At 47.4% G+C, this 56,713-nt stretch carries 53 protein-coding genes, 2 tRNA genes, 1 riboswitch and 1 other annotated feature (1 of these 57 running past the window's edge); of the genes, 6 read left to right on the forward strand and 49 right to left on the reverse strand.

Annotation, left to right across the window (positions count from 1 at the left end):
• Positions 1-117, forward strand: partial view of a hypothetical protein gene (locus NQS30_RS06025; RefSeq protein ID WP_003152639.1) — the 3' portion only. Its footprint begins 75 nt before the window's first position; only the last 117 of its 192 coding nucleotides appear in the window; the start codon falls outside the window, past its left edge; it ends in the stop codon at positions 115-117.
• Between the two features lie 14 nt (positions 118-131).
• Here the strand turns inward: NQS30_RS06025 and ysxE are convergent, their stop codons facing one another.
• The 8 genes from ysxE to hemA form a co-directional block, all read right to left on the reverse strand.
• Positions 132-1,154: a spore coat protein YsxE gene (gene ysxE, locus NQS30_RS06030; RefSeq protein ID WP_012118110.1), complete on the reverse strand. Its 1,023-nt coding sequence runs from the start codon at positions 1,152-1,154 to the stop codon at positions 132-134.
• Positions 1,155-1,187: 33 nt separating this feature from the next.
• The gene (locus NQS30_RS06035) at positions 1,188-3,029 is read right to left on the reverse strand and encodes a LysM peptidoglycan-binding domain-containing protein (RefSeq protein ID WP_218791309.1); all 1,842 of its coding nucleotides are present in this window, start codon (positions 3,027-3,029) and stop codon (positions 1,188-1,190) included.
• Positions 3,030-3,161: 132 nt separating this feature from the next.
• Complete coding sequence (gene hemL, locus NQS30_RS06040) at positions 3,162-4,451, reverse strand: glutamate-1-semialdehyde 2,1-aminomutase (RefSeq protein WP_021494394.1); 1,290 nt, start codon at positions 4,449-4,451, stop codon at positions 3,162-3,164.
• A 27-nt stretch (positions 4,452-4,478) separates the two neighbouring features.
• A complete protein-coding gene (gene hemB / locus NQS30_RS06045; RefSeq protein WP_015240312.1) occupies positions 4,479-5,453 on the reverse strand; it encodes a porphobilinogen synthase in 975 nt (324 codons plus the stop codon).
• Between the two features lie 5 nt (positions 5,454-5,458).
• Complete coding sequence (locus NQS30_RS06050; RefSeq protein ID WP_032870754.1) at positions 5,459-6,238, reverse strand: uroporphyrinogen-III synthase; 780 nt, start codon at positions 6,236-6,238, stop codon at positions 5,459-5,461.
• A complete protein-coding gene (gene hemC, locus NQS30_RS06055; protein WP_015240314.1) occupies positions 6,228-7,169 on the reverse strand; it encodes a hydroxymethylbilane synthase in 942 nt (313 codons plus the stop codon). The genes NQS30_RS06050 and hemC overlap by 11 nt, the downstream gene beginning before the upstream one ends.
• Before the next feature lie 34 nt (positions 7,170-7,203).
• Positions 7,204-8,034, reverse strand: a complete 831-nt coding sequence (locus NQS30_RS06060) for a cytochrome c biogenesis protein (protein ID WP_007408154.1) — start codon at positions 8,032-8,034, stop codon at positions 7,204-7,206.
• A 7-nt stretch (positions 8,035-8,041) separates the two neighbouring features.
• On the reverse strand, positions 8,042-9,409 hold the full coding sequence (gene hemA / locus NQS30_RS06065; RefSeq protein WP_015240315.1) for a glutamyl-tRNA reductase: 1,368 nt from the start codon (positions 9,407-9,409) through the stop codon (positions 8,042-8,044).
• 194 nt (positions 9,410-9,603) lie between these two features.
• On the opposite strand from hemA, the gene NQS30_RS06070 reads away from it, so the two are divergent.
• A complete protein-coding gene (locus NQS30_RS06070; RefSeq protein WP_015240316.1) occupies positions 9,604-10,095 on the forward strand; it encodes a hypothetical protein in 492 nt (163 codons plus the stop codon).
• 32 nt (positions 10,096-10,127) lie between these two features.
• Here the strand turns inward: NQS30_RS06070 and yihA are convergent, their stop codons facing one another.
• From yihA to ilvB, 13 genes are all read right to left on the reverse strand, one after another.
• Entirely contained in the window at positions 10,128-10,715 is a 588-nt protein-coding gene (yihA, locus tag NQS30_RS06075) for a ribosome biogenesis GTP-binding protein YihA/YsxC (protein WP_003152626.1), read from the reverse strand.
• A complete protein-coding gene (lon, locus tag NQS30_RS06080) occupies positions 10,712-13,036 on the reverse strand; it encodes an endopeptidase La (RefSeq protein ID WP_052827698.1) in 2,325 nt (774 codons plus the stop codon). Before lon ends, yihA begins: the two co-directional genes overlap by 4 nt.
• A gap of 199 nt (positions 13,037-13,235) precedes the next feature.
• Complete coding sequence (gene lonB, locus NQS30_RS06085; protein ID WP_072589424.1) at positions 13,236-14,894, reverse strand: ATP-dependent protease LonB; 1,659 nt, start codon at positions 14,892-14,894, stop codon at positions 13,236-13,238.
• Between the two features lie 151 nt (positions 14,895-15,045).
• Positions 15,046-16,308 carry an ATP-dependent protease ATP-binding subunit ClpX gene (clpX, locus tag NQS30_RS06090; RefSeq protein WP_007408149.1) on the reverse strand — a complete coding sequence of 421 codons (1,263 nt, stop codon included), beginning with the start codon at positions 16,306-16,308 and terminating at the stop codon, positions 15,046-15,048.
• A 271-nt stretch (positions 16,309-16,579) separates the two neighbouring features.
• Positions 16,580-17,854 carry a trigger factor gene (gene tig, locus NQS30_RS06095; RefSeq protein WP_131368792.1) on the reverse strand — a complete coding sequence of 425 codons (1,275 nt, stop codon included), beginning with the start codon at positions 17,852-17,854 and terminating at the stop codon, positions 16,580-16,582.
• 216 nt (positions 17,855-18,070) lie between these two features.
• Positions 18,071-19,075 carry a DNA damage checkpoint antagonist DdcA gene (gene ddcA / locus NQS30_RS06100; protein ID WP_015240319.1) on the reverse strand — a complete coding sequence of 335 codons (1,005 nt, stop codon included), beginning with the start codon at positions 19,073-19,075 and terminating at the stop codon, positions 18,071-18,073.
• A gap of 119 nt (positions 19,076-19,194) precedes the next feature.
• A complete protein-coding gene (gene leuD, locus NQS30_RS06105) occupies positions 19,195-19,794 on the reverse strand; it encodes a 3-isopropylmalate dehydratase small subunit (RefSeq protein WP_007408146.1) in 600 nt (199 codons plus the stop codon).
• 15 nt (positions 19,795-19,809) lie between these two features.
• Positions 19,810-21,228, reverse strand: coding sequence for a 3-isopropylmalate dehydratase large subunit (gene leuC / locus NQS30_RS06110; protein WP_124692793.1), 1,419 nt, complete (start codon positions 21,226-21,228; stop codon positions 19,810-19,812).
• Positions 21,229-21,277: 49 nt separating this feature from the next.
• Positions 21,278-22,375 (reverse strand): 3-isopropylmalate dehydrogenase, encoded by a 1,098-nt coding sequence (gene leuB / locus NQS30_RS06115; protein WP_124692792.1) that lies wholly within the window; start codon positions 22,373-22,375, stop codon positions 21,278-21,280.
• A 20-nt stretch (positions 22,376-22,395) separates the two neighbouring features.
• On the reverse strand, positions 22,396-23,952 hold the full coding sequence (locus tag NQS30_RS06120) for a 2-isopropylmalate synthase (protein ID WP_124692791.1): 1,557 nt from the start codon (positions 23,950-23,952) through the stop codon (positions 22,396-22,398).
• On the reverse strand, positions 23,939-24,967 hold the full coding sequence (ilvC, locus tag NQS30_RS06125; RefSeq protein ID WP_003152600.1) for a ketol-acid reductoisomerase: 1,029 nt from the start codon (positions 24,965-24,967) through the stop codon (positions 23,939-23,941). The genes NQS30_RS06120 and ilvC overlap by 14 nt, the downstream gene beginning before the upstream one ends.
• Positions 24,968-24,989: 22 nt before the next feature.
• On the reverse strand, positions 24,990-25,508 hold the full coding sequence (gene ilvN / locus NQS30_RS06130) for an acetolactate synthase small subunit (protein WP_003152598.1): 519 nt from the start codon (positions 25,506-25,508) through the stop codon (positions 24,990-24,992).
• Positions 25,505-27,229 carry an acetolactate synthase large subunit gene (ilvB, locus tag NQS30_RS06135; protein ID WP_032866714.1) on the reverse strand — a complete coding sequence of 575 codons (1,725 nt, stop codon included), beginning with the start codon at positions 27,227-27,229 and terminating at the stop codon, positions 25,505-25,507. Before ilvB ends, ilvN begins: the two co-directional genes overlap by 4 nt.
• A 119-nt stretch (positions 27,230-27,348) precedes the next feature.
• Positions 27,349-27,600, reverse strand: a binding site (T-box leader).
• A 421-nt stretch (positions 27,601-28,021) separates the two neighbouring features.
• On the opposite strand from ilvB, the gene NQS30_RS06140 reads away from it, so the two are divergent.
• Positions 28,022-28,372, forward strand: coding sequence for a hypothetical protein (locus tag NQS30_RS06140; protein WP_015417942.1), 351 nt, complete (start codon positions 28,022-28,024; stop codon positions 28,370-28,372).
• Positions 28,373-28,411: 39 nt separating this feature from the next.
• On the opposite strand, the gene NQS30_RS06145 is transcribed toward NQS30_RS06140, so the two are convergent.
• From NQS30_RS06145 to sdhC, 14 genes are all read right to left on the reverse strand, one after another.
• The gene (locus tag NQS30_RS06145) at positions 28,412-28,597 is read right to left on the reverse strand and encodes a hypothetical protein (RefSeq protein ID WP_007408136.1); all 186 of its coding nucleotides are present in this window, start codon (positions 28,595-28,597) and stop codon (positions 28,412-28,414) included.
• A gap of 251 nt (positions 28,598-28,848) precedes the next feature.
• Positions 28,849-28,922 (reverse strand) — tRNA-Arg (locus NQS30_RS06150).
• Between the two features lie 124 nt (positions 28,923-29,046).
• A tRNA-Arg gene (locus NQS30_RS06155) sits at positions 29,047-29,120 on the reverse strand.
• A 113-nt stretch (positions 29,121-29,233) separates the two neighbouring features.
• Entirely contained in the window at positions 29,234-29,743 is a 510-nt protein-coding gene (locus tag NQS30_RS06160; RefSeq protein ID WP_015240324.1) for a YfcE family phosphodiesterase, read from the reverse strand.
• 15 nt (positions 29,744-29,758) lie between these two features.
• A complete protein-coding gene (locus NQS30_RS06165) occupies positions 29,759-30,355 on the reverse strand; it encodes an XTP/dITP diphosphatase (protein ID WP_087920775.1) in 597 nt (198 codons plus the stop codon).
• 11 nt (positions 30,356-30,366) lie between these two features.
• Positions 30,367-31,104: a ribonuclease PH gene (gene rph / locus NQS30_RS06170; protein WP_007612934.1), complete on the reverse strand. Its 738-nt coding sequence runs from the start codon at positions 31,102-31,104 to the stop codon at positions 30,367-30,369.
• Between the two features lie 109 nt (positions 31,105-31,213).
• Positions 31,214-32,299: a GerMN domain-containing protein gene (locus tag NQS30_RS06175; RefSeq protein ID WP_015240325.1), complete on the reverse strand. Its 1,086-nt coding sequence runs from the start codon at positions 32,297-32,299 to the stop codon at positions 31,214-31,216.
• Between the two features lie 106 nt (positions 32,300-32,405).
• On the reverse strand, positions 32,406-33,224 hold the full coding sequence (racE, locus tag NQS30_RS06180) for a glutamate racemase (RefSeq protein ID WP_012118125.1): 819 nt from the start codon (positions 33,222-33,224) through the stop codon (positions 32,406-32,408).
• Positions 33,225-33,231: 7 nt separating this feature from the next.
• Positions 33,232-33,672, reverse strand: a complete 441-nt coding sequence (locus NQS30_RS06185) for a MarR family winged helix-turn-helix transcriptional regulator (RefSeq protein WP_003152580.1) — start codon at positions 33,670-33,672, stop codon at positions 33,232-33,234.
• A gap of 186 nt (positions 33,673-33,858) precedes the next feature.
• On the reverse strand, positions 33,859-34,083 hold the full coding sequence (gene gerE, locus NQS30_RS06190) for a spore germination transcription factor GerE (RefSeq protein WP_003152579.1): 225 nt from the start codon (positions 34,081-34,083) through the stop codon (positions 33,859-33,861).
• 120 nt (positions 34,084-34,203) lie between these two features.
• Complete coding sequence (locus NQS30_RS06195; RefSeq protein WP_218791310.1) at positions 34,204-34,641, reverse strand: acyl-CoA thioesterase; 438 nt, start codon at positions 34,639-34,641, stop codon at positions 34,204-34,206.
• Between the two features lie 59 nt (positions 34,642-34,700).
• Positions 34,701-35,459: a succinate dehydrogenase iron-sulfur subunit gene (gene sdhB / locus NQS30_RS06200; RefSeq protein WP_003152575.1), complete on the reverse strand. Its 759-nt coding sequence runs from the start codon at positions 35,457-35,459 to the stop codon at positions 34,701-34,703.
• 2 nt (positions 35,460-35,461) lie between these two features.
• Entirely contained in the window at positions 35,462-37,222 is a 1,761-nt protein-coding gene (gene sdhA / locus NQS30_RS06205) for a succinate dehydrogenase flavoprotein subunit (RefSeq protein WP_003152573.1), read from the reverse strand.
• 33 nt (positions 37,223-37,255) lie between these two features.
• Positions 37,256-37,864, reverse strand: a complete 609-nt coding sequence (sdhC, locus tag NQS30_RS06210) for a succinate dehydrogenase cytochrome B558 (protein WP_003152571.1) — start codon at positions 37,862-37,864, stop codon at positions 37,256-37,258.
• A gap of 296 nt (positions 37,865-38,160) precedes the next feature.
• Here sdhC and NQS30_RS06215 point away from each other — a divergent pair, with 296 nt between their 5' ends.
• Positions 38,161-38,607 carry a YslB family protein gene (locus NQS30_RS06215; RefSeq protein ID WP_007612940.1) on the forward strand — a complete coding sequence of 149 codons (447 nt, stop codon included), beginning with the start codon at positions 38,161-38,163 and terminating at the stop codon, positions 38,605-38,607.
• 46 nt (positions 38,608-38,653) lie between these two features.
• Here the strand turns inward: NQS30_RS06215 and NQS30_RS06220 are convergent, their stop codons facing one another.
• From NQS30_RS06220 to NQS30_RS06260, 9 genes are all read right to left on the reverse strand, one after another.
• Positions 38,654-39,883, reverse strand: a complete 1,230-nt coding sequence (locus tag NQS30_RS06220) for an aspartate kinase (RefSeq protein WP_025285071.1) — start codon at positions 39,881-39,883, stop codon at positions 38,654-38,656.
• A 125-nt stretch (positions 39,884-40,008) separates the two neighbouring features.
• A riboswitch (Lysine riboswitch) is annotated at positions 40,009-40,188 on the reverse strand.
• A 61-nt stretch (positions 40,189-40,249) separates the two neighbouring features.
• Entirely contained in the window at positions 40,250-42,022 is a 1,773-nt protein-coding gene (uvrC, locus tag NQS30_RS06225; RefSeq protein ID WP_160242188.1) for an excinuclease ABC subunit UvrC, read from the reverse strand.
• A 142-nt stretch (positions 42,023-42,164) separates the two neighbouring features.
• Positions 42,165-42,479 carry a thioredoxin gene (trxA, locus tag NQS30_RS06230; RefSeq protein WP_003152560.1) on the reverse strand — a complete coding sequence of 105 codons (315 nt, stop codon included), beginning with the start codon at positions 42,477-42,479 and terminating at the stop codon, positions 42,165-42,167.
• A 152-nt stretch (positions 42,480-42,631) separates the two neighbouring features.
• Positions 42,632-44,122 (reverse strand): alpha-N-arabinofuranosidase, encoded by a 1,491-nt coding sequence (locus tag NQS30_RS06235; RefSeq protein WP_167340809.1) that lies wholly within the window; start codon positions 44,120-44,122, stop codon positions 42,632-42,634.
• 213 nt (positions 44,123-44,335) lie between these two features.
• Positions 44,336-45,313, reverse strand: a complete 978-nt coding sequence (locus tag NQS30_RS06240) for an electron transfer flavoprotein subunit alpha/FixB family protein (protein ID WP_015240331.1) — start codon at positions 45,311-45,313, stop codon at positions 44,336-44,338.
• 31 nt (positions 45,314-45,344) lie between these two features.
• Positions 45,345-46,118: an electron transfer flavoprotein subunit beta/FixA family protein gene (locus NQS30_RS06245; protein ID WP_007408121.1), complete on the reverse strand. Its 774-nt coding sequence runs from the start codon at positions 46,116-46,118 to the stop codon at positions 45,345-45,347.
• 13 nt (positions 46,119-46,131) lie between these two features.
• A complete protein-coding gene (locus NQS30_RS06250) occupies positions 46,132-46,911 on the reverse strand; it encodes an enoyl-CoA hydratase (protein WP_015240332.1) in 780 nt (259 codons plus the stop codon).
• Positions 46,912-46,924: 13 nt separating this feature from the next.
• The gene (locus NQS30_RS06255) at positions 46,925-47,509 is read right to left on the reverse strand and encodes a fatty acid metabolism transcriptional regulator FadR (RefSeq protein ID WP_007408119.1); all 585 of its coding nucleotides are present in this window, start codon (positions 47,507-47,509) and stop codon (positions 46,925-46,927) included.
• Positions 47,510-47,597: 88 nt separating this feature from the next.
• Positions 47,598-49,286 carry an AMP-binding protein gene (locus NQS30_RS06260; RefSeq protein WP_218791311.1) on the reverse strand — a complete coding sequence of 563 codons (1,689 nt, stop codon included), beginning with the start codon at positions 49,284-49,286 and terminating at the stop codon, positions 47,598-47,600.
• Positions 49,287-49,391: 105 nt separating this feature from the next.
• Between NQS30_RS06260 and NQS30_RS06265 the strand changes: the two genes are divergently transcribed.
• Entirely contained in the window at positions 49,392-50,066 is a 675-nt protein-coding gene (locus NQS30_RS06265) for a DUF2711 family protein (RefSeq protein WP_218791312.1), read from the forward strand.
• A 138-nt stretch (positions 50,067-50,204) separates the two neighbouring features.
• Here the strand turns inward: NQS30_RS06265 and NQS30_RS06270 are convergent, their stop codons facing one another.
• From NQS30_RS06270 to zapA, 5 genes are all read right to left on the reverse strand, one after another.
• Positions 50,205-50,609: a DUF350 domain-containing protein gene (locus NQS30_RS06270; RefSeq protein WP_003152541.1), complete on the reverse strand. Its 405-nt coding sequence runs from the start codon at positions 50,607-50,609 to the stop codon at positions 50,205-50,207.
• Between the two features lie 16 nt (positions 50,610-50,625).
• Positions 50,626-52,983: an endonuclease MutS2 gene (locus tag NQS30_RS06275; RefSeq protein ID WP_015240335.1), complete on the reverse strand. Its 2,358-nt coding sequence runs from the start codon at positions 52,981-52,983 to the stop codon at positions 50,626-50,628.
• Positions 52,984-53,003: 20 nt separating this feature from the next.
• Positions 53,004-54,716 carry a DNA polymerase/3'-5' exonuclease PolX gene (gene polX / locus NQS30_RS06280; protein WP_218791313.1) on the reverse strand — a complete coding sequence of 571 codons (1,713 nt, stop codon included), beginning with the start codon at positions 54,714-54,716 and terminating at the stop codon, positions 53,004-53,006.
• Between the two features lie 105 nt (positions 54,717-54,821).
• Positions 54,822-55,355, reverse strand: coding sequence for a CvpA family protein (locus tag NQS30_RS06285; RefSeq protein WP_025285079.1), 534 nt, complete (start codon positions 55,353-55,355; stop codon positions 54,822-54,824).
• A gap of 7 nt (positions 55,356-55,362) precedes the next feature.
• Complete coding sequence (zapA, locus tag NQS30_RS06290) at positions 55,363-55,620, reverse strand: cell division protein ZapA (protein WP_007408114.1); 258 nt, start codon at positions 55,618-55,620, stop codon at positions 55,363-55,365.
• Positions 55,621-55,753: 133 nt separating this feature from the next.
• Between zapA and rnhC the strand changes: the two genes are divergently transcribed.
• Positions 55,754-56,695 (forward strand): ribonuclease HIII, encoded by a 942-nt coding sequence (gene rnhC / locus NQS30_RS06295; RefSeq protein WP_007408113.1) that lies wholly within the window; start codon positions 55,754-55,756, stop codon positions 56,693-56,695.
• Positions 56,696-56,713: the final 18 nt, after the last annotated feature.

The following is a 56,713-nucleotide window of genomic DNA, read 5'->3' on the forward strand; positions in this document are numbered from 1 at the left end:
ATCCCGATTACGATCTTTCAGGGGATCAGGACGATTTTCTTTCCGACGACTTTTGATGTCCTGCTGCTTGCCATCCTGCTGTTTTTAGCGTGCGCCCTGCATTTGGAATGGATATAAAAAAACGAGTCCCGTTATGAAGAGGACTCGTTTTCCGCTTTTATTTTTTTCTCCCGCTCAATCTGATGAACCTTCATGAGAAAAGGCTCAACATTTTTCATCTGCCAAAACGCTCTTAATAATTGCGTGCACTCTTCTTTTTCAGAGCCCCTTTGGCCGGTCTGATACCGTTTCAGCACTTTGTACATGGCGGACGGATAAGCCATATAGCTGAGAAACAGGCTGATTTCCGCTTCACGGAGCGGGAATGATTTGTGATACGTATAAAACCAGTCCAGACACTCCGGGCATGCTTTCGGATAGCTTCTGAACATTCTGGAGTAAAAGCCGAGCAGGTCGTTTTGCGGAGGGCCCAGCGCAGCTTTCTCGAAATTCGTGAAAAAGCCCGATCCCGCATCATTATACAGAAAGTGGCGGCTCGATAAGCTGCCGTGGTTGATCACCGCTCTCGTCTTGTCATGATCCTTTGCCGCGTCAAACCATTCTTCCAGACGTTCCAGAGCAAAATTGACGGCGGAAACCGTTTCTGTAAGATACGTAACAGCCTGCAGTTCAAAAGGTGAAAGATACCACTCTTTTTCCGCCCGGTCGGCGAATTGTTCATAGACAAGCTTATCATTTTCCCAATCTCTTTTCGTTGCTTCATAAAAGCCGCTGATATCTTCAGTCCGGATTTGGATGTCCCGCACAGTCGCAGAATGGAGCTTCGCGACCTCTTTAAAAAGGTAAACATGTTTTTGATCCCGTTCCTCTTCCTGATCGTACTGAAGCCAAGGCATTAAATAATAAGAATTCTCCGTCTGTCTTCCCGCAAAAAAATCGCCGGCATACGTGCGGCAGATCGGCACAAATGATCGGTAGCCTTTCTCCTCAATCTCAATCATAAGATCCGTAAATTCACTGCTGCGGGCCGGCTTGAGCTGTTTCAAAGCAAAAATGCCGTAGTTTGAGTAGACCTTCCAAACATGCGGGCTGACAGGCTCAATATACTCAGCCGCCAGCCCGTATTCCTGAAGCACTGATTGGACTGCTTCCATTCCATTCACCACATTTTTACGGCCTCTTTGTGCTTACGCATGGCTGTTATTATATTCAGGTATATACAGAAGCTGACCTTCTTCAAGCTCGTCATCAAACGATAAAGCATTCGTTCTGATGAGCTGCTGGGTTGTTATGTCATATCGTTCACACACCCGGTCGATAGTATCTTGCTGCTGTACGATACAAATTTTCATTCTTGAAAACTTTTCTTCTTCCCTTGTAAATAATTTTGTCAAGTAATGAGAGTTGTCATTTTCCTTCTGCTCGGTTCCCGGTGCCGCTTCTTCATTCTTTCTTTCAGACTTAAGCGGCTCAGGCGGTTCAGCTTGCGCCGGCTCCTCCGGCGGCAGTTTGGAAAACTGAAAAGACAAATCGAGAGGCTTCCCGGTTTCCTCCTCCGGCAGCGCCATCTTCCTTACCTCAATTTCAAACCCTTCTTCATCATGAGCCTCTTCTTCAAGCAGCTTAGGAGCGCTGTAAAACTCCTCTTCCTGCCGTTCCGGAACGAACTCGCGATAAACAGGCGCCTGCTCTTCTTGAAAAACCGCAGGCTCATCTTCGTCTTCTGCCGCCTCATGATCGCTCTGACGGAGAAGCGGCTCGGCCTCTGGCTGCTCTTCTTTTTGAAGGAAGGGCTGTTCCGCAATTTTTGTTTTTTCTGAATGCGGAGTCAGAGTGAACGCAGGGAAAACCGGCTCGTTATCATCTTTTGGCTCTTCCTGGACTTCTGCTGAATCATCCTCAAATACAGGTTCATTCCTCACAGCCGACATGATTGCAGGCTCCTCAGCTTCTTCCGGCTCTTCTTCGTGTTGGAAAGAAACGGGAGGAGGAGGCTCAGTAAAGGAAACAGGCTTCGGCACCTTTTCCTGCTCCATCAGAATCGGGGCAGTCTCCTGCTCTTCTTCTTCCCGCTCCCTCAAAATCGGGGCTGCTTCCTGCTCTTCCTCTTCCCGCTCCCTCAAAATCGGGGCTGCTTCCTGCTCCTCTTCTTCTTCCCGCTCCCTCAGAATCGGGGCTGCTTCCTGCTCTTCTTCTTCCCGCTCCCTCAGAATCGGGGCTGCTTCCTGCTCTTCTTCTTCCCGCTCCCTCAGAATCGGGGCTGCTTCCTGCTCTTCTTCTTCCTGCTCTCTCAGAATCGGGGCAGTTTCCTGCTCTTCTTCCCGCTCCCTCAGAATCGGAGCAGCTTCCTGCTCTTCTTCCCGCTCCCTCAAAATCGGGGCTGCTTCCTGCTCTTCTTCCTCCAGCCTGATTAAAGGCGGGATTTCTTCCTCGTTCTTCTTGGTTTCTTGTGCTGCTTCTTCTGATACAGTCAAAGGTATTTCAGGCTCATGGCGTATCATTAATTCTGGTTCGTTTTCGTCCTCAGAATGATGTCCGGCAAGATTGATCATTTCTTCTCTGGAAAATTCAGGCGCCACGTACAAAGGGATCTCCGGCTCTTTTGGCTCGGATTCCTCAAGCAGCCCTTCAATTGCCAAATCAGCTTGAATGGTTAAGATCCTTGAATCCGTCAGCTGATAATCAAAGGCATCGATAAATACGAAAACATCATTGAGGTGGCTCACTTTATTTTTCGGAATCGTGATGTCCACCGGGAAACAATGAATGAGCTCGGCCGTGCCATCCTCCCTCGCCCTCACTTCCTCTACATGCCTCAGCTCCCTATCAAGCTCTTCAAAATGACTGCTGTGATCTATGTTGTACTCGCCAGTAAGTTCTAATGATCCTTTAATTGAGACATAATCATTTACTTCCTGCACCCTGATGTCAGGGTCTAATGAAATCGAAAGTAATTCAGAAACTTCCTGTCCTTTTTGGAAACAGATTGATTCTTCAACAGAAAATTGCAATCGGTGATTATGCGGCAAGTTCATATCCTCCTTTCATCTAATCCATACAATTAGATGTCACTAAAGGTGTATGCCGCAATCCGGGAAAATATGATAATGGAGGCATTGAAAAAAGCCGATACAAGTCTTGCTTGCATCGGCTTTTCGGTATCAGCGGCTGATCGCCTGGAACACTTTCTCAGCGGCTTGAATGGTTTTTTCAATATCCTCCATTGTATGCGCAGTGGAGAGAAACAATCCTTCAAATTGAGACGGCGGCAGAAATACGCCTGCATCAGCCATCCCTTTATAATATTTGGCGAACAGCTTTAAATCAGAAGATTTGGCTGCTTCATAGTTAATGACAGGCTCATTTGTGAAAAAGAAGCCGATCATTGAACCCGCCCGGTTAAACGTGTGCGGAATGCCATGTGCTGCAGCTGCTTTTGAAATGCCTTCTTCAAGCATATCGCCTTTTTTCACAAATTCTTGGTAAGATTCAGGTGTGAGCTGCTGTAACGTCTCAAGTCCCGCTGTCATGGCAAGCGGATTTCCTGACAATGTTCCAGCCTGATAGATCGGACCGCTCGGCGCGATTCGTTCCATAATGTCAGCTTTTCCGCCATACGCACCGACAGGAAGACCGCCGCCGATGACTTTGCCGAGACACGTTAAGTCAGGCGTCACGCCGAAATACCCTTGCGCACAGTTATAATCCACGCGAAAACCGGTCATGACCTCATCAAAAATGAGCAGCGCGCCATACTGTTCCGTCATGTCGCGAAGTCCTTGTAAAAAGCCTTCCTGCGGCGGAACAACGCCCATATTGCCTGCTACCGGTTCAACAATGACCCCGGCAATATCTTCACCGTACTCCCGGAATGCGAGTGCAACGCTTTCCAAGTCGTTGTATGGAACGGTAATCGTATTCATTGCTATTCCTTCCGGCACGCCCGGGCTGTCCGGAAGGCCGAGTGTCGCCACTCCGGATCCCGCTTTGATCAGCAGTGAATCACCATGGCCATGGTAACAGCCTTCGAATTTCAAAATTTTGTTTCGGCCGGTATATCCTCTTGCCAGACGCAGGGCGCTCATTGTCGCCTCTGTGCCGGAGCTGACCATCCGCACGATTTCAACAGACGGCACACGGTCAATGACCAATTTGGCCAGTTCGTTTTCCACTTCAGTAGATGCCCCAAAACTTGTCCCGTTCTCGGCTACTTTTTTCAGGCTTTCAACGACCCGGTCGTTCGTGTGGCCCAAAATGAGCGGCCCCCAGCTCAGGACGTAGTCGATATATTCATTGCCGTCAATATCAAAAATTTTCGATCCTTTTCCGCGCTGCATAAAGATCGGGTCCATATCGACTGATTTAAACGCGCGCACTGGGCTGTTCACTCCGCCCGGCATCAGTTTCTGCGCTTCTTTAAAAGCGGCTTTTGATTTTTCATAGCTTCTCATCTGCTCAGCTCCCGTCAAATGAAATCGTTACTCAGCAAGCCATTTTGCTGCGTCTTTTGCATGATACGTCATAATCAGATCGGCTCCTGCACGTTTCATGCTCGTTAAAATTTCCAGCACCATTTCTTTTTCTTTAATCCAGCCGTTTTGGGCTGCCGCTTTCACCATGGAATACTCCCCGCTCACATTATATGCGACCAGCGGCAGGTGATGGCGGTTTTTCACATCACGCATAATATCTAAGTATGACATAGACGGTTTGACGATTAAAAAGTCAGCGCCTTCTGCCGCGTCTGATTCAGCCTCACGGAGCGCTTCCAAGCGGTTGGCCGGATCCATCTGATATGTTTTTCGGTCTCCGAACTGCGGCGTGCTGTCAGCCGCGTCGCGGAACGGACCGTAAAATTCACTTGAATATTTCACGGCATAAGACATGATCGGAATATTCGTGAATCCTTCTTTGTCGAGCGCTTCCCTGATCACTGTGACAAAACCGTCCATCATATTTGAAGGAGCGATGATGTCAGCGCCGGCTTTGGCCTGGCTGACGGCTGTCTGAGCCAGCAGTTCAAGCGACTCGTCATTGAGGATTTCTCCGTCTTTCACGACCCCGCAATGGCCGTGATCCGTGTATTCACAGAGACACGTATCAGCGATTACGATCATTTCAGGATAATGCTTTTTAATTTCAGCAATCCCTTTCTGCACAATGCCGTGATCGTGAAAAGCCTGGGTTCCGCAGGCGTCTTTTTCTTCCGGCACGCCGAAAACGATGACCGACTTAATGCCGAGCGATATCAGCTCAGCCATTTCATCCTTTAACAAATCGAGTGATACATGATAAACCCCCGGCATGGAAGGAACTTCTTTTTTTCCTTCGAGCCCTTCAACGACAAATAACGGGTAAATAAAATCTGAGGGGTGAAGACGTGTTTCTTTTACTAAATCTCTCATCGCAGCGTTCGCACGCAAACGGCGGTGTCTGTTAAATGTTTGATTCATCATTATCAATCCTTTCCCGACATGCTGCACATGACGTCCAGCATGCCTTCAATCGTATAAGTGTCAGGCACATGGGATGAGATCCCGTATTCCAAGAGCGCTTTCTCTGTCAAAGGGCCGATGCTGATATAGCTCGCACCGCTGTTTTCCCACGCTTTTTCTCCGTCTCCGACCGCGTGCATAAACGTATGCACCGCCGATGAGCTGGTAAACGTAATAAAATCAAAATGAGAGCGGGATGCAGCCCGTCTCAGCTCGTCCATGCCTTTTTCATCCTGAATGGTATTGTATAACACCCATTCCCTTATTTGATAGCCAAGCGGCTCAAGCTCCGCTTTTATGACATCGCGTGATAAATTGCCCTTTATCACTGAAATGGGTTCGGCAGCTGATGCGTGCCGTTTTAAAGTATCAGCCAGACATTCCGCCACATACTCGTCAGGCATCGCATCCGTCCGGGCTCCCCGCTCTTTCAGGGCGCGCGCAGTCTTTTCACCGACGGCTGCGATTTTTTTCCGTCCCGAAAGCGCAAGATCGTGACGATCAAGATAGGAAAAAAAGAACCGGACACCGTTTACGCTTGTAAACACAAGCCATCCCGGCTCAGAAAGGTCTTCCCGCAGACTGTCCGCACATTCATCCGGGAGCGCTTCCTGAAAAGCGATCAGCGAAGCGGAAACAGCCGTTCCGCCGAGCGCCTCCACTTTTTTTCGGAACGGAGCGGCCTGTCTTTTGTTCCGGGTGACAAGCACGGTCTTTCCTTGTAAAGGAAGGTCATTTGCCATCCTGATCGAGCTCCTGTTTCACGCTGTCGATTAGTGCTTTGGCTCCTTTTTCAGACATCATCGCCGCACAGCGTTTACCGATTTCTTCCGGATCATGTCCCGCCGCTGTTTCTTTATAAATCGTCTTTCCGTCCGGAGACGCGACAAGACCGACCAATTCAACCTCATCCCGGTCATTGACGGACGCATACCCGGCTATCGGCACTTGGCAGCCGCCTTCCATCGCGTGTAAGAAAGCCCGTTCGGCTGCCACCGTGCGCTGCGTATACTCATCGGTAAATTGCGCAAACAGCTTCAAAAGCTCCTCATCCGACTCTCTGCATTCAATGGCAAGAGCGCCTTGGCCGACCGCAGGCAGACAGCGGGCCGGTTCGAGAAATTCAGATACGACATCATCTTTCCAGCCCATTCTTGAAAGTCCCGCAGCCGCTAAAATAATAGCATCGTAATCTTCCGTTTCAAGCTTTTGAAGTCTCGTATCGATATTGCCTCTGATCCACTTAATTGTAAGATCAGGGCGTTCAGCAAGAATCTGGGCGCTTCTTCTTAAACTGCTGGTGCCGATGATGCCCCCTTCTTTTATGTCGTCCAGCTTTTGATGCCCCTTTGAAATCAGCGCATCACGCGGATCCTCACGTTTCGGTATGCAGCCTATGACAAGACCCTCAGGCAAAACGGCGGGCATGTCTTTCATGCTGTGAACCGCCATATCAATCTCCTGATGCAGCAGCGCCTGTTCAATCTCTTTGACAAACAAACCTTTGCCGCCCACTTTTGACAGCGTAACATCGAGGATGCGGTCGCCTTTTGTGACAATCTCCCGGATTTCAAAGTTATAGGAAGGGTTCAATTCCTTCAGTTTGTTAATCACCCATTTTGTCTGGGTCATAGCCAGTTTGCTCCGTCTGGAACCTACCTTAATCGTTCTCATTTTCTTTCCTCCCGAATCTGTTTGGGCGCGTGCGTTAACTGAACCAATGGAATTGCGACAGGCTTCCGAGCAGGAAGTAATTAATCATCAGCACGAGAAAACATGCTGAATTCCATAACGCCGCCACTTTTCCCTGCAGTTCCTTAATCATTCTGATATATAAATAGTAGCTGTATAAAAGCAGCACAATAAACGAGCCGAGCACTTTTGAATCAAACCAGTACAGCGTTTCCAGCGACACATACGCCCAGATCACGCCTAATATCAGGCTCAACAGCAGCATCGGAACCCCGATGACATTTAAAACGTAAGCCATATAATCAAGTTTTGACAAATCTTCAATTCTCAACAGCCATTTTCCCCACTTTTTCTTCTTTAATAAAGAATATTGAAACTGATAAAGAAGCGAAAAGACAAAAGAAAGGGAAAAAGCGCCGTAAGACAGAATCGCCATTGTAATATGAATGACCAAAAGCTCTGAGACCAGCTGGCCGGAAAAAGCGGCCGAATGCTGATCCGTCGGTGAAAACGTATGGATCGCAATCATCGAGAAACCGATGACATTCGTGAAAAACACGATAAAATCAACGCGCAGAATCTGCGTGACCACAAGTGAGAGCGTGACAAGCACCCACGCATAAAAGTAAAGGGCCTCCGTAATATTCAAGACCGGAAATCTGCCCGTCTGCCACATGAAATAAGAAAGATAGACAGTTTGCAGAGTCCAGACAATAGAAAGCAACCAGAAGGCCATTTTCCCAGCCTTCCGGTTGTGTTGAAGAAAATCTATAAAGTAAAAAAGGACGCTTACTGCATAAATAACAATTGTCGCTTCATTAAGTCTTGCCATTGCTGTATCAATCATACAGCCCTCACTCACTTACAAGCGGACGTAAGCCCGTTTTTGCTTCTGCCTTTTGAAACGAATGAACCGTCTGGCGGTTATCCAGGCTTTTGTCCAGCTGGCGGCCGGCCTCTTCCTCAATATCGAATATCTGCATAAACAGCTTCAGCTTTTCATCTGAATCCGCTTCAGCCGCAAGCTCTTTCGCTTTCAGAATCGGGTCGCGCAGCATTTGGTTAATGATGCTTTTCGTATGTTTGCTGAGAAGTTTTTTCTCTCTTACCGTCAGATGAGGCAGCTTGCGCTCAATGCTCTGCATCGTATCGGACTGGATGGACAGCGCCTTTTCACGCAGCGCCGAAATGACCGGCACAACGCCGAGCGTATTAAGCCACTGCTTAAACTCAACAATTGCCGCTTCAATAAACAGCTCGACTTTTTCAGCGGTTTCACGGCGTTCTTGTAAGTTGGCTTCAACGATTCCTTCAAGGTCATCAATATCGTACAGAAAAACACCTTCAAGATCGTTCAGCGCCGGATCGAGGTCCCTCGGCACAGCGATATCCACCATAAATAACGGGCGGCCTTTCCGCTGTCTGCCCGCTCTCTCCATCATTTCTTTAGACACGACGAAATCACTTGCGCCTGTCGAACTGATTAAAATATCAGCTTCAGCAAGTGCATGTTCAAGCTGGTTTAAGCTGCGCGCTTCTCCGGAGAAACGGTCAGCAAGCGCTTTTGCCTTCAAAAACGTTCTGTTGATGACCGTTACTTTGCCGATGCCCTGACCGTGCAGGTTTTCTGCGGCGAGCTCGCCCATTTTTCCCGCACCGAGAATCAAAATGTGCTTATTTGACAATGAGCCGAAGATTTTTTTCGCGAGTTCAACGGCGGCGTAACTGACGGAAACGGCATTGGCGCCGATATCGGTTTCGGCATGCGTGCGTTTGCCGACGGTCACCGCCTGTTTAAACAGCTCATTGAAAATGGTGCCGATCGTCTTTTCTGCCTGCGCCGTTTTAAAGCTCGAGCGGACCTGGCCGAGTATTTGCGTTTCTCCGATGACCATGGAATCCAAGCCGCACGCCACACGGAATAAATGCTCGATCGCCGCGTCGCTCTCATAAAATTTCAGAAACGGAGACAGCTCTTCTTTCGGCAGCGAGAACCATTCGGATAAAAATGTCTTTATATAATAACGGCCGGTATGAAGCTGGTCGACCACCGCATATATTTCGGTGCGGTTGCAGGTTGACACGATAATGTTTTCAAGAACGCTTTTTTCTCCTTTTAAACGGAGCATCGCTTCTGCAAGTTCATCCGGCTGAAAACTTATTTTTTCGCGTATTTCAATAGGGGCGGATTTATAATCTACTCCCACAACAAGAATATGCATCGCTTTCATGCACCCCCGTACATCGCAATTTATTTATAATCATTCTAACATAGAATTTATTATTTATAATGATTATAACATAGTTTCTTCGGGAAAATGTGAACAGATTTCAAAAATGTTATGCTATAGTATAAAAAGCTCGTTTCCACTGTAATCATCATACTAAAAATCCTTTACTGCGGGTAGGTGACAGGATGAAAAAAACATCAATTTTATTACCGGGACTTCTGCTTGCCGCTTCATTATTCGCATGGCTTCAGAGCGGACAGGTTCACCTGTTTGCGAATCAGGGGGAATGGCCGGTGCTCCTTATGCTTTTGGGCGCTGTGCTCTTGTATCAGGGCAAAAAGGAAGCGGCCGGGCCTCACGTCCTGATCGGCATGCTTCTTTTCGGCATAGGTTTACACTTTTTCGCCAAACCTGAGCTCTCATGGTGGCCGGGAGATTTTGAAATGATTCTCTTCGTCTTCGGGTTCTCCTTATTTGCGGCAGCCAGAAAAGAATATGTATACGAAGCGGTTGCCATGATTGGTTTTTCCCTCTTTTTATACTTCTTTAAACAAATTACGGCGTGGCTGGAGTCCGTCCATATTCCGACGGAACACTTCAAAACATACTGGCCGTATGTTTTCATCGGAATCAGCCTTTTATTATTGTTTATCAAGCGGAACAAAACTATACGATAAAACCCAAAACGCACTGCGTTTTGGGTTTTTCATTACCGGCTGATCATTTTTTTAATGGCTCCCCATGCTTCATCTTTGCCTTTTTTCGTTTCAGAGGAAAATAAAATCAGCTCATCTTCAGGATCCATATCAAGCGTCTGTTTGACAACCTTTAAGTGCTTGTCCCATTTTCCTTTTGGAATCTTATCCGCTTTTGTCGCGATAACGATGACGGGAATGCCGTAATACTTCAGGAATTCATACATGTTCACGTCTTCAGCAGACGGCGCGTGCCTGAGGTCGACAATCTGCACGCAGGCTTTCAGCTCTTCGCGGGTCGTCATATAGGTTTCAATCATTCTCCCCCATGCTTCCCGCTCGCTTTTGGAAACTTTCGCAAATCCGTACCCGGGAACGTCGACAAAATGCAATTCATCATTGATGATGTAAAAGTTTAGGGTCTGTGTTTTCCCCGGTTTCGATGACGTTCTGGCCAAGTTTTTCCGATTGATTAATGAATTGATAAAAGATGACTTTCCTACATTTGATCTTCCCGCCAGCGCGATTTCCGGAAGCCCCCCATCAGGGTACTGTTCGGGTTTGACCGCGCTGATCACGATTTCTGACTTTGTGACTTTCATTTCTTCTCTCCTACTAAGGCATGTTCCAAAACGTCATCCAGGTGAGAAACGAATATAAACTTCAGTCCTTCTCTGACGCTTTCTGGAATATCCTCTATATCTTTTTCGTTATCTTTAGGCGCAATAATAGTGGTCAGGCCCGCTCTGTGCGCGCCGAGCGCCTTTTCTTTCAGTCCGCCGATCGGAAGCACCCGGCCCCGCAGCGTGATTTCTCCCGTCATACCGACTTCGCGTTTTACCGCACGGTCCGTTAATGCTGAAACGAGCGCCGTGGCCATCGTAATTCCGGCAGAAGGGCCGTCTTTCGGCACCGCTCCTTCAGGGACATGGATATGAATGTCATACTTCTCATGGAATTTCGGGTCGATTCCGAACTGTTCCGCTTTCGAGCGGACATAACTGAAAGCGGCCTGTGCTGATTCCCGCATGACATCTCCAAGCTTCCCGGTCAGAATCAGCTTTCCTTTTCCCGGTGACAATGACACTTCGATTGACAGCGTATCTCCGCCGACCGTCGTATACGCGAGCCCCGTGACAACCCCGATTTGATCTTCGGTTTCCGCCTGTCCGTATCTGAATATCCGTTTTCCGAGATAGTCGGCCAGATTTTTCTCTGTAACGGTAATGCGTTTTCTCTCCTCAGACACAATGGCTTTTGCAGCCTTTCGGCAAATGGCGGCAATCTGGCGTTCAAGCGTTCTCACGCCGGCTTCCCTCGTGTAGTAGCGGATGATGTCCGTAATCGCCTGGTCCCGAATCTGCAGGCTGCTCTTTGTGAGCCCGTGCTCTTTGATTTGTTTCGGAAGCAGGTGGTCCTTCACGATCTCCAGCTTTTCGTTTTCAGTGTAGCCTGACAGGCTGATAATCTCCATTCTGTCTCTGAGAGGTCCCGGTATGGAAGCAAGGTTATTCGCAGTCGCGATAAACAGCACTTTCGATAAATCGAACGTCTCTTCAATATAGTGGTCACTGAATGTGCTGTTTTGTTCCGGATCCAGCACCTCAAGCATCGCTGAAGACGGATCGCCTCTGAAATCAGACGACATTTTATCGATCTCATCCAGGAGAAAAACCGGATTTTGTTTGCCGGCTTTTTTCATCCCCTGTATAATACGGCCAGGCATCGCTCCGACGTATGTACGCCGGTGCCCGCGGATTTCAGACTCATCGCGCACTCCGCCCAGTGAAATTCTCACAAAACGGCGCCCCATGCTCGTACTGATTGATTTTGCAAGAGATGTTTTACCGACTCCCGGAGGTCCGGCCAGACAAAGAATCGGCCCTTTCAGCGTTTTCGTCAGCTGTTTCACGGCCAAATACTCCAAAATCCGCTCTTTCACTTTCTCTAAGCCGTGGTGCTCTTTATCTAAGATTTCCCCGGCTTTTTTAATATCAAGTTTATCTTCTGTTTCATCCGACCACGGAAGGGCGATGAGCCAGTCAATATAGTTGCGGATAACAGAGCTTTCCGCTGAGCTTGACGGCACTTTTTCGTAACGGCTTAATTCCTTAAGCGCCGTTTCTTTGACACGCTCAGGCATGCCTGCTTCTTCTATCTTTTCCGTGAGCGACTGAACTTCGCCGGTTTTTCCTTCTTTGTCGCCAAGCTCCTTCTGAATGGCTTTCATCTGTTCACGCAAGTAGTATTCCTTTTGAGTGCGTTCCATCGAACGTTTGACGCGCTGACCGATTTTTTTCTCAATCTCCAGCACTTCTTTTTCATTATGAATGGAACGGATGACCTTATTCAGACGTTCTTTAATATCCGCCGTTTCTAAAATGTCCTGCTTGTCCTTTAATTTCAGCGGGAGATGAGAAGCAACGATATCCGCCATTCTGCCGGGCTCTTCAATATCAGTCACAGCCGCATACGTTTCTGCGGAGATTTTTTTAGAAATTTTTATGTACTGGTCAAAATGGTCCAGCAGCGTCCGCATAAGCGCTTCGTCTTCCACGTCTTTTGAATCATCCTCATGCATCAGCTGTATATCGACCGAAGTATAATCTTCGAGCTCGGTGTATTCAAGGATCTGCGCCCGCTGAATTCCTTCTACAAGCACTCTGATCGTACCGTTGGGCAGCTTCAGCATCTGTTTAATTTTTGTATAAGTGCCGACGGCGAAAATATCCTCTTCACCCGGTTCGTCTATCGAAATATCCTGCTGAGTGGCTAAAAAAATCATATGATCATGCATCATTGCCTGTTCAAGAGCCTGAACCGACTTGTCACGGCCTACATCTAAATGTAAAACCATTGTCGGGTATACCAATAAGCCTCTTAAAGGGAGGAGCGGGATGCTGCGTTTTGTATCTTCTGCCATGTGACTGACACCTCCGTGACTTTAGTATGAACCATTATAATACAACTTTTTCATCGTTGTACAATTCCGGGATCGGGCTTTAATCGGCTTATCCGCCTGCCCTGTATATAAAACAGTCTCTTCGTAGTATACCCTTTCTTTCTGTTCTGAAAAAGGAAAAGATGTCCTCCATCAAAAAACCCCATTATAAAAATGGGGTTTATACGGATTCTTTATTCATTTGGATATCAAACGGTTTTTGTTCTGAAGGAGGGTCAACCAATATGACGTCCAGCACTTCCTGGAACGTTTTTACCGCTTTAATGGTGATTCCGTCTATTCGTTTCAGAATGGACTGCTGATTTTCATATGGGATAATGACCGTTTTTGCTCCGGCCTGTTTTGCGGCTTTAATTTTCGGAATGACGCCGCCGATCGGTTTGACAAGCCCCGTCAGGCTGATTTCTCCCGTCATCGCCACCGTATGGTCGATCGGGATGCGGTGAATCGCGGAAAAAATCCCCGCGGCCATCGCGATACCTGCTGAAGGTCCGTCTATCGGGCCTCCGCCCGGAAAATTGACGTGAATGTCATAGTCTGAAGGTTTGATGCCCATTGTGCGCAGAACCGTCAGAACATTTTCCACAGATCCCTTCGCCATGCTTTTGCGGCGGATCGACTTCGATTGGCTGCCGATGCTTTCTTCCTCTGCAATTCCCGTGATATTCAGGCTTCCTTTGTCCTGCGCAGGTGTGACATTCACTTCGATTTCCAGCAATGCGCCGCTGTTCGGCCCGTAGACAGCAAGTCCGTTCACGATGCCGACTTGCGGTTCATCGGCGATTTTCTGCTCATTTTTAGGTGTGAGCTGACTGGAATGAACAACCCATTCTATATCTTCTGTCGTAATTTCTTTTCTGTCCTCAGTCACCGCCATGCCGGCGGCGATCTGGATCATATTGACGGCTTCACGTCCGTTTCTCGTATATGAGGTCAGCACATTGAGAGCTTCGTCAGAAATCTCTTTCTGAATTTTGTCGGCTGCTTTTTTCGCAACGATTTTAAGTTCATCCTTTTCCAGCTCGCGGAAAAATACTTCAAGACAGCGCGAACGGATGGCCGGCGGAATTTCATTCGGCATTCTCGTTGTCGCTCCGATCAAACGGAAATCTGCCGGAAGCCCATTTTGAAAAATATCATGAATGTGATTCGGTATTTGCGTATTTTCTTCACTGTAATACGCACTGTCTAAAAATACTTTTCGATCTTCAAGCACCTTCAGCATTTTATTCATCTGAATCGGGTGAAGCTCGCCGATTTCATCAATAAACAATACCCCGCCGTGAGCATGGGTCACAGCCCCCTGTTTCGGCTGCGGAATGCCTGCTTGGCCCATCGCACCCGCTCCCTGATAAATCGGATCATGCACTGAACCGATAAGCGGATCGGCAATCCCCCGTTCATCAAACCGCGCGGTCGTCGCATCAAGTTCAACAAATACAGCCTGCTTTTGAAACGGTGACTGTTTATGTTTTTTCGCTTCTTCCAATACCAGCCGCGCCGCAGCCGTTTTACCGACTCCCGGAGGACCGTAAATAATGACGTGCTGCGGGTTCGGTCCGCAAAGCGCTGCTTTTAACGCTTTAATTCCGTCTTCCTGGCCGACAATGTCCTGAAAGCTTTTCGGCCGCACCTTTTCTGATAAAGGTTCTGATAAACTGATGGCGCGCATTTTGCGCAGCTGTTCCATTTCTTTTTTTGATTCTTTATCTATCGTCACTTTTTGTGTACGCTGGTTTTTGAGCAGATTCCAAAAATATAATCCGATGACTATCCCGAAAAACAGCTGTACAAATAATGCGATCCCTGTCCAACTCATGCTGGTCCCTCCTGAAAAAAACGATTTATGTATCCAATTCATTCCTCTGTCCGCTAGTATCTCCCAGCAAAGCCCGGAATAAACATTTTCAGAAGGGTCAGGACAAGAAAAAAAACCTCCTGATCAATTCGAGTCAGGAGGTTTTGTCATGTTATGCTGATGTTTTATCTTGGCCGACAACTGTGCCGTCTTTTAATACAAGACGCGGTGCTTCACCGTCTGCGACTGTCGCTCCGGTAATGACACATTTTTCAATATCATCGCGGGACGGCAGATCAAACATGACGTCAAGCATGATGCCTTCAATGATAGAACGCAGGCCGCGTGCGCCTGTTTTACGCTCGATCGCTTTTTTCGCAATTTCAGATAATGCCTCGTCTTCAAATTCAAGCTCGACATCATCAAGTTCTAACATTTTCTTGTATTGTTTGACGAGTGCGTTTTTCGGTTTAGTCAGAATTTCAACCAGTGCCGTTTCGTCAAGCTGCTCAAGGCTTGCAATGACAGGAAGACGGCCGATGAATTCAGGAATCAGACCGAAACGGAGCAAGTCTTCAGGAAGAACTTTAGAAAGCAGTTCTTCTTTTTCCAGGTCCGCCGCTTTATTATCTGAGCCGAAGCCGATGACTTTTTGTCCGAGACGGCGTTTGATGATTTGTTCAATGCCGTCAAATGCACCGCCGCAAATGAACAGAATGTTCGTCGTATCGATCTGGATGAATTCCTGATGAGGATGTTTGCGTCCTCCTTGAGGCGGCACGCTTGCAACCGTTCCTTCAAGAATTTTCAGCAGCGCCTGCTGAACGCCTTCGCCTGATACGTCGCGTGTAATGGACGGGTTTTCAGATTTTCGCGCTACTTTATCGATTTCATCGATATAAATAATGCCTTTTTCTGCTTTTTCCACATCATAGTCTGCTGCCTGAATCAGCTTGAGGAGGATGTTTTCCACGTCCTCACCGACATACCCGGCTTCAGTCAGAGATGTAGCGTCCGCGATCGCAAACGGCACGTTCAGAATACGCGCAAGCGTCTGGGCAAGAAGTGTTTTCCCGCTTCCAGTCGGTCCGATTAAAGAAATATTACTTTTAGAAAGCTCGACATCATCCACTTTACTGTTGGAGTTGATGCGTTTGTAATGGTTGTATACCGCAACCGCAAGTGATTTCTTCGCCTGATCCTGTCCGATGACATATTCATTCAGAATCTCACGGATTTCCTGCGGCTTCGGAACGTCTTTAAATTCGACTTCTTCTTCTGTACCAAGCTCTTCCTCTACGATTTCTGTACAGAGCTCAATACATTCGTCGCATATATATACACCCGGTCCTGCAACCAGCTTACGAACCTGATCTTGCGTTTTTCCGCAGAACGAGCATTTCAATTGTCCTTTTTCCTCGTTGAATTTAAACATTCTTTCACCCCTTAATCTTGTCTCACTTTTTCTTTTACCTGAAGGGCAAAAGAAAACGGTTCTTGCTACGATCGAGTATGTATTGCATTTTACCATACTTTCCAGTAAGACGGTAACAATGTGTTTCGCACTTGCACATTCTATATGTATGACGAAAAACAGCCCGGCAATGACTATCTTGCCCCAAGAAAAAGAGTTATATCATAATTGTACAAAACAAGGCACGAATTAATCGCGCCCTGTTTTATTATGTCTATTATTATGAACCATATTAACGGTTTTCTACAAGAAAATCAATTGCTTTTCGAACTTTTAAATCTTCTTTCATCGCGTCAGTTGAACCGATTGCCTGCTTGATGTTTTCAACCGGCATGTTGTAAGCTTCAGCCATTTTAGTCAGCTCAGCTTCAACTTCTTCGTCTGTTACTTCAAGGTTTTCAGCTTGAGCGATCGCTTCAAGAGTCAGGTTTGATTTTACGCGTTTTGCGGCATCTTCTTTCATTTGCTCTTTTAACGCGTTTTCGTCTTGGCCTGAGAATTGAGTGTAAAGCTCAAGGTTCATGCCTTGCATTTGCAGACGCTGTTCGAATTCTTTCAGCATGCGGTCAAGCTCAGTGTCGATCATCGCTTGAGGAACATCAGCTTCAGCGTTTTCAGATGCTTTCAGAACAAGCTCTTCACGCAATTTAGCGTCAGCTTCGTTTTCTTTTGCTTCTTCAAGGTGTTTTTTTGTTTTCTCAGTTAATTCAGCAAGCGTTTCAACTTCTTCGTCAATGTCTTTTGCGAATTCGTCGTTAAGCTCAGGAAGCTCTTTCGCTTTGATTTCATGAATTTTCACTTTGAAAACAGCTGGTTTTCCGGCAAGCTCTTCAGCGTGGTACTCTTCAGGGAATGTTACTTCAACATCCTTTTCAGCGCCTGCTTCAAGGCCTGTTAACTGCTCTTCGAAGCCCGGGATGAATGAACCTGATCCTACTTCAAGTGAGTAGTTCTCAGCTTTTCCGCCTTCAAACGCTTCGCCGTCAACGAAACCTTCGAAGTCAAGAACGACTGTATCGCCGTTTTCAACAGCGCCTTCTTCTTTCACGACAAGCTCAGCCTGACGCTCTTGAAGCGCTTTAAGTTCGTTTTGTACATCTTCGTCAGTAACGGCAGTGTCATCTTTTTCGATTCCTAAGCCTTTGTAGTCGCCAAGTTTCACTTCCGGTTTTACAGTCACTTTTGCAGTGAAAATCAAGCTTTCGCCTTTTTCGATTTTTTCAACATCGATTTCAGGGCGGTCTACAGGCTCAATGCCGGCTTCTTCAACCGCTTTAGGGTATTCTACAGGAAGTAAAATATCTAAAGCATCCTGGTAAAGAGCTTCAACGCCGAAACGCTGTTCGAATAAACCGCGGGGAACTTTCCCTTTGCGGAATCCAGGAATAGAAACCTGTTTTACTACTTTTTTAAATGCATCATCAAGAGCTGTTTTGAACGTATCCGCGTCAACTTCAACCGTTAATACGCCTTCGTTGCCTTCTTGTTTTTCCCATTTTACAGACATGTGTTTCCCTCCAAAAATCTATTCAGGTTGTGTCGGTCTTCCATTCTAAAGCAATCCGCGGCTTTGTCAAAGAAAAAACCGCTTTGAATCAGAATCATTATGTAATGAACTGGCAGCCTGTCCAACCGTAATTCTCATTTCAGTTAAACCGCTATACATAAATACAACCACTATATTATAACATAACGCCTACCGCTTTCAACTATATGGTGTGATTTACAAATAAGAAATTTCTTCAATATCCTTAATCATCGTGCAGGCTTCTTCGAGTTCGCGGCTGTCAAACTCGTACATCATATGAAGTTCCTCCGGCTCAATGTCAATGCCGTGCATCTCGTAACCGACCTTATGAAGCGCCGCCGCCCATAAATCTGCGTTCAAAAACTTCGGCATAAAAGGGTACAGGACGTACAGATGCCTTCTCCACAGCTCCTCGACGGCAGCGTATAATGTAGGGTTTTCATTGCCGAGCGTTTCATCAAGCACCCGGAGAACGCGATGCAAAATCGGAGCCGCATCAGGCTGAACCGTTTCACTCGGAACCGCGGTCATTGAATCGCCGAATTTTGTAATATGGACCGGCTTGCTGTAGTCATGCTCCGCCATCAGCGTCAAAATCATCGTCTTGATAAGAGGATGAGCGCCCGGATCTTGAAGAATCGTTTTTAAGAGACCCGTGTATTTTGCAATATTGCGGTCTTTGAGAGAATGAATCAGATTCATTTGTTCAGCGGGGCTGTTCAGCACTTTTTCCGCATCAAGAATGTCCTCGTATTCCTCCTCCCACGCTTCATCCTGCTGGTCGGGATCGGTCATTTTGCGGCTGAATTCGAGCAGCCGGTAGAATTGCTCCGCACTTTCTGCGGGCAGCTGGTTTTCTTCCAGCACAGCTTCAATTGTGCTTTTGACTTCTTCATATTGTTTCAGCTGAATTAAAATGGTCATGTACACCTGCAGTACGGTGAAATAATGGCCGTACCCTTCATTCAGCATTTTCTCGCAAACTTGTTTTGCTTCTTCCAATTCCCCGAGTTCCAGAAAACAAATCGCCATGCCTAAATGTACGTCGGACTCGGTATCGCCGTGGCTTACCGCCTCTGAAAACAGTTCGAGGGCCTCCTGATACTGTTTGTCCTTCATGGCGGCCATCCCTTTATCAACCAAGCGTTCTTTCAGACGGGGGAAAGGAATGATATCAGCTTTTTTCTTGTCATGCGTCATACTTTATTTCCTTTCAGGCGCTATTTTGTTCAAGTGTATCAACACGCGTCAGGAAACACAAGAAAGGATGGTGCGCACGGTAAAAAAAGCCGCCGGACAGATGCCGGGCGGCTTTTTTTTCAGGCTTGAAGCCATGAACTTCTTTTCGATTCAAACTGCTGAATGTCGTCCTCCAGCAGAAGCGTTAATGAAATTTCATCATAACCGTTAATCAGCATTTCCTTCCAGTGCGGATCGACTTCAAATGAAATCTCTTTTCCTTCACTGTCGTGAATGAGCTGGTTTTCCAAGTCAACCGTCATGTTAAGAGACTGATTTTCATATTGACCGGCGAGTTTTTTCCACTGATCATACGGCATACGGATGGGAAGCATACCGTTTTTAAAACAGTTTTGATGAAAAATATCGGCAAATGACGGAGCAATAATGATTTTGAAGCCGTAATCATCCAGCGCCCAAGGAGCGTGCTCACGGGATGATCCGCAGCCGAAATTCTCTCCGGCAATTAATATGGACGCGCCTTCATAGACTTTGCGGTTTAATTCAAATTCAGGATCAGGCTCACCGTTCTCAAGGTATCTCCAATCAAAAAACGCGAATCTGCCGTATCCGGTTCTTTCAATTCTTTTCAAAAACTGTTTCGGAATAATCTGGTCCGTATCGACGTTGATCCGGTTTAAGACGGCCGCTTTTCCCGTATGTGTTTTTAAAGGTTCCATCTTTTCGCGCACTCCTTACACAACTGTTTTTTCTTGATAAAACTTTCTTACATCGACGAAATGCCCGTGAATGGCCGCCATTGCCGCCATCGCCGGACTGACAAGGTGTGTTCTCGCGCCTTTTCCCTGTCTGCCTTCGAAGTTGCGGTTGGAAGTGGAAGCGCATCGTTCCCCTTCAGGCACGACATCATTGTTCATACTGAGGCACATGCTGCAGCCTGATTCTCTCCATTCAAACCCGGCCTCGAGAAACACGCGGTGCAGCCCTTCTTCTTCGGCCTGCTGTTTCACGCTTTGAGAACCCGGCACCACAATGGCTCTGACGCTGCCGGCGACTTTTCGGCCTTTGATCATATCCGCAGCCTGGCGAAGATCGGTCATCCGCGAATTTGTACAGGAGCCGATAAACACATGCTCGACTTTAATATCTTCAATTTTTTGATTCGGTGCGATTCCCATGTATTCGTACGCGCGGATGGCTTCTTTTTTACCGTCTTCAGAATCAATCGTTTCCGGCGCCGGTATTTGGGCATCGACCGGAAGAACCATACCGGGATTGACGCCCCATGTTACCATTGGAGAAATCTCGCTGCCGTCTAGTACGATGGAATGATCGTATACGGCGCCCGGATCGGTTTTTAACGCTTTCCATTCTGCGGCGGCTTTTTCAAATTCCTCGCCTTTTGGCGCGTATTTACGGTTTTTACAATATTCAATCGTCGTGTCATCCGGAGCGATCAGTCCCGCCCGTGCTCCCGCTTCTATCGACATATTGCAGACGGTCATGCGTTCGTCCATAGACATGTTTCTGAATACTTCCCCGGTGTATTCAATGACATATCCGGTACCGAATTTCACCCCGTATTTTCCGATGACCGACAAGATGACATCCTTCGCGGTCACTCCTTTTTGGAGCGTTCCGTCAACGCGGATTTCAAGCGTTTTCGGCCGCTGCTGCCACAATGTCTGAGTGGAAAGAACATGTTCCACCTCACTTGTGCCGATACCGAAGGCAAGCGCTCCGAATGCACCGTGAGTCGATGTATGGCTGTCTCCGCAAACGATCGTTTTCCCCGGAAGTGTCAGACCAAGCTCAGGCCCGACTACGTGAACGATCCCCTGGTCTGCGCTGTGAAGATCCGCAAGACGGACGCCAAACTCCTCACAATTCCGTTCAAGCGCGGTTACTTGGCGCTTTGCGACTTCATCTTTAATGTCAAAACGGTTGACGGTCGGAATATTGTGGTCCATCGTCGCGAATGTATTCTGCGGCCGTCTGACCTTTCTCCCCTTCTGTCTTAACCCTTCAAACGCCTGAGGAGACGTCACCTCATGAATGAGGTGTAGATCAATATAGAGAAGGTCGGGTTTTCCTTCACCGCTTTTTACAACATGCCGATCCCAAATCTTTTCGATGATTGTTCGAGGCATCATCTTTGTTTCCTCCCTCTACCTATGAACTAAGACCGCTTTCTTTAAAGCGTCACACTATAGATTTTGTATTCGAGCCGGCTAATGCGGCTTTTACTTTTTCAGTAATGTCATGCGTTCCGGCATATTGGCCGTCCCGGGCGATATCACGTGTACGGATGCCGTCTGCAAGCACCTTTGCGACCGCCTTTTCCACCGCCTGCGCTTCGTTTTCAAGCCCGAAAGATGTTCTCAAAAGCATCGCCGCTGATAAAATCGCCGCAAACGGATTGGCCATCCCTTTACCGGCGATGTCAGGCGCAGATCCATGCACGGGTTCAAACAAGTGAAGACCTGAACTTGATAAACTGGCTGACGGCAGCATGCCGAGCGAGCCTGTCAGCATGGAGGCTTCATCGCTTAAAATATCGCCGAACATATTCTCAGTTACGATGACGTCAAATTGGCTCGGAGCGTAGATGAGCTGCATCGCGGCATTATCGACAAGCATATGTTCAAGCGTCACGTCAGGAAATTCTTTTGCGATTTCCTCTGCGGTTTCCCGCCACAGCCTGCTTGAAGAAAGCACATTCGCCTTATCAACGGACGTCACTTTTCCTTTTCTGCCGGCAGCCATCTTAAAGGCTTCTCTGACAACGCGTGCGATTTCTTCTTTCTTATAAAAAAGGGTATCGACCGCTTCCTTTTCTCCCGCTTCATTGACATACTGTCTGCTCGGTTCTCCGAAATAGAGGCCGCCCGTCAGTTCCCTGACGATTACAAAGTCGACGCCGCTGATATATTCTTTTTTCAGCGGAGACGCCTCAGACAGGCTTTTAAATACGGTCACGGGACGCAGATTGGCAAACAGGCCGAGTTTTTTTCTGATGCCGAGCAGGCCTTTTTCCGGTCTGAGCTCCGGAGGATTTTGGTCCCATTTCGGTCCGCCGACTGCCCCGAGCAGGATGGCGTCGGATCTTTCACAAAGAGCCACCGTCTCCTCAGGAAGGGGGTTTTGATGGGCGTCAATGGCCGCTCCCCCGATCAGTCCGTTTTCAAATTCAAATTCATGTCCGAATTGTTCGGCAACGCTTTTCAATACATCTGCCGCTGATTCCGCCACTTCCGGTCCGATTCCGTCACCGGGCAGCAAAGCAATGCGTTTTTTCAAATCAAACGTTCTCCTTTCTATTACGAGCCGACCGCAGTCTGTCTCTTTAATCCGTCTAAATTGCAATCCAGCACCAGCTGCCGGTTCACGGCGTTCAGATAAGCTTTAGCAGAAGCTTCCAGAACATCCTGCGCGATTCCCCGCCCTGATGTTTCTTTTCCGTTCACGGTCACTCTGACAAAAACTTGAGCCAGCGCGTCTTCGCCTTTCCGGTTGGATTGGATGCGGTAGTCTGTCAGTTCAATATTTTTATCGATGCAGCGCCCGAGCGTATTATAAACGGCTTCTACGCTGCCCGCCCCCGTTGCCGCCTCTTGCATCAGCTGTTCGTTTTCCTGATTTTTTAAAGAGACTGTTGCAGTCGGCACCTGAGACGTCCCGTAATGCACTTGCAGAGACAAAAATTCATAGCCGATTTTTTTGTCTGTCACTTTTTCTTCTAAAATAAGAGAAATCAAGTCATCATCGGTAATTTCTTTTTTCTTTTCGGTCAGTTCTTTAAACATCGTAAAATATTTATTGATTTCATCACTATCAAACTGGAATCCAAGCGTATTCAGGCGGTCTTTGAACGCGTGGCGCCCGGAATGCTTTCCGAGTACGAGCGCATCAGCAGTCACGCCGACAAGTTCCGGTGAAATGATTTCATATGTTGATTTTTCTTTCAGGAAACCGTCTTGGTGAATGCCGGACTCATGTGCGAAAGCGTTATCTCCGACGATTGCTTTGTTGCGGGGAACGGCCATGCCCGTCAGTTTGCTGACAAGATCACTCGTCCGCTTCAATTCATGAAGATTAAGAGATGAATCGGCTTGATGCGCGTCATTTCTGACATGAAGCGCAACGGCGATTTCCTCTAGCGCGGCATTCCCGGCTCTTTCTCCTATGCCGTTAATGGCGCATTCAATTTGATCAGCGCCGTTCTCAATTGCCGAAAGCGAGTTGGCAACCGCCATTCCGAGATCATCGTGGCAATGGGCTGAAAGCTTTACCCGGCTGATATTCGGAACGTGTTCCTTCATATATTTAAAGATGTTTCCGTATTCAGCCGGCGTCAGGTAACCTACAGTGTCCGGCAGGTTGATGACGCTCGCGCCGGCATCAATCACTTCTTCAACGATTTCAGCCAGAAACGGAAGTTCGGTGCGGCATGCGTCTTCTGCTGACCATTGAACGATCGGAAAGCGTTCTTTTGCATACTTCACCATTGCAACCGCTTTTTCCTTAACCTCTTCCCGCGTCATTTTCAGCTTATGCTTCAGATGAATGTCAGAAGTGGCGATAAAGATGTGAATCCGCGGGCTGACCCCGTCTTTCAGCGCTTCCCAGGCTGCGTCGATGTCACCTTTGACAGATCGGGCAAGCCCTGTTACCGAACAATTTTTAATCGTTCTTGCGATTTCCTGCACGGCTAAAAAATCACCTCGGGATGAAGCGGGAAATCCCGCTTCAATAATGTCCACCCCGAGTCTTTCAAGCTGCTTGGCTATCGCCAGTTTCTCCCGGGAATTGAGGTTGACCCCGGGGGATTGTTCACCGTCACGAAGGGTCGTGTCGAAAACATTAATTTTGCGCAACAGAGACCACCGCTTCCTTCTTTTTGCCTTGTTTGACAAACGGCATCATTTCACGAAGCTGTCTGCCGACCTTTTCAATCTGATGCTCGTTTTCACTTGCATTGATCGCATTGAAACGAGGACGGTTCACCTGGTTTTCCACGATCCATTCTTTCGCGAATGTACCATTTTGAATATCCGTTAATACTTGTTTCATCGATTCTTTTACCTTCGCATCGACTACGCGCGGCCCTGAGACAAAATCTCCCCATTGAGCCGTATCGGAGATAGAGTATCTCATGCCCGCCAATCCTTCTTCATACATCAAGTCTACGATCAGCTTCAGTTCGTGCAGACACTCGAAGTATGCGAGTTCAGGCTGGTAGCCGGCTTCTGTCAGCGTTTCAAAACCCGCTTTGACAAGCGCCGTTAAACCTCCGCACAGAACGGCCTGCTCACCGAACAAATCCGTTTCCGTTTCTTCCTTAAATGTTGTTTCAAGAACGCCCGCACGCGCTCCGCCGATTCCTTTTGCATAAGCAAGAGCCGTATCTTTCGCTTCGCCTGATACATCCTGGTAGATGGCAAACAATGCCGGTACGCCCGCGCCTTGTTCATATGTTCTTCTGACAAGGTGTCCCGGTCCTTTAGGGGCGACAAGGAATACATCCACATCAGCAGGAGGCACGATCTGATGGAAATGGACGTTAAATCCGTGTGCGAATACTAATGACTTGCCCGCCGTCAATTCATCTTTGATTTCAGCTTCATATACTTTTTGCTGCTGTTCATCCGGAAGAAGAACCATAATGATATCAGCCTGGGCAGCCGCTTCTCTTACCGAAAAGACTTTATGACCGTCTTCTTGGGCCTGTGTAAATGATTTTCCTTGTCTGACGCCGACAATGACATCAATTCCGCTTTCTTTTAAGTTCAGCGCGTGTGCGTGACCTTGTGAACCGTAACCGATAATCGCTACTTTTTTACCCGCCAATACGTTCTCTTTGATATCACCGTTATAATATACTTTTACCATTTTAATCTCTCCCTTTTTTGTGTTATACAATTGAAATTGTTTTATTGGATGACGCCTTCTGCTGGGTTCCCCTCGCAAAAGCCGTTGTGCCCGTTCTCGCGATTTCTTTAATGCCGTAAGGTTTGAGAAGCTCTATGAGCGCTTCGATTTTATTAGATTCGCCGGTAACCTGAACGACGATGCTGTCTCTTGAGACATCAACGACGGAAGCTCTGAACGGCTCAATGATTCCATTGATTTCCGTTCTGGCCGACGGTGCGGAAACAACTTTGATTAATGCCAGCTCACGCTGTACAATCGATTGGTTTGTAATATCCGTCACTTTCAGGACGTCAATTTGTTTGTTAAGCTGCTTTGTCAGCTGCTCTACGTCATTTTCGCCTTCCACATGGACGACAAATGTAATCCTTGAAACACCGCTTGTTTCCGTGTGGCCTACAGTGATGCTTTCGATATTATAGTGTCTTTTTGTAAACAGGCCGGTGATCCGGTTTAATACTCCCGAGCGGTTGACCACCGTTAATGTGATAATGCGTTTCAAGGTTTCACCCCCACCATTTCATGAAGTCCTTTACCCGGCGCAATCATCGGGAATACTTTCTCGCTTTTGGCGACCCGGACGTCAATAACGGCCGGTTCTTTTGATGAAAGCGCCTTTTTAAGCTCTTCTTCCGCCTCTTCCTCCGATGAAATCCGGACGCCTTTAATGCCGTAGGCTTCTGACAATTTGACAAAGTCAGGCTGCGCCGAGAATTTGGATTCAGAATAGCGCTCTTCATAGAAGATTTCCTGCCACTGTCTGACCATGCCCAGACATTCGTTGTTCAAGATAACCACTTTGACAGGAAGATTCAGCTGCCGGATGACATCTAATTCCTGAAGGGTCATCTGAAAACCGCCGTCTCCGAGGATGGCAACGACCGTGGCGTTACGATCGGCCAGCTGCGCTCCGATAGCCGCCGGAAGGCCGAAGCCCATTGTGCCGAGTCCCCCCGAGGTAACCCACTTATCAGCCTTTCGGAAAGGATAAAACTGAGCCGCCCACATCTGGTGCTGGCCGACATCCGTCGCCACAATCGCCTCACCGTTTGTGAATTGGTGAATATACTCAATCAGCTTTTGGGGTTTCAAGCCCTCTTCTCTGTTGTCTGTATACCAAAGCGGATATTCTTCTTTCCATTCTGAAAGCTGCTGTTTCCATTCCTCTGTCTGTCCCTGTTTTCCGTTTTGCTTCAATAATTCCTGAAGGACGATTTTACTGTCGCCGACCACCGGAATCTGCGTTTCGATAATTTTTCCGATTTCAGCAGGATCAATATCGATATGCGCTACTTTGGCCGATTTTGCAAAATGCTTCAGATTTCCGGTCACACGATCATCGAACCGCGCTCCGATGCTGATCAACAAATCACAGTGGTAAAGCGCCATATTCGCTGTGTATGTGCCGTGCATCCCCGCCATTCCCAGAAAAAGAGGATGGTCTGCCGGGAAACCGCCCAGACCGAGAAGCGTGTGCGCTACCGGGATTTGCTGCTGTTCGGCATAATTTTTTAAATCTTCTGAAGCTTTACCGTGCAAAACACCCGCTCCGGCTAAAATAACCGGCTTTTTCGCACTGCTGACAGCTTCCACGAGCTTTCGGATCTGCAGATAGTTAGGCTCTTTTACAGGCTGATAACCCGGAAGGCTGATCTCGTGATCATATCTGAACTCTCCTTCAAATGCTGCGACATCCTTCGGTATATCAATTAATACCGGGCCCGGTCTTCCCGTCGTGGCGATATGGAACGCCTCTTTAATCACACGGGGGAGATCTTCCGGACGGCGGACTTGGTAGCTGTGTTTCGTAATCGGCATCGTAATTCCTAAAATGTCGGCTTCCTGGAAAGCGTCGCTGCCGATGACCGAAGTGGCCACCTGACCGGTAAACACTACGAGCGGCAATGAATCTATCATCGCATCCGCAAGACCGGTAACTAAATTTGTCGCTCCGGGTCCGGAGGTAGCAATCACAACCCCCGGCTTTCCGGAGACTCTCGCATACCCTTCTGCCGCATGAATCGCGCCTTGCTCGTGGCGGGGCAGGATGTGAACCAATCCTGATTGATACAGTTTATCGTAAATCGGAAGGACGGCTCCCCCCGGATAGCCGAAGATCATCTCGACATTTTCTTTCTTTAATGATTCAATCAGCATCAGAGCCCCGTTCATTGTTTTTGTACATTCGGCAGACAAAGAATCCGCCTGTACATTTGTACCCATTTTCAGTTCCTCCTTTTCAATGTTCCCTTCTAAAATCCAATTCATAAAACGCAGCGCCGGCTGACGCAAATAAAAAAGCCTTCCCACCCACATTCAGCCAAGCATTTCATGCGATAGCCAAAAGGGGCGAAAAGGCTTTGCTTTCCGCGGTACCACCCTTGTTTACGGTCATATGCAGACCGTCTCATGGATAATGATTATCCGTTTTGATAACGAGTAAACATTGCGTTCACTCGGCCGAGTCCTACTCTTTACATTTCAGACCGGCACTCTGAGGGGAGTTCACTTTGATTTGTTTTACCGGCTCTCAGCGTTACCGGCTCTCTGTGAAAAACTTCAGCAAAGCTACTTATCCTCTTCTGCGCTTTTTATTATGGCAGCTCTTTTATTGAAAAAGAACCTTCATTTGTTTGTTTTTTCAGTGTTTTATGATTTTTCTTTTTAGCGTGAATCATTTATTTATTTTTGTTTGAACTCATATTACGCCCGTTTGCAGGCAGTGTCAACAGCATTTTTATAATTATTAGACAATTTAGATTAATCAATTTACTTTGTATACGCTTTCATTACCGGTACAAAGGGATCTGTAAATATTAAAAGTTTTTATCATTTTTTATTAATCTCTCAAGATTACATGAAATTTTTCCGTTCATATACGAATATGTCACATTTTATTACAAAATTTTTCTCTGTCCTTCCGGCATGCTTGTCAGATATTCCGTTCGATTGAACAGGCTCTTTCTACAGACATACGCATACACTGTTCTTATCTCGTAAGAAATGAGTGATGTCATGAATAAGATGTTATCAGGCATGCAGGGCCTGCCTCCTGGATTTCCGCCTTTACCGGTCTTACCGCCGCAGTCTTATTATCCTCCGGCCCCGATGCATACAGCACCATATCAAGGCGGCCCTTCTTTTCAGCAGGGATTCCCGTCATCCGGATACGGACAGCAGACCCCGCAAAGCACGCTGTCATTCGCCGGGCAACAATTCGTCCCGTACCCTTATACAACCGGGTACTACGGCCAATCCTTCAGTGACGTCGGCGGAAGCCTCGGCGCCGGGGCGCATCCCGGCGCGCTCGGGGGCGGTTTCAGCGGCCATGCCGGGGGCTTCAGCGCTCCGAGCGGATTCAGATGATACAAAAACCGGTCTCCCACGGCCGGTTTCTTTTCTTATTCACAGGGTATAACGGTCATTCCACTGATTCATTTCCTGCTCCGTATAGTAATCAGCCCTTGAAACCTCAACAATGATTAAACCGCATTGAGTGATTAAAAATTGCTTCAGTTCCTCAAACAGCTCGTCTTTTCCGCAAAAGATCGTTTCTATATTGTGATTTTTATATGCAAATGCGTACTTCAAAAGCTAATTCCTCCTGCTGTCTTTCTAACATTCATTAACAAAATGCATGATAGAAATTCGATAATTTATCACTCAAGGGCGCCTTAAGTATCTTTATACATATATTTATTACGGTAAATATTACATTAAGTTTCATTTATATTAAAATTACTTTACAATTTTTCATCAAATACGGAACTTTTGTTTCGTAAAATAAAAAAATAAATACAAAAAAACCTCAAACCCATTGTCAGGGCTTGAGGTTTTTTATACGTCCCAGGAGAGATTCGAACTCCCGACCGACGGCTTAGAAGGCCGTTGCTCTATCCGGCTGAGCTACTGGGACATGAAAATCAAATTGTTCTGCTGATCATTTTACCATGATTTCAGCGATTTGACAATATAGTCATCCGATAAAAAAGGCCAGCGGCATCAGTTTTCACTCTGATGTCACCAGCTCTTTTTTTGTACGTCCCAGGAGAGATTCGAACTCCCGACCGACGGCTTAGAAGGCCGTTGCTCTATCCAGCTGAGCTACTGGGACAGCTTTTTCTTTATGTATCAGCGACAAGATTTATTATATACAGGTTCAAATCATAAGTCAATATTTTTTTAAAAACTTTTGATGGGGAAGAATGAAATCTCCCCCATCACTTGTTAAAAACTGATTGTAGTCCCCAAATCCTTCAATTCCCGACCCGTTTCGTCGTAAAATGTCACGGCGACTTCTCTTTCTGTAAGAGTAAGAATGGCATAGCTTTTCACATTGCGGACTCTTGGAAGACGGATGCTGCCCGGATTAATCAAAAGCTTGCCCCGAAGCTCTTCACTCCCGGCAATATGTGAATGGCCGAAGCAGACGATATCCGCCCCAAGCTCTTCCGCCCGGTAAAAAACAGTTAAAAGTGACTGTTTAATGCCGTGAAGATGCCCGTGAACGGCCAGAATTTTCTTTGAACCTGCGTCCAGAAGGAGTTCATCCTGAAACCCGCCGCCAAAGTCGCAATTGCCTTTCACCGTGTGATACGGCGTGAGCGCCGGATGTGCGGCGTCAAGCTCTGAATCACCGCAATGAATCATCAGATCCGCTTCGTCTTCGTGCCGCTTTGCAATCGTCTCCAGCTCGTCTTCAAGGCCGTGACTGTCACTTATTATCAGCACTTTCATTGCATACGCTCCCCCTTATGAATCAAGCAGCTTTGACAGTTTCTTGAGCGCCTCAGCCCTGTGGCTGATTTTGTTTTTCTCAGCGCTTGTCAGCTGGGCCATGGTTTTATCTTTATCTTTTACAATAAAAATGGGATCATAGCCGAACCCGTTATCTCCCTCGGGTCCTTCCGCAATATACCCTTCAACATGACCTTCGACCGTTTTTGTTTCCTGCCCCGGCATGCTGACGGCAAGGGCGCAGCGGAAACGGGCCGTGCGCTGCTCTTTTTCGATGCCTTTTAATTCTGACAGCACCTTGTCCATGTTCGCCTTATCATCTTTTGCTTCTCCGGCATAACGGGCTGAATAAACGCCCGGTCTGCCTCCAAGGTTGTCCACTGATAAACCGGAGTCGTCTGCAATGACCATTTTGTTGACGGCTTTTGCCACGGCTTCCGCTTTTAAGATGGCGTTTTCTTCAAAGGTATGTCCGGTTTCTTCAATTTCTTCCGTAAATCCGATTTCCGCCAAAGAAGAGACGCTGTAGCCTTTCGGTTCGAGAATTTCCTTGAATTCTTTCACTTTTCCCTGATTGTGTGTCGCAATAATGGCTTCTTTCACGGTGATCAGGCCTCTCTTTCTTATTTCAGTTCAGGCAATGTTTCTCCCAGCACTTCTTTTTGCTTTTGAATAAGCGTCTGGATTCCTTTTTCGGCAAGGCTTAACAGTCCGTTTAAATCTTCACGGGAGAATGTGGCTTCTTCGCCCGTCCCTTGAAGCTCTACAAAACGTCCGCTTCCCGTCATGATAATATTCATGTCGACTTCAGCCGCCGAATCCTCTTCATAATTCAGATCCAAAAGAAGGCCTTCTTCTTTATCCATCCCGACAGAAATGGCCGCGAGATAATCTGTCACAGGAGAGGTTTTGATAACGCCGCTTTTTACGAGTTTGCCGATCGCAATGGCCATTGCCAAGAAGGCGCCGGTAATGGAAGCCGTTCTTGTTCCGCCGTCAGCTTGAATGACGTCACAGTCGATCCAGATCGTCCGTTCGCCGAGCTTCTCCAAATCAACGACGGCCCGGAGCGCGCGCCCGATCAGCCGCTGAATTTCCATCGTTCTGCCGGAGACCTTTCCTTTTGAAGATTCTCTTATCGTTCTTTGATTCGTCGCGCGGGGAAGCATGCTGTATTCCGCTGTGATCCAGCCTTTTCCTCCGCCGCGTAAAAATGGCGGCACCCGGTCTTCCACAGATGCATTACAGATGACCTTCGTATTTCCCGCTGTAATTAAAACAGAGCCTTCCGGGTGAGTGATAAAATCCAAATCAAATGTGATAGGGCGCAGCTCATCGTGCTGTCTTCCGTCGTGTCTCATATTTTACCTCCGATTATATGTACATAAACCTTTTGTTCCGGATTGTGAATAAAGAAAGAGGCAGCCGGAACGCTAACCTCTTTTTTACTAGTATATCAAAAATCGCAAATTAAAAACTACCCGTATTCACTTGTGACGGCCTCGAAACAGGTTTTGAAAGGGATTCTCCTTTTTCATTTACCAGTTCTGATTTTCCGTTTACTTTTATAGAAACACTTTTAATCGACGGCTGTTCGGTTAATGTGAGAACGATGCTGTCCAATACGCCCGATGATACCATTTTTGTTTTTTCGTCGGCGCTTCCGTAAATGGAGCTGTTAAAGTCCAGTGTAACTTGGCCGTCTTTTACTTTCGGCTTGCCGAGAAGCTTAACATCGTTATTAAAGTCCGTCAAAAGCCCGCTTGCTTTGCCCGGTCCGTCGACGAGCTGTTCAACGGCAGCGGTGATGTCATTTGTTTCCGAATTGTCAATCCGCTTTGTGACAGGCACGTAGTATTCGCTCGTCTCTGTTTCCGCCAGATAATAGACAGTCAGCGGATGGGTGTCTGTCAGATCATTCACTCCGGCCGTTTCAATATTAATCCCGTCTTTTCTGCTTAAGTCGCCCGTAATCGGCGTGCCGCCCACAGGCATTTCTTTCAGCTCGTGCCCGTTGATTCTGATTTTGACTTTATCTATTGAGCTGAATTGGGTAAGCGTCCATGTAATCGATTGCAGGATTTTTTGTTCGTCTTCTTTTTTATAGTTTTTAAATTCCTTCGAAAAATCAGCGACGGCAGTGCCGTCTTTTTTAATATCGACATTTACCGTCGTATCCGCAGGGAGCACCGCTCTGAAGCCGTTCGGCAGGATTTCTGACACAGGCCCTCCCTGAACCAAATACTCAAGGGCCTGCTTTGCGGTTCCCTCACTGTTCGGAAGAGGCAGTGTCTGTGCTGCGACATAGCCGTTTTTATCAATCAGATACAGCTCTCTCATGACTGTATTGGCCGGCTGGTCGGCTTTAGAAGTGCCGTTTTTCTCTGACTGCTTTGGTTTTGCCTGAATTCCCGCTTCATCCTTTACATATGAAATGTCTTGAGGCGGGTCAATTTCCCCGGCTGTTTTATCGGATTGAAACAAACCGCATCCAGATAACACAAAAGCCGAAGTAAGACATGTTGCAGCAATGACTGCAGGTCCTTTTTTCAGCATACTTTTCCCTCCTAAGGCTGTTTGTACTATGATGTATACGAGCCCTGTCCGGGAAATAGACCGGGAAGCGCAAAAAAACCCGCCGTAAACAGCGGGTTTTTTTGATTTATTTTCTGACCGGCTCTTGAAGGGAGATGCACTCGACATGGCCGATTTCGTGGCCGAACCAGTCTTCGGCAATTTTTGCGAAGCCGTTCCGCTCTCCCGTTGTAAGAAATTGATGCTCCGGTGCATGTTTCGATTGGTTTAACAAACCTTTATAAGACAAGATGGTGCTCACTTCTCTCGCCGTCTCGTCTCCGGAGGAAATGATTTTCACATGCTCTCCCATATAGTTCTGAATCGGATCTTTTAAAATCGGATAATGCGTACATCCTAAAATCAAGGTGTCAATTGATGTACCTTTTAAAGGCTCAAGCGATGCTTCAACCGCTTCCTCCGCTGATTCCTGAAGAAACCGTCCGCTTTCCACAAACGGCACGAGCAGCGGACAAGCCGTGTTCTCAACTTGAAGTTCTGCGTTTAACCCGAGCAGCGCCTGCTCATACGCTCTGCTTTTAATGGTATTGACCGTGCCGATGACGCCGATATGCTGGTTTTTCGTGACCTTTATCGCCGTTCTCGCACCCGGCTGAATGACACCGACAACCGGAATATCCGTTTTGCGCTGAATATCCTCCAAGGCAATGGCCGTGGCCGTATTGCAGGCGATCACGAGCATTTTGATATGGTGGTTTTCCAGCAGGTAATCGGTCATTTCCCACGTATATTGAAGAACTTCTTCTTCAGGACGCGGGCCGTACGGGCAGCGTTTTGTATCTCCCACATAGATGATATTTTCCTTCGGTAGCTGTCTCATGATTTCCTTAGCAACGGTTAACCCGCCAACCCCGGAATCAATGACTCCTATCGGCTGTTCCAACAAAATCGCCTCATTTTCTTTTCATTTCATGCTGCAGTTTCAATAATGATTTTTCGAAAGCGGCTGTTTCTTCTTCGGAAAATGTCGCAAACATATCCCGCAAATAAGCCTGTCTTTTCAAAATCACTTCTTGGATAATGCGCTCTCCTTCAGCGAGAAGATGAATTCTGACGACCCGTCTGTCAGCCGGGTCTTTCACCCGCTCGACAAGCTTATTTTTTTCCATGCGGTCTATCAGATCCGTCGTCGTGCTGCAAGCCAAATACATTTTGCCTGATAATTCGCCTATTGTCATATCCCCCAATTCATAAAGCCATTGAAGCCCCACGAATTGCGGCGGTGTAATTGCATATTGGTTAAGGATTTCTCTTCCTTTTTGTTTAATGATCGCAGCGATATGGCGGAGTGATTTTTCGATATCCGCAACATGCTCTACAGATTTTGATGTCATTTGTCCATCCCTCACTCAAGGATCTTTCTGGGCTATGCGCTCCGTGTCTATTTTCCTTCTTTTTTTAAGAAAATGCAAGACTGACGGAGAAAAAGGAAAAACCGGGATTTTCACCGCATGCCCATCAGCCCGGGCGCCAACGCAAATAACCGGCTCCTTCTCGAAAAGAAGGAAAACCGGCAAGAATCAGAGCTCTAGCTCACCCATTCTAAGAAGCTCGACAACAGCTTGCGAACGCCCTTTCACACCTAACTTCTGCATGGCATTTGAAATGTGATTCCGTACAGTTTTTTCACTGATAAATAGCTCGCTTGCAATTTCCTTTGTTGTCTTGTCTTGAACGAGCAATTCGAATACTTCTCTTTCTCTTTTGGTCAGCAGCGGCTTTGATTGAAAATCTTTCTCCTTCAAGTATTGTAACCCTCCTTGCTAAGGTGAGAGCGAATCTGAAACGAATGGGTTTATATAGTCAAGATATCATATGTAAAGGGCGCTTCGGAGGTGACGTCTCTTAGAGAAATAGTTATCCGTTCAGGCGAGCAGAATGCCTTTCTCCCGCTCCGTCCAGCTGACCGCTTTGCCGCTTTTCTTCGACACTTGAACCATAACGACGGAACCTGTAAAGCACGGCAGGCCCGACTCATTTTCTCCAAGGTAATGAAGGGTGACGGACGCATTTCCGGCAGCGCTTGCTTTCACATAAATCCGCAGATTTTCATACGGCATCACCTGACGCATATAGTCGCACTGCTGGCTTGCGACGACCGTCATCGTTTTCGAGTTTTGCGCCGTTATGCCTCGCTGTTTAAAATAAGCGATCCGCGCTTCTTCAAAATAGATGAAAGGGGTTACATTATTCATATGGCCGAACATATCCGTTTCTGAAAAACGAACCGATACTTCAGTAAAGAAAGAAAACGACTGTCTCCATTCTTCAAACGGGATATCAATATATTGCGGCTGTTTCATCACCTTCAGCTCCTTATAAAAAAACCTCTCCCGTGCGGAAGAGGCTCTTTTTCTCTTTCTTATACTCTGTCGCTTCCGAAGAAATTACGGAATGCTTGTAAATTGGTATCTCTGTTCAAAGCGGCGATTGAAGTCGTAAGCGGAATGCCTTTCGGGCAGGATTGAACACAGTTTTGTGAATTCCCGCAATCTCCGAGGCCGCCGTCTGTCATTAACGCTTCTAAACGTTCTGCTTTGTTCATCGCGCCCGTAGGATGGGCGTTAAACAGACGGACTTGCGACATCGGGGCAGGCCCCATGAATTTCGACTTGCTGTTGACGTTCGGGCAGGCTTCGAGGCAGACGCCGCATGTCATGCATTTAGATAATTCATATGCCCACTGGCGGCGTTTTTCCGGCATTCTCGGCCCCGGCCCCAAATCGTAAGTTCCGTCAATCGGCACCCATGCTTTCACTTTTTTCAGTGAATCAAACATTCTGCTGCGGTCAACCTGAAGGTCACGGACAACCGGGAATGTTTTCATCGGCTTCAGACGGATCGGCTGTTCCAGCTTATCAATCAGCGCCGTACATGACTGGCGCGGTCTCCCGTTGATGACCATGGAGCAGGCGCCGCATACTTCTTCAAGACAGTTCATGTCCCATGCGACCGGAGTGGTTTTCTCTCCTTTTGCATTCACGGGATTTCTGCGGATTTCCATCAGGGCGGAAATCACGTTCAGATTCGGGCGGTAATTGATTTCGAATTCTTCATCGTATGGCGCGCTTTCGGGCGTATCCTGACGTGTAATGATAAACCGTATCTTTTTCTCACTCATGATTATTTCGCCACCTTCTTCTTCGAGTAGTCGCGTTTACGGGGCGCAATCAGTGATACATCGACATCCTGATATTCAAATTCCGGAGCTTCAAACGGACCGGCATGTTTCGCCATCGTCGTTTTGAGCCACTCATCGTCATTTCTTTCAGGGAAATCCGGTTTATAGTGCGCTCCCCGGCTTTCATTTCGGTTATATGCGCCGAGCGTGATGACTCTGGCAAGCTGAAGCATATTGGAGAACTGGCGGGTGAACATCGCGCCTTGGTTGCTCCATTTTGTCGTATCGTTGATATTGATTTTCTTAAAGCGTTCCATCAGCTCTTGGATCTTGTCATCCGTTTTCAAAAGCTTGTCGTTGTGGCGGACCACCGTGACGTTGGCCGTCATCCATTCTCCGAGCTCACGGTGAAGCACGTAGGCATTTTCGTCGCCGTCCATCTTCATGATATCGGCCCATTTTTCTTCTTCTTTTTTCACATAGGAATCAAATAATGAAGAAGACAGGTCTTCCGCTGATGTTTCAAGTCCGGAAACATATTTCACCGCATTCGGTCCGGCCACCATTCCTCCGTAGATGGCGGAAAGCAGAGAGTTCGCCCCTAAACGGTTTCCTCCGTGCATTGAATAATCACATTCTCCCGCTGCGAACAGTCCGCGGATGCTTGTCATCTGATCATAATCAACCCACAGTCCGCCCATTGAATAGTGAACGGCAGGGAAAATTTTCATCGGAAGCTTGCGCGGGTCATCGCCCATGAATTTTTCATAGATTTCGATAATGCCGCCAAGCTTAACGTCAAGCTCTTTCGGATCTTTGTGCGACAGATCGAGATACACCATGTTTTCTCCGTTGATGCCGAGTTTCTGATTCACGCACACGTCAAAGATTTCACGTGTCGCAATATCCCGCGGCACGAGGTTTCCGTAAGCCGGATATTTTTCCTCAAGGAAGTACCAAGGTTTTCCGTCTTTATACGTCCAGACTCTTCCGCCCTCGCCGCGCGCCGATTCACTCATCAGACGCAGTTTATCGTCCCCCGGGATTGCTGTCGGGTGAATTTGGATAAATTCGCCGTTTGCATAATAAGCGCCCTGCTGATAGACGATTGATGCGGCAGATCCCGTGTTGATCATGCTGTTTGTTGATTTTCCGAATACGATTCCGGGACCTCCCGTCGCCATAATAACGGCGTCAGAACGGAATGACTCGATTTGCATATTGGTCAGATTTTGGGCTACGATACCGCGGCACGTGCGCTCATCGTCAAGAACGGCGCCGAGGAATTCCCAGCCTTCATATTTTGTGACGAGACCCGCCACTTCATATCTGCGCACCTGCTCGTCCAGTGCGTAAAGAAGCTGCTGACCCGTCGTCGCTCCCGCGTATGCGGTTCTGTGATGCTGTGTACCCCCGAAACGGCGGAAGTCCAAGAGCCCTTCCGGCGTTCTGTTAAACATAACCCCCATGCGGTCCAATAAGTGGATAATGGACGGCGCCGCTTCACACATCGCTTTTACAGGAGGCTGGTTTGCCAAAAAGTCGCCTCCGTATACCGTGTCATCAAAATGCTCAAACGGAGAGTCTCCTTCCCCTTTTGTGTTGACAGCTCCGTTTATCCCGCCCTGCGCGCAGACCGAGTGAGAGCGTTTGACCGGAACGATGGAAAACAATTTAACGGCCGTGCCTGATTCCGCTGCTTTAATTGTCGCCATGAGGCCGGCAAGACCCCCGCCGACTACGATAATGCTTGATTGACTCATGATAGCCCCTCTCCCTCTAGTAATCTAGTTCTCTTACACAAACGCAAAAATCGCTTTTAAACCTACGTATGAAAGCGCTAAAAATATAATCAGCGTCACGTAAGTCGAAATTCTTTGAGAACGCGGCGTGACCGTGATCCCCCATGTGACCGCAAAAGACCATAAGCCGTTTGAAAAGTGAAAAATGACCGATAAAACGCCTACAATGTAAAAACCGAGCATAAACGGCGAGCTCAAAATATTCGCCATCATATCGAAGTTGACTTCAGCGCCCATCTGCGCGGCAATCCGCGTCTGCCACACATGCCAGCTGACGAAAATAAGGGTGAGAATACCAGTGACACGCTGAAGCACAAACATCCAGTTTCTGAAATAACTGTAGTGGCCAGCGTTGTTTTTCGCAGTAAATGCTATGTACACACCGTAAACCGCATGATAAATTAAAGGTAAGAAAATAATAAAAATTTCTAACGCATACCTGAACGGCAGACTGTCCATAAAGCCGGCCGCCTTGTTAAACGCATCCGCTCCCCTTGCGGCAAATTGGTTGACGACTAAATGCTGGATCAAAAAGATGCCGACCGGAATAACACCGAGCAAGGAATGCAATCTTCGAAAATAAAACTCTCTGTTCCCAGACATTACTTTACCCCCTGTTTGATTTAAGTGCGAAATGTACTAAAATCTCTGCCCCCACTTCGTTTCAATTGTAAGCACTTTATTAAAATTTATTGACAATTTCATTTTACTCCTCCCTCAAAAGGGCGTCAAGAAAACGTGTACATAAATTATAATTTTCGGAATTGATTATCTGGAGGGAAAATTTTATTTTCCTGCGATATCTTTCTCACATTTTTTCGCGTGTTTTATAGGATCATCCTGTAATCCTCCCCCCTGTTTAAGCTATAATAAACGAAGGAGAGAGGGGAATACATAATATGAAGAATAATTATGAAGCAGCTTTAGAACCTTTAACTGAACTCGACGTCAGCGCATACGGCTACGAATTAATCCGGGAAATCGTGCTTCCGGATATCCTCGGCCCGGAGCATTCATCGATGATGTATTGGGCGGGAAAACGCCTCGCCCGCAAATTTCCTCTTCAATCGTGGGAAGAAATCCCCGCCTTTTTTGAAAAAGCCGGCTGGGGAACTTTGACAAACGCAGGATCAAAAAAACAAGAACTGGAATTTGAACTGGAAGGACCGCTCGTATCCAGCAGGCTCAAACATCAGAAAGAGCCTTGTTTTCAGCTTGAAGCCGGTTTTATAGCCGAACAGATTCAATTGATGAACGATCAGATTGCAGAATCTTATGAACAGGTAAAAAAGAGAGCGGATAAAGTCGTCCTGACTGTAAAATGGGATATGAAGGACCCTGTATAATTGAAAAAAGGCGGTGACTCCAAGTCCCGCCTTTTTGCCTGCCCGTTTACACGGCAGACGGCTGTTTAGAAAGCTCAAACGCATCATGAAGCGCTTCGACCGCTTTCACCATATCATTTTCGCTGACAACCGCTGATACTTTTATTTCAGATGTGCTCACCATTTTGACTTGTACATTTTTTTCCGCCAGTACGGCAAACATGTCCGCGGCGACGCCGGGATTTGAAACCATGCCCGACCCGACAATAGAGACTTTCGCCAGTTTTCTTTCGGTTTCAATTTTTTCATAGTCAAGCGCGTTTTTATATTCTTCAAGCACGGCGACCGTTTGCGCGGCATCTTCCGTTTTCACTGAGAAAGAAATATCCGCTTCCCCATCGTCCGACTGTGTCTGAATAATAATGTCAACGTTGATGTTTCGTTTTGCCAGCGCGGTGAAGATTGTTGAAAGTGTTGTCAATCCGCTTGCAAGGCCTGTAACGGACACCCTCGTGATCTGGTCTTCAAATGCAATTCCTCTGACGATTAAATTCTGCTCCATTGATGATTCCTCCTCAATTAATGTTCCCGCTTCATGTTCCGTGCTTGACCGCACTTCTAAAGGCACTTGGTAGTTTTTCGCGAACTCAACCGCCCGCGGGTGAAGAACACCCGCTCCCAGATTTGCAAGCTCCAGCATTTCATCATAAGAAATTCCCGCCAGTTTTCTCGCTGACCGGACATACCGCGGATCTGTCGTAAATACGCCCGGAACATCTGTATAAATGTCGCATTTATCCGCTTCCAGCGCTGCGGCAAGAGCGACCGCCGTCGTATCGGAACCGCCCCGTCCGAGCGTCGTGATGCCTCCGTCTTCCGTTACGCCCTGAAAACCGGCAACGACTGTAATCCTGCCTTCTGCAAGCTGCGAACGAATCGCCGTGATATCAATATCCGTAATTCTCGCATTGCCGTGAACGGCTTCCGTGCGGACACCCGCCTGCCAGCCCGTATAAGAGACGGCGTCATATCCTTTTTCCTGAAGCGCCATGGCCAAAAGCGAAATCGTGACCTGCTCTCCCGTAGACAAAAGCATATCCATCTCGCGTCTGCTTGGTTCAGATGTGATTTCAGCCGCGAGGTTAACGAGCGCGTCGGTTGATTTTCCCATTGCCGAAACGACGACTACGACATCATGGCCTTTTTGCTTTTCAGCAATGGCGCGATTTGCGGCATTTTGAATTTTTTCGGCAGAGCCGACGGAAGTGCCTCCGAATTTTTGTACGATAAGACCCATACTAGACCACCCTTTACATTTTGGTTCGTGCGGGTGAGGAGAAAAGAGCGTTTTGTCCACAATAAAAAAAGCAATGAGAGGAATAGCTCTCATTGCTTTTTCATATCATTACGATTGATTATGAACAACGAGATAGCCCTCCAAGAAAATGAATTCTTGACAGCCTTACATTTATTTAATGCAAGGCCAGCAAATCACACCGATGGGATGTGATACACTTCGGCGACGCTCCCCTTTCAGCCTTTTTCGCAGAATCCATCATTCTCCAAAGGCTTACTATTGAAGTTCGCACCTCTATCTTCACCATATAACACGATCTTATGAAATTAGTTCACATTCTAGCAGATTTTTCAGAAAAGCACAATACTATTTTTTTAATTTTTCAAACAGCAGCTGGGCCGCCGCGGCCGGCACACCCGCTTTTTTGATATCGTCAAGGCTTGCTTCCTTCATCTTTTTGACAGATCCGAAATGTTTTAAGAGCATTTTTTTGCGTTTTTCGCCGATTCCGGGGATATCATCCAGAACGGATTGAAAGACGCTTTTTCCCCGGATCTGTCTGTGAAAGCTGATCGCAAAACGGTGAACTTCGTCCTGAATGCGCTGAAGCAGGTAAAACTCTTGGCTGTTCCGCTCCAGAAACACCGGTTCAAGCGGGTCGCCGATCAAAAGGTTGGATGTTCGGTGTTTATCATCTTTCGCCAATCCCGCTACCGGGACATCAAGGCTGAGCTCATTCTCGAGCACGTCGCGCGCCGCGTTAATCTGCCCTTTTCCGCCGTCAATGATGATTAAATCCGGCAGCGGAAGATTTTCGCGAAGCACCCTCGTGTATCTTCTTCTGACGACTTCCCTCATTGAGCCGTAATCATCCGGCCCTGTTACGGTTTTAATTTTATATTTGCGGTATTCCTTTTTATTCGGTTTTCCGTCAATAAAGACAATCATGGCCGATACGGGGTTTGTGCCTTGAATATTGGAGTTGTCAAACGCTTCAATCCGATGCGGCGTATAAATATTCAGCGCTTCGCCGAGCCGTTCGGCTGCACCGATTGACCGTTCCTCATCCCGCTCGATTAACGAGAATTTTTCCCGCAGAGCGATTTTCGCATTTTTGTGCGCAAGCAAAAGCAGCTCTTTTTTCGGGCCTTTTTTCGGCTGATGCACGGCGGTTTCCAACAGCTCGGTGATCATGTCCCTGTCAACGCTGTCAGGCACCAGAATTTCCTTAGGCAGAAAGTGATTGTTTTTAGAGTAGAACTGGCCGATGAAGGTCAGAAATTCTTCATCCGCTTCCTGATACATCGGAAACATGCTGACATCGCGTTCGATCAGTTTTCCTTGGCGTATAAAAAAGACTTGGACGCACATCCAGCCTTTATCATAGGCATATGCAAACACATCGCGGTCCAGAAGGTCATTCATGGTCATTTTTTGCTTCTCCATCGTCGATTCGATGTGAGCAAGCTGGTCGCGGAATTCTTTAGCCCGTTCAAATTCAAGCTTTTCCGCCGCTTCTGCCATTTTCGCTTCGAGCTCTTTTTTGATTTCGTTATGCCCTCCCTTTAAAAAACGGGTAATGTCTTCAACAATCTCGCGGTTTGTCTCCTCAGATATATCCTTTACACATGGGGCGAGGCATTGTCCGAGATGATAATAGAGACAGACGCGGTCCGGAAGCTTTGAGCATTTCCTGAGCGGGTAAAGGCGGTCCAGCAGTTTTTTCGTTTCCCGCGCCGCCTGCACATTCGGATACGGGCCGAAATAGCGTCCTTTGTCTTTTTTGACATTCCGGGTGACAATCAGCCGCGGATGGCGTTCATGGGTGATTTTAATAAAGGGATAGGTTTTATCATCTTTCAGCATGACATTGTATTTCGGATCGTATTTTTTAATCAGATTCATTTCCAAAATAAGCGCTTCAAGATTGGAGGAAGTCACGATATATTCAAAGTCCTCAATCTCCGTCACAAGCCGTTGGGTTTTTGCGTCGTGAGAACCGGTGAAATAAGACCGCACCCTGTTTTTCAAGACTTTCGCTTTCCCCACGTAGATGACTGTTTTTTGGCGGTCTTTCATTAAATAACAGCCCGGCTGATCGGGAAGGAGGGCCAGTTTTTCTTTCAGTTGTTTATTCATACGTTACCCTTCCTTACATTCATTTCTCGTGTCCATTCAGTGTATCACGAACATTTGTTTTTCTCCATTCTCAGCTTTTGGAAGATCAAAAAAGGCGATTCCCTTTCAAAGGAATCGCCCTGCCGTAACGGAAGCTTTCGGCTTACAGATGTTTGTTTACAAGCTCTTCAAGAGCTTCTTTCGGTTTGAAACCGACAGATGTTTCAACGACTTCTCCGTCTTTTAGCACGAGAAGTGTCGGGATGCTCATGACGCCGTATTTACCGGCAGTTTCTTGGTTTTCATCCACGTCGATTTTGACGATTTTCAGTTTGTCTCCCATTTCTTGATCAAGCTCTTCAAGAACGGGCGCGATCATTTTACAAGGTCCGCACCAAGGAGCCCAGAAATCAGCCAATACGACACCTTCACTTGTTTCAGCTGAGAACGATTGATCAGTTGCTTTTACGATAGCCATTTGTTATTCCTCCAATTGTCAAATGATGATTTTTAGTATAGCATCTCCCATTCGTTCATGCTAATTTAATGCTTATATTATTTTCTCCCGAACCCGCCGGAAATAATCTTATTTATACAGTGTATTATAACCGGGCGGCAGGCGTTCAAAACTTAAGATGGATTCGCAGGCAGCGTGATTAGTACAACCGCCATCGGAGGAAGCTCCGCCTCAAGTTTTCCGCCCTTTTGAGAAAACCCGGAAAACGGCTTCGGTTTGACGTTTTCCGGACTGCTGAACGTATTATGGGCATTCATTTTTTCCGCGTGCAGAATCGTTCCCGAAGGCTTCCCTGCCTTTTTCATACCCCGCAGTTCAATCTTCACATCAGCTTTGTGCAGATGATCGATATTGCAAAGGCTGATATGTATGTCTCCGTTTTGCTGTTTGGACGCTGAAATGCTGACTTGCGGGAGCCGGCCGTCATTCCATTCGTACCCGGCTGCTTTTGTTTCTGTCGCCAAAAGAGAAGCGTCCTGATGCACCTTAAACATATCAAACACATGATACGTCGGCGTCAGCAGCATATCTTTCCCTTCTGTCAGGATCATTGCCTGAAGCACGTTGACGGTTTGCGCGATATTGGCCATCTGTACGCGGTCTGCATGCTGATGAAAAATGTGGAAATGCGTCGCGGCCACAAGGGCGTCGCGGATCGTATTCTGCTGATACAGAAAGCCCGGATTCGTGCCTGGCTCAGGATCAAGCCACGTGCCCCATTCATCAATGATCAGCCCGACTCTTTTTTCGGGATCGTACTGATCCATGATGGCGCTGTGCCTTGTGATCAATACATCCATATGAGCCGCTTTTTTCATCGTGATGAACCATTCATCTTCCGTAAACTCCGTCGCTGATCCTTTCCCCTTCCAGAAATCGCCCGGTATTGTGTAATAATGCAGGCTCAACCCGTCCATGAGATCAGCGGCTTTTTTCATTAAGATCTCGGTCCAGCGGTAATCGTCGACATTCGCGCCGCCGGCAATTTTATAGATTTCATTACCGCTGTAATTGCGGACATAGGTTTGAAAGTTTCTGTAAAGATCAGCATAATACTCAGGATGCATGTTTCCGCCGCAGCCCCAGTTCTCATTTCCTATTCCGAAATATGTCAGCTTCCACGGTTTTTCCCGCCCGTTTTCTTTTCTCCAGTCGGACATCGGCGTGCCCGCTTCAAACGTCATGTATTCAATCCAATCAGCCATTTCTTTAACCGTTCCGCTGCCGACGTTTCCGGCGATGTACGGTTCGCAGCCGAGCAGTTCACAAAGCATCATAAACTCGTGCGTGCCGAATTCATTGGAATCAATTGTCCCGCCCCAATGGGTATTCAGCATGGTTTTGCGTTTCCCTACGCCGTTTGCCCAATGGTATTCATCTGCAAAGCAGCCGCCCGGCCATCTGAGGACGGGAATCTGAAGCTGTTTGAGGGCGGCGGCGACATCCGTCCTGACCCCGCCGGTATTCGGAATATCGGAATCTTTTCCGACCCAGATGCCCTCATATATGCCTCTTCCCAGGTGTTCCGCGAAATGTCCGTATATGTTTTTATTAATGGTTCCCCGCGTGATATCAGTTTGAATGACTGCCGTATTGTGAGACAAACTTAATCATTCCTTTCCCTTAATAAGAATGAAAGCACTACAGCCGATCTATGTATCTGGGATGTATGCTGAATGGATAAGTTTGTAAGCGCTTTACAAAAGCTTATTATATTGGTTCGTACATGTCAATCTCTTATTTTATCAATCTTTAATTTGTACGAACCAATTAACACAAATTAAAACCCTCTGACAAATAAGCCAGAGGGTTTATGATTATGAATGAATATTGGCATTTTTAAATTCCTGCGTCAGAAGCGGAACCACTTCGAACAAATCGCCGACAATTCCGTAGTCCGCTATTTTAAATATTTCCGCTTCCGGGTCTTTGTTAATGGCAACAATGACCTTACTGTTTGACATGCCCGCCAAGTGCTGAATCGCTCCGGAAATTCCGCAGGCGATATACAAATCCGGCGTGACGACTTTTCCCGTCTGGCCGATTTGAAGGGAATAATCGCAATAGTCCGCGTCACACGCGCCGCGTGAAGCGCCCACCGCTGCTCCGAGCACGTCGGCAAGTTCTTTTAACGGTTCAAATCCATCTTTGCTTTTTACACCGCGGCCGCCTGCTACGATAATTTTCGCTTCTGATAAATCCACGCCGTCCGCCGTTTTTTTGACTACTTCTTCAATGACCGTCCGCAAATCTGCCGGAGGCGCCGCAAGCTCTTCGATATCACCCGTCCGGCTCGCGTCTTTTTCTAATGCCTGAATATTATTCGGACGAATCGTCGCCAAAATGAAAGGATCGGTTGAAATCACCTGTTCAAAGGCTTTGCCGGAATAGATCGGTCTTGTAAAAACGATGTTGTCTCCGGTAACGCTTACATCCGTGCTGTCTGAAATCAGCCCCGTTTCAAACCGGGCCGCAAGCTTAGGTGACAAATCTTTTCCCATAGAAGTGTGGCCGAAAATAACCGCATCAGGCTTTTCATTTTCGATCAGATCCCCGAGAACCGCGGCATATCCGTCCGCCGTATACTGAGAAAGCCCCGGCGAATCGGCCGTAAATACTTTGTCGGCGCCGTACTGAATGAGTTCTGGTGCTGCATCAGCCGCGCCTTTTCCCATCAGCACGCCGATGACATCTCCTCCGCCGGAAATGGTTTTGCCTGCGGCTATGGCTTCAAAGGTGACGTTCCGTAAGGCGCCGTCACGAATTTCTCCGAGTACGATCACTTTTTTTCCCATTCTGACATCCCCCAGTTTCTTTAATATCGGTTTATACGACTTTGGCTTCTTTTCTCAGCAGTGACACAAGCTCTTTCGCCTGCTCAGCGGCTTCTCCTTCGATCAGTCTGCCCGCTTCTTTTTGCGGCGGCAGAAAACGTTCGATCGTTTTGAGCTTCGGTGCGGCATCATCTTCATCAATGTCGAGGTCATCGAGCTCAAGTTCTTCCAGCGGTTTTTTCTTCGCCTTCATAATGCCCGGAAGCGACGGATAGCGCGGCTCGTTTAAGCCTTGCTGTGCCGTGATGACTAAAGGAAGTGAGGTTTTAATGATTTCGGTATCCCCTTCATTGTCTTTCTCTGCCACAGCTTCATCGCCGCTGATTGTCAGTTTTGTGATCGTTGTGACGCAAGGAATGTTCAGCAGTTCGGCAAGCCTTGGAGCCACTTGGCCTGAACCGCCGTCAATCGCGACATTTCCGCCGAGAATCAGATCATATTCCCGGTCCTTGAAATAATGATATAAGATAGTTGAAATGGAGTATTGGTCAGGATCGCTCAGATCATCTTCAATATTGATTAACACCGCCTGGTCACAGCCCATCGCTAGGGCGGTTCTCAGTTCTTTCTCCGCATCTTCTCCGCCGACGGTTACGGCGGTAACGGTTCCGCCGTGCTCTTCCTTCAGCTGAATGGCTTCTTCAATGGCGTATTCATCATACGGATTAATGATAAATTCGGCCCCGTCCTCCTGAATCTTTCCTGCTTCAATGACGATTTTCTCTTCTGTGTCAAACGTCCGTTTCATCAGTACAAATAGATTCATAATCTTATCCCCTTTATCTTCGCCCACCGAATTGAGGCTTTCTTTTTTCGAGAAATGCCTGAATGCCTTCTTTTGCGTCATCTGATGCAAATGCTTCCCCAAAACGCTTTGCTTCAAGCTTTAAGCCGCCGTCATAAGAATAGATCTTATTTGAATAAAGGAGCTCAAGCAGAGAAGCCATCGACTGCGGGCTTTTTTCCGCAAACTTGCCCGCGAGCGTTTTCGCCTTTTTCAGCAGCTCTTCCTCATGTTCGGCGCCTATCGTGACAAGCCCGAGGCTGAGCGCTTCTTCTCCGGACACAGGTTCTGAAGTGCCGATCATTTCAAGCGCTTTCGCCGTACCGACGTACCGGGGAAGCCGCTGCGTCCCGGCAAAGCCCGGAATAATGCCGAGATTCAGCTCGGGCAGGCCGAGCTTTGCATCTAATGTAGCGATTCTGATATGGCAGGCCATGGCTAGCTCAAGACCGCCTCCGAGCGCAGCGCCGTGAATCGCTGCGATAACGGGCTTCGGAAACCCTTCAATTCTTTCCATCAGCTGCTGGCCTTTATCCGCCATGGCAGAAGATTGCTCAAGATTTTCAAGCGACGTAAATTCCTTTATATCGGCGCCCGCCGAGAAAAATTTCCCCTCACCGCGAATGATGATGCTTCTGACGCTGTCATCTGTTTCACACCGGTCGAACAGACCGGACAACTCGTCTAAAACCGCACCGGACAGCGCGTTGGCCGGCTGATGATTAATGGTGATCACCGCAACAGATTGTTCTACCGCCATCGAAAGGCTGTTCATCCGTCAACCCCCTTTAGTTTTGATGAATTCCTGACACCAACAGCTCCAATACCTTGTCTGACAAATCCGGAAGATCATATTTCTGATCGTTCATCACCCATGTTGTCACTGTTTCATCTATCGTCCCGAATATCATCTGCCGGGCGAGGCGGACGTCGAGATTGTCTTTCCATTCCCCCGACTTGATTCCTTCGGTCAAAATGGTGTCCAGCATGTTTAAATAACCTTTTAAAATATCATTGATTTTCAGGCGCAGCTTGATATTTGACTGTCTGAGCTCAAGCTGGGTCACAATCGCGAGGTGGCGGTCATTGCCGAGCAGTGTGAAATGCTGCTTAATAACGAGGGCGAGTTTTTCTTTTGCCGTCGTTTTTTCTTTCACTTCTTCTTCCATGCGTTCAATGAACTGGCCCATCTTTTCTTTAAAAAGAGAAATGAGTATATCCTCTTTGTTTTTGAAATATAAATAGATGGTGCCGTCCGCAACGCCGGCCTGCTTGGCGATTTTGGACACCTGTGATTGGTGATAGCCGTTTTCCGCTATGACTTCTACTGCTGCATCAATAATCTGCATATACTTTGGCCGTTTTTGGTTCAATGTCATCGTTCCTTCCTTCGATAAATGAATGACTATTCATTCATAACTTCATGATAAAAAGGAATCCGGATTTTGTCAAGTTTTTCTTTTAAGGCACCTTGTTTTCACGGGAAGCATCTTCCTCTTCGACTAAACGCCTTCTTAATATTTTTCCGACGGCCGTTTTCGGAAGCTCTTTTCTGAATTCGTAAAGCTTCGGGACTTTGTACGGCGCAAGCCGCTCTCTTGCAAACGCATCAAGCTCATCGGCATCTGCCTCGGCGCCTTTTTTCAAAACGATAAATGCTTTCACCGTTTCCCCTCTGTAGGAATCAGGGACGCCCGCTACGACGATTTCCTGAACGGCTTCATGCTCATAAAGCGCCTCCTCCACCTCCCGGGGGTAAATGTTGTATCCGCCGGCAATGATGATGTCTTTTTTCCTGTCGGCGATGTAGAAAAATCCTTCCTCATCCATATATCCCATATCTCCGGTAAACAGCCAGCCGTCTCTGATGACACGCGCCGTCTCCTCCTGCTTATCCCAGTATCCTTTCATGATCTGAGGGCCTTTTACGATCAGCTCGCCGTGCTCATACGGCCCCGCAAGCCCGCCTTTTTCTTCTGAATAGATTCCGGCATCGGTATTGGGCCAGGGACAGCCGATGCTGCCGGGTTTATTTTTTCCCCAAATGAAGTTTGAATGGGTAACCGGTGATGCTTCGGATAATCCGTAGCCTTCCACAAGCTTTCCTCCGGTCACTTTTTCAAATTTCTGTTTGACCTCAACCGGCAGCGCCGCTGAACCGCTCGGACAGCTTTCAATGGAGGACAAATCATACTTATTCAGCTCCGGGTGATGCAACAGCCCGATGTAAATCGTCGGCGCCCCGGGAAAAACCGTCGGCTTCAGCCTGTCGATTGTTTTCAGGGTATCCAAAGGATTGAATTTGGGAAGAAGGATCATTTCACATCCCTGCATAATGGAAAAATTGAGCACGGCGGTCAATCCGTACACATGAAAAAAAGGCACGATGCCGAGCACCTTTTCGGCTCCCTTTTTCATTTTGTACATCCAGGCGGCGCACATTTCTGTATTGGCCTGAATGTTCCGGTGTGTGAGCATGACGCCTTTCGGATAGCCGGTTGTTCCGCCCGTGTATTGAAGCACGGCGATGTCATGTGCAGGGTCAATATCAAATGGCTCCGCTTCCTCCGCTTTTTCGTTTTTTAAAATATCCGCTAATTTGTGAATTTGTTCGCATCCGTCATAATCAATATGAACCTGTTGTTTTTGCGTGAGTGTATACAGCATATTTTTCGGAAACGGCAAAAAATCTTTTATACTCGTTGTAATAATGCGTTCGACGAGTGATAACGTTTTCATTTTTATCACCTTCGGAAACAGCATATCAAGGGTGATGATCACGCGCGGCGCACTGTCTTTCAGCTGATACTCAAGCTCGTGTTCCGTGTAGAGAGGATTGGTCTGAACGACAATGCCGCCGGCAAACAATACACCGTAAAAAGCGATGACCGACTGCGGACAATTGGGCAGCATAATGGCGGCTCTGTCACCTTTTTTCAGGCCTGTTTTGCGTAAAAAAGCGGCTAGCTTTAACGAATCTGTGAGAACGTCCTGGAATGTGAGTTTTTTTCCGAGAAAATAAATGGCGGTATGGTTCGGGAATTGAGCTGCGGAGTTTGTCAGATTGGCTGGCAGGGTTTGATCAGTAAATTCAAGCTCATGCGGAATCTCTTCGGGATATTGAGAAAGCCATGGCTTTTCAGACTGCATAATACCTCTCCCTTCTGTTTTCCTATACGCTATTATTATAGCAGAAGGGTGATTGGAATTGGAAAGCGTTTCATGTGAAATTTCGAGTTTCAGGAGGTGTTGAGCTTGCTGGAAACGCTGCATTTTGAAGAGGGAGTTCCTATCCTGGGCCAGCTGCCGAAGCCGTTTACGTCGGCCGCCTTTTTGCTCCATCCCTTTGTCCGGATGCCTGATGGGTGGGAAGAGCAAAAGCGCAAACGGCCTTATGAACATATTTATCCGAGTGATGAGGAGATCATCGCGATGGGCAGACCCGTTTCCTGGCAAACCGTCATGACCGTTTGCGGATTGCGCTCTGAAAAAGAGACGGCGCTTGCGCTTATGACTGCTGTCACGGCACTGCGGGAGGAATATGCACATCCTGAATCCGCCAGGCTGTTTAATCGGCTTCATCCCGATCTGTACTTGCCGAGCGATGATGTCACTTCACCATTTTTAATTCCGGGACTTTTGGATGTGTTCCGTTCAAAAGGCATAAAGCGCTGCACTTATTATGAGCCGGTCGAAGAGAAAGGCATAATTTCACTCAATCAAACGGCGGCTTCGGATGTATGCGGACTGCTGCGGGCTGACATGATCATTGCCGACGAAAAACGGCGCGCCGCTTTTATGAGCATATATGATTCTTTTACGACACTCTTTCTTATGGAAGATCAAGACATACCGTCTGTCATCCGCGCCATGAGTTGGGAAGCCGTCATTTGCTCTGATACGGCCTGCATAAACTGGTATTCTCAATAAAAAAGGCCGCCGATTTTAGTTCGGCAGCCTTTTTTCAGTATTAAGATGTCATGACCAGATAAATAAGTCCGATGAACAGAAAAATTCCCGCTGCCGACAGCAGCACTTTCGCAAGCTTCTCCATTTTTCCCCGTCCCCTTAAATCCCGGCGGCCACCACGAATGACAGGCCGACTGAGATGACAAATGAAATAAAGCCGACAGCTCTGTTATCTTTTTCAATTTCTTTATCAATTTTAAACCGGGGCGTCAGAAATTCAAAGATAAAATAGCTGATTAAAAGCATAATAAATCCGTATACGCCCCAGCCGATCATTTGCAAAAGCGAATTATGCTGGGCGATGCTGTGCTGAAAGACATTTGCGATACCGAGAATTTTCCCTCCGGTCGCCATTGCCACCGCAAGATTGCCTTTTTGGATTTCCACCCAGTTTTTATAGGATGTCACCAATTCAAACACGGTCAGAAAAATGACGAGACACAAGACGGCTACACTGTAATAAGCCGCGATTTCAACAAGCTCATTTTCCCAAAAAGCATTCATGACGTTTACTCCCTTTTTATTTTAGTTCGACAATCGTTACGCCTGATCCTCCTTCTCCCGCTTCCCCGAACCGCGAGCTTTTCACGCTGCGGTGGTTTTTCAGAAGATCCTGCACCCCTTTTCGGAGGGCGCCCGTGCCTTTTCCGTGAATAATGGACACTCTCGGATAGCCGGCAAGCACCGCGTCATCTAAATATTTTTCGACGCGGCTGAGGGCGTTTTCGTAACGCTCTCCCCTGAGGTCAAGTTCAAGGGATACGTGATAATCCTTCCCTTTTACGGCGGTGATTGCTTTTTCTTTTTTCGGTTCAGGAGCGGACTTGAGAAACTCAAGATCTTTTTCCTTCACCTTCATTTTGAGGATGCCGATTTGGACGTTCCATTCTTTCTCGCCGGTTTTCTCAAGCAGCGCCCCTTTTTGTCCGAATGTGAGCACCTTTACTTCGTCGCCCGGCTTCAGCTCGCGTTTTTTCTCTGTCTTTCTTTCCGGCTGCTTTGATTTTTCAAAAGCCGGCATCGCGTCTCCGAGACGTTTTTTGGCGTCAATCAGCTCGTGTTCCTTAAAGGATCTGTGTTCTTGCTTGATGGACCTGAGCTCGCGGATAATCTGTTCTGCTTCATTTGCGGCGGCTTCCAGTTTTTCCGCAGCTTTCTGCTCGGCTTCTTCCATCATTTTATCTTTTTGGGCGTTCAGCTCAATGATTTGCTGCTGAAGCTCTTTGTGCAGTTTTTCTGCTTCTTTTCTGATTGATTCGGTTTCAGAAAGCTCTTCATCCGCTCTTTTTTTGCTTTTTTCAAGCGATGCGATCATCAGATCGACTTCGTTATGTTCGGCGGTCATTTCTGACTTCGCCTGGCCGATGATATGCTCCGGAAGCCCAAGGCGTCTTGAGATTTCAAATGCGTTGCTTCGGCCCGGCACTCCGATCAGAAGCTTATAGGTAGGCGAAAGCGTTTCAATGTCAAATTCAACGCTGGCATTCATGACGCCTTGTCTGTTATATCCGTATGCTTTCAGTTCCGGATAATGGGTTGTCGCAAGCACTCTGGCGTTTGTCCGGTGAACTTCGTCAAGGATACTCATGGCAAGCGCCGCTCCTTCCTGCGGATCTGTTCCGGCACCGAGTTCATCAAACAGCACAAGACTGTTTTCAGACACGTCTTTTAAAATATTGACGATATTGACCATGTGGGATGAGAACGTACTCAGACTTTGTTCGATCGACTGTTCATCGCCGATATCGGCAAACACATTGTCAAATACGGCTGCTTCCGATCCCTCATCAGCCGGTATGTGCAATCCCGCCTGCGCCATTATCGTCAGCAGCCCGAGTGTTTTTAACGTAACGGTTTTACCGCCCGTATTCGGTCCCGTGATAACGATCGTTGAGTAATCTCCGCCCAGTTCAATATCGTTGGCCACGACTTGATCTTGGGGCAGCAGCGGATGGCGCGCTTTTTTCAGCCGGATAAAACCGTCTCCGTTCATGAGTGGTTTTGTCGCCTTCATCGCTTTTGCGTATCTCGCTTTGGCGAAAATGAAATCCAGTGTCTGCAGCACTTCCACATTTTGAGCGATTTCTTGTGTGTGTTCAGCCGTATGCTCCGTCAGCATCCGGAGAATCCGTTCGATTTCCTGTTTTTCTTTTACTTTCGCCTGCTGAAGCGAGTTGTTCATATCTACGATCGCCTGCGGTTCAATAAACAGTGTCGCACCGGATGAAGATGTATCGTGGACAATTCCGCCGTAGCTTGATCTGTATTCCTGTTTGACCGGGATGACAAAGCGGTCATTCCGAATCGTAACGATGGTGTCAGACAGCATTTTAGAAGCGGAAGATGAACGCAGCATCGATTCAAGCCGGTCTCTGACTCTTGATTCAAGCGTCCTGAGCTGCGTGCGGATTCCCCTTAAAGCGGGAGACGCATGATCAAGCACTTCCCCATGGTCATCAATGCAGGAGTTAATCTCCCTTTCCAAATCGCCCAATGTAATCAGCTCTTCTGCATGGGCCTGTATCAGCGGAATGCCGACGCCGTCTTCTGTCATTTGGCTGATAAAATGCTTCATTTGTTTAACGGCATACAGCAGCCCGGACAATTCGGTAAATTCCGCCGGCGTCAGCACACTGCCGATTTCCGCCCGCCGTAAAGCGGATCTTATGTCGGTCAGGCCGCCGAACGGAGCATGGCCTCTCAAGCGCATGACCGCGGATGCTTCTTCGACTTCATCCAGCTGTTTTTGGATGTCTGAGAGATCCGTCAAAGGTTTCAGCTGCAGAAGCTTCTCCCGGCCGAGCGATGAGGCGGCATGTGCGGTAATCTGTTCTTTTACTTTATGAAATTCAAGTGATGATAACACTTTTTGCTGCACGGTTTTGTGATCCTCCTTACTTAATCATTGCGCGTCAGAAATGCTTTGACCTCGTGTAGCGGCCGGGCGTTTAACACATGTTTTGTCTCCGTCCAGCCTTTGCGCGCAGCGGTCACGCCCGTTTTCATATCATCGAGCATCTCGATATTATGGGCATCTGTATTAATGACCAAAGTCACGCCTTTTTCATTTGCTTTGATCAGATGCTCAGTCCGTAAATCGAGGCGCGCGGGATTTGCATTCAGTTCAAGCGCCGTATTTGTTTTGGCGGCGAGTTCAATCAGCATGTCGATGTCGACTTCATAGCCGGCCCGTCTGCCGATCAGGCGGCCCGTCGGGTGAGCGATAATGTCCACGTGCTTATTCGTCAGCGCCTGTTCAAGCCGTTTCATAATGACATGCTCCGGCTGGCTGAAGCTTGAATGAATAGATGCGATGACAAGATCCATTTCAGACAGAACACTGTCATCATAATCGAGCGAACCGTCGGGGAGAATGTCCATTTCTACGCCTTTAAAAATATGAAAATTTTCAAATTCAGCATTTAACGCGTCAATTTCTTCCGCCTGTTTTTTGAGCCGTTCGGCCGTTAACCCGTTGGCTACCTTTAAATACTGGGAATGGTCGGTGATCGCCATGTACTGATAGCCTTTTGCCATACACGCTTCTGCCATTTCTCTGATGGAAAAAGCGCCGTCACTCCAGGCTGAGTGCATGTGGAGATCGCCTTTTATCTCCTTTCGCTCCACAAGGTCCGTTTCTTCCCGGTACGTGTCGACCTCCTGCCCGCTTTCTCTGAGCTCAGGAGGAATAAACGGCAGACCGAAGTGGGCGTAAAACGCTTCTTCGCTCGGGAATGTTTTGACGTCTCCTGTTTCTATGGTTTCTACTCCGTATTCACTGATCCGTTCACCGCGCTCTTTCGCCAGCTGGCGCATTTTAATGTTGTGATCTTTAGAACCGGTAAAATGATGCAGTGTGGTGGCAAACTGTTCCTCTGTCACAAGCCGGAAATCCACACTCGTCTCATATTCAAAGGTCAGGATGACTGATACTTTTGTATCCCCGCTCGCTATCACGTCTTTTACGTTCGGGAGGGAAAGAAGCTGTTCTCTGACAGCCTCCGGATGATCTGTAGCGATAATGTAATCCAGATCTTTTACGGTTTCCCGCGCTCTTCTGAGACTGCCGGCCCGGGAATATTTCTGAATATCCGTCAGCCGGGCTAAATGTTCTTCAATTACTGAAGCAATGCCGAGCGCATAGCCGATCGGAAACCGTTCCGGCTGTTTTCCGGCTTCTCCGAGAGCCTGAAGGATTTTCTCCTCCGTTTTTTTGCCGAAACCGGCGAGCCCCTGTACTTTTTGCTGCTCGCACGCTTCTTTCAGCGATTCCGCGTCATGAACGCCCAGTTCCTGATACAGCTTGGCGATTTTTTTGCCGCCGAGGCCCGGAAGCTTCAAAAGAGGAACCAAGCCTTCCGGAACTTCTTTCTGCAATTGGAGAAGCGTGCCGGACACACCTTCCTGCATATATTCACGAATGACGCCGTAGGTGCCTTTTCCGATTCCGGATAAAGACATCATGTCGTCGATTTCCGACAGGCTGCGGTCATCCTGCTCAAGCGCCGCTGCCGCTTTTCGGAAGGCTGATATTTTAAACGGGTTGTCCCCTTTCAGTTCCATATAGACCGCAATCGTTTCAAGCAGCCTGATGATATCTTTTTTATGCATACTGTTAACCCCCAGTCGTTTCCTGCTTTTCATCATACAAATTTTTCTCCTCCGGCACAACTGACGCAGAGCTTGAAAAAAACTTCTCCGGTCAAGAGAAGTTTTTTATGCCCCGTACTGGGCCCACAGTTCTTGCAGGAGCCCTGACAGATACGGCGTATGATGTGTGATGATATTTGCAAGCGTCGATTGTGCGAGCATACCCTGAAGCGCGCTTACCGGCAGTACGGATGCGACGTATAACAGGATAAACGCAAATAAATAGACTTCCAGAAACCCAAGCACCCCGCCCAGCAGTTTGTTGATCTGTTTAATAACCGGAATGCTGGCGATGATATTAAGCGCCGCTCCGATAATCCGGAGCAGAATCTTTGCGATGATAAACAAAATGACAAACGCGATCGCGTTGTAATAAGCCGTCTCTACGTTTCCTTTAATAAAAGACAGAGCCGCCTGCCCGCCGGAAAAATCAGGCGCGGGTATAAAGCTCAGATGCGGGGCCAGATTTTTGTAAAAAAGCGCCGCAAACGCAATCGAGAGGATGAAACTCGTTAAATATATAAATTGGAGGATAAATCCTCTTTTTAATCCAAGCAATGTGCCCATTAAGAGCAAAACTAAGATGATGATATCTATCATATGGTGTTCATTCCTTTTCTTTAAGCTGCCGCTCCAGTATTTCATATTTTTCTTGCAGTTTCATATAATCATGCACGACATTGACCGCAGTCAATACAGCGAGCTTATTTATATCAAGATATGGATTTTTCTCGTTGATTTCTCTCATTTTATCATCAACCACTCCGGCCACATGGCGCATGTGCGCTTTGCTTTCTTCCCCGATAATGGTGAAGTGCTGGCCGTAAATGTTTACTGTCGTTTTGGTTTTTTTGCCGTCAGACAACGTTTCTCCTCCATTCCGCGAGAATCCTAGTTCCTATCATACCACGATTATCGTTTGAATGGAAAGACGAGCCTCGGGCTGTTATGATACACTGGTATATACAGTGAAAAGTGCCAAAAAAGGAGATTATATCGTGTCCCATTCTGTTATAAAAGTATCCGCTTCCGCTATGGAACAAATGAAACAATCCTATGCCGGCTCCCTTACTCCCGCCGTTCCGCAGGGCGCCGTCTTCCAGGCCAAGCCTCCGGGCTGTACCATTACAGCCTACCGCTCGGGCAAGGTTCTCTTTCAAGGAAAAAACGCCGGCACAGAAGCGGCCCGCTGGGGAACGGCTGAGGCGCCGAAAGCAAAGAAAACCGTCAAAAAAGCGGCCGATCCGCTCTACGCTCCCCCGGCGGGCATTGCCTCCATGTCAGTAATCGGCTCTGATGAAGTCGGAACAGGCGATTACTTCGGGCCGATAACGGTTGCCTGCGCCTACGCCGACAAATCAAAGCTTTCTTTAATGAAAGAACTCGGTGTGAAGGATTCGAAGGATTTAAAAGATCCGCAGATTATTGAAATCGCCAAACTGTTAATTAAAACCATTCCTTACAGCCTGCTTGTGTTAAAAAATGAAAAATACAATCAGATGCAGGAAAAAGGCATGAGCCAAGGAAAAATGAAGGCGCTCCTTCATAATCAGGCGATTTCCAATCTGCTGAGAAAAATGAACGGCGTTAAACCGGAAGCGATTCTGATTGACCAATTCGCAGAGCCCGGCATTTATTTTAAGCATCTTTCCGGACGGGATATCGTAAAAGAAAAAACGTTTTTCAGCACGAAAGCGGAAAGCATACATCTTTCCGTCGCCGCAGCCTCTATCATTGCGCGATATTCTTTCTTAATTGAAATGGATAAGCTTTCCCGTGAGGCTGGGATGACGATTCCGAAAGGCGCGGGGCCGCATGTCGATGAAGCTGCCGCCAAGCTGATCATCAATAAGGGAGAAGGTGCGCTCAGAACGTTCACCAAACTTCATTTTGCCAATACGCAAAAAGCGAAACGCCTTGTTGAACGGAAGCGCTCATAATAAAAAAGCTTGCAGAGT

Origin of the sequence: Bacillus sp. B1(2022) (assembly GCF_040259625.1) — a bacterium.
Classification (GTDB): Bacteria; Bacillota; Bacilli; order Bacillales; family Bacillaceae; genus Bacillus; species Bacillus velezensis.

Coding starts and splice junctions, on each gene's coding strand:
- ysxE (WP_012118110.1), bottom strand. CDS start 1,154: ATGGAAGCAGTCCAATCAGTGCTTCAGGAATACGGGCTGGCGGCTGAG.
- hemL (WP_021494394.1), bottom strand. CDS start 4,451: ATGAGAAGCTATGAAAAATCAAAAGCCGCTTTTAAAGAAGCGCAGAAA.
- hemB (WP_015240312.1), bottom strand. CDS start 5,453: ATGAATCAAACATTTAACAGACACCGCCGTTTGCGTGCGAACGCTGCG.
- NQS30_RS06050 (WP_032870754.1), bottom strand. CDS start 6,238: ATGGCAAATGACCTTCCTTTACAAGGAAAGACCGTGCTTGTCACCCGG.
- hemC (WP_015240314.1), bottom strand. CDS start 7,169: ATGAGAACGATTAAGGTAGGTTCCAGACGGAGCAAACTGGCTATGACC.
- NQS30_RS06060 (WP_007408154.1), bottom strand. CDS start 8,034: ATGATTGATACAGCAATGGCAAGACTTAATGAAGCGACAATTGTTATT.
- hemA (WP_015240315.1), bottom strand. CDS start 9,409: ATGCATATTCTTGTTGTGGGAGTAGATTATAAATCCGCCCCTATTGAA.
- NQS30_RS06070 (WP_015240316.1), top strand. CDS start 9,604: ATGAAAAAAACATCAATTTTATTACCGGGACTTCTGCTTGCCGCTTCA.
- yihA (WP_003152626.1), bottom strand. CDS start 10,715: ATGAAAGTCACAAAGTCAGAAATCGTGATCAGCGCGGTCAAACCCGAA.
- lon (WP_052827698.1), bottom strand. CDS start 13,036: ATGGCAGAAGATACAAAACGCAGCATCCCGCTCCTCCCTTTAAGAGGC.
- lonB (WP_072589424.1), bottom strand. CDS start 14,894: ATGAGTTGGACAGGGATCGCATTATTTGTACAGCTGTTTTTCGGGATA.
- clpX (WP_007408149.1), bottom strand. CDS start 16,308: ATGTTTAAATTCAACGAGGAAAAAGGACAATTGAAATGCTCGTTCTGC.
- tig (WP_131368792.1), bottom strand. CDS start 17,854: ATGTCTGTAAAATGGGAAAAACAAGAAGGCAACGAAGGCGTATTAACG.
- ddcA (WP_015240319.1), bottom strand. CDS start 19,075: ATGACGCATGACAAGAAAAAAGCTGATATCATTCCTTTCCCCCGTCTG.
- leuD (WP_007408146.1), bottom strand. CDS start 19,794: ATGGAACCTTTAAAAACACATACGGGAAAAGCGGCCGTCTTAAACCGG.
- leuC (WP_124692793.1), bottom strand. CDS start 21,228: ATGATGCCTCGAACAATCATCGAAAAGATTTGGGATCGGCATGTTGTA.
- ilvC (WP_003152600.1), bottom strand. CDS start 24,967: ATGGTAAAAGTATATTATAACGGTGATATCAAAGAGAACGTATTGGCG.
- ilvB (WP_032866714.1), bottom strand. CDS start 27,229: ATGGGTACAAATGTACAGGCGGATTCTTTGTCTGCCGAATGTACAAAA.
- NQS30_RS06140 (WP_015417942.1), top strand. CDS start 28,022: ATGAATAAGATGTTATCAGGCATGCAGGGCCTGCCTCCTGGATTTCCG.
- NQS30_RS06160 (WP_015240324.1), bottom strand. CDS start 29,743: ATGAAAGTGCTGATAATAAGTGACAGTCACGGCCTTGAAGACGAGCTG.
- rph (WP_007612934.1), bottom strand. CDS start 31,104: ATGAGACACGACGGAAGACAGCACGATGAGCTGCGCCCTATCACATTT.
- NQS30_RS06175 (WP_015240325.1), bottom strand. CDS start 32,299: ATGCTGAAAAAAGGACCTGCAGTCATTGCTGCAACATGTCTTACTTCG.
- NQS30_RS06185 (WP_003152580.1), bottom strand. CDS start 33,672: ATGACATCAAAATCTGTAGAGCATGTTGCGGATATCGAAAAATCACTC.
- NQS30_RS06195 (WP_218791310.1), bottom strand. CDS start 34,641: ATGAAACAGCCGCAATATATTGATATCCCGTTTGAAGAATGGAGACAG.
- sdhB (WP_003152575.1), bottom strand. CDS start 35,459: ATGAGTGAGAAAAAGATACGGTTTATCATTACACGTCAGGATACGCCC.
- sdhA (WP_003152573.1), bottom strand. CDS start 37,222: ATGAGTCAATCAAGCATTATCGTAGTCGGCGGGGGTCTTGCCGGCCTC.
- sdhC (WP_003152571.1), bottom strand. CDS start 37,864: ATGTCTGGGAACAGAGAGTTTTATTTTCGAAGATTGCATTCCTTGCTC.
- NQS30_RS06215 (WP_007612940.1), top strand. CDS start 38,161: ATGAAGAATAATTATGAAGCAGCTTTAGAACCTTTAACTGAACTCGAC.
- NQS30_RS06220 (WP_025285071.1), bottom strand. CDS start 39,883: ATGGGTCTTATCGTACAAAAATTCGGAGGCACTTCCGTCGGCTCTGCC.
- uvrC (WP_160242188.1), bottom strand. CDS start 42,022: ATGAATAAACAACTGAAAGAAAAACTGGCCCTCCTTCCCGATCAGCCG.
- trxA (WP_003152560.1), bottom strand. CDS start 42,479: ATGGCTATCGTAAAAGCAACTGATCAATCGTTCTCAGCTGAAACAAGT.
- NQS30_RS06240 (WP_015240331.1), bottom strand. CDS start 45,313: ATGGGAAAAAAAGTGATCGTACTCGGAGAAATTCGTGACGGCGCCTTA.
- NQS30_RS06245 (WP_007408121.1), bottom strand. CDS start 46,118: ATGAATCTATTTGTACTGATGAAACGGACGTTTGACACAGAAGAGAAA.
- NQS30_RS06250 (WP_015240332.1), bottom strand. CDS start 46,911: ATGAACAGCCTTTCGATGGCGGTAGAACAATCTGTTGCGGTGATCACC.
- NQS30_RS06260 (WP_218791311.1), bottom strand. CDS start 49,286: ATGCAGTCTGAAAAGCCATGGCTTTCTCAATATCCCGAAGAGATTCCG.
- NQS30_RS06270 (WP_003152541.1), bottom strand. CDS start 50,609: ATGAATGCTTTTTGGGAAAATGAGCTTGTTGAAATCGCGGCTTATTAC.
- polX (WP_218791313.1), bottom strand. CDS start 54,716: ATGCATAAAAAAGATATCATCAGGCTGCTTGAAACGATTGCGGTCTAT.
- NQS30_RS06285 (WP_025285079.1), bottom strand. CDS start 55,355: ATGATAGATATCATCATCTTAGTTTTGCTCTTAATGGGCACATTGCTT.